Genomic DNA, 56,354 nt, shown 5'->3' with positions numbered 1-56,354 from the left:
GCGGGTGGGCTGAATAGCCGATGCTCGACGAGCACCCCGCCGGCGGAGCATCCCGATGCGGCGGGCTGCCCGGGTAGCTGCGCATGTCCATCCCAAGTCGTTGCAACGGGCGAGGCCGCGCTACGAATTCCATGCCCGCACGGCCACCGCCTGGCATGCAGACACAGCTGAGCCGCTGCCCTTCAGGCGCGTCGCCGCCGGATAAGCCAGAGCACCAGCACACCGAGCGTCAGCAGCAAGGGCACCAGGGCGATATTGATGAACTTCAGGCTGCGGCCCAGGGCTTCGATATCGGCATTGAGCTGGTAATTCACCTCGCGCAGCTCCTTACGGATTTTCAGCTTTTCCTCAAGGAACTGCTGCAGGGTGGCCTGCTGCTCAGGCGTCAGCTCCAGCGCCTGCTCAGGGTCATTGGGCTGCAACTCGGCCAGCTTCTGCTCGGCCACCGCCAGGCGCTGCTGCAACTGCTGCTCCTTGATACGGAAGCGATTTTCGGCCTCGCGCTGCAAGCGATCCACCACGGTGAAGGGTCGGTCGAAACGACTGCGGGAACGCACGCTGATCAGGGCCTCGGAGCCGGCCAGGTTGTCCAGCGCATTGATGGCAAAGCCCGCGTTGTCGGCAAACGGCTGCGGGATGCGCTGCCCGAAGAAATCCTGTACCTGCACCCACATGCGGTCGCTGAGCACGTCGGTATCGGCGACTACCAGCAGGTTGATGTTGGCCGCCTGCTTCAGGCCATCTTTCTGCCCTTCGATGCCATTGGGAAACGCGCTCTGCGCCGGGCCACTGATCCGTGCGGCCAGGGCATAGCGCTCGCCGGTGGGCTGCAGCTCGCGAATCAGCGACTCGGGGTTGTCGAGCATGGCCAGGCGCTGCACATCCACCGGCTGGGACTGATTGGAGCTGCGGATGATCGGCAAGAACGTGGTCTTGGCATCCTCCAGCGGTTCCAGTACGCCGGCGCTGGCCATGATCAGCGTTTCCAGATTGGCGGTGCTGACATCCTCCTGATCCAACGCCTCAGCCGGCAGGCTCAGCCAGGCCGCGTGGCGCACCGGACGCTGCCCCGCCCCCAGGCTTACCGGCAAGGCATAGGCGCCATCCAGCAGCACCTGGTCCGACAGCATGCGCAGGCCCCAGGCCTGAAACAAGGTGTCGAGGTTGGACGACTTGTCCATCTCGCCGGGCAGACCCGTGCCGGTGTTGGCTTCGCTAAAGGGGTCGACAAAGGCCAGCAGCTTGCCGCCGCGCAGCACGAACTGGTCGATGGCGTAGAGCGTCTGTTCCGGTAGCTGTTTCGGATGGACCAGCAGCAGCACCGACACCTCTTCAGGAATCTGATCGACATCCGTCTGCAGGCTTTCGATACGGAACAGCTGGCGGATCTCGTCGATGATCATCCACGGCGGGCTGGGCTGGCGGGCCAGCATGTCGAAGCCGCCGCTGAGCGGCAGCCCGGACAACACCCCAACCACCGGCAACTGCGGATTGGCCAGGCTGTTGACCAGGCGGCTGATTTCGTACTCGAGGAACTCTTCCTGATCCAGCGGGAAGAACGGAATCACCTGCCGGTCGCCCTGGGCATTACTGCCGGCCAGGCCAAAGTAGATGCGCTCGCCGCCGGCGCGCAGCGGCACTGCCTGCAAGCCGTACTCGGCGGCCTGGTCTTCACGCTCCGAGAACGGCTCGGGATCGATCACCTGCAGCGTGAGCTTGCCATCGGCGGCGCGCACATAGGTCTTGAGCAATTCCTCAACCCGGCGCGCGTAGTTGCGCAGCGCCACCAGATCCTGGGTGGCCGCGTCCGAGTAAAACAACTGCAAGGTCAACGGCTCGTCCAGCCCAGCCAGAATCCGCTCGGTGCCTTCGGACAGGGTGTAGAGCTTCTGCTCGGTGAGATCCAGCCGCGCATTGCTCAGGGTCAGCCCGGAAATCAGGTTGAAGGTCAGGAATGCCACGGCGATAAGCAGCAGTCCGGCACCGGAATACAGCAGTCTTTTCATGGGTTCAGTCCGCCTTCTTCAGATCAACCACCACGGCGGTGGCGGCCATCCAGGCCACAATAAAGCTGAGGAAATACAGCAGGTCGCGCAGGTCGATGACGCCCTTGCTGATCGCCTCGAAGCGAATCAGGAAACTCAGCGAGGCCACCGCATCGATCATGCCCTGCGGAGCCCAGGCGCTGAAGGCGTCGATCACCATGGGAAAGCCGCTGACGATGAACAAGAAGCACAGGCTGACGGTGAGCATGAAGGCAATCACCTGATTGCGCGCCAGCGCCGACATGCACGAGCCGACCGCCAGATAGGCGCCGGCCAGCAGCCAGCTGCCCAGGTACCCGGTAAGGATCGCGCCGTTGTCCGGCTCGCCCAGGTAGTTGACGGTGAGCACCATCGGGAAGGTCAATAGCAGTGCCAGACCGGCAAACACCCAGGCGGCGAGAAACTTGCCGGCCACTGCTTCGGCGCGGGTGATCGGCAATGTCATCAGCAGTTCCAGGGTGCCGGACTTGCGCTCCTCGGCCCACAAACGCATGGCGATGGCGGGCACCAGGAACAGGTACAACCAGGGGTGGAAGGCGAAGAAACTCCCCAGATCGGCCTGGCCGCGCTCAAAAAAACCACCCAGATAGAAGGTGAACACCCCGGTCAGCACCAGGAAAATCATCAGGAAAATGTAAGCCAGCGGCGTGGCGAAGTAGCTCGCCAGCTCGCGCTTGAAGATCACCGGCAACTGCTTCATGCCGCCTCCCCTCGGGTCAGATTGCGAAACACTTCATCGAGGCGACCGCGCTCCACATCCAGCTCGCGAATGGCCCAGCCGCGTGCGCGAATCAGCTCGTTGACGTGAGGGAAAATTACCGCGCCCGGCTCAGCCAGCACGGTCAGGCTCTGTTCGCGCCGGTTGTGTTCAAGGCCGGCAACTCCCGGCAAGGCCCGTAGCGCGGCTTCGTCCAGTGGCTCTTTGCTTACCAGGGTCACGGCCTGGTGATAGCGCGAACGTCGTTCCAGCTCGAGGGGCGTGGCATCGACCACCAGCTTGCCGTGGGCAATCACCACGGTGCGGCTGCACAACGCGCCGACTTCTTCGAGGATATGCGTGGAGATGATGACGATCTTGTCCTCGGCCAGGCCCTGGATCAGCTGGCGCACCTGATGCTTCTGGTTGGGGTCCAGGCCGTCGGTGGGCTCATCGAGAATCAGCACCCGGGGGTCATGGAGAATCGCCTGGGCCAGGCCGACACGGCGCTTGAATCCCTTGGACAGGGTGTCGATGTTCTGGCCCAGCACCGTGGCCAGTTCCAGCTGTTCCACCGCACGGGCCACGCGCCGTTCTTTTTCCGCGCCGCGAAAGCCGCGGATTTCTGCCATGAAGTTGAGAAACCCGCGCACGCGCATGTCGCCGTAGCAGGGCGCGCCTTCTGGCAAATAGCCAATCAGGCGTTGCGCCTTGAGGGTCTGGGTCTGGATATCGAAGCCATGAATGCTGGCCGTGCCCGACGTCGGGGCGAGGAAGCCGGTGAGCATCTTCATGGTCGTCGACTTGCCGGCGCCGTTTGGGCCGAGAAAGCCCAGCACTTCACCCGGGCGAACATCAAATGACAAATCATCTACCGCCGTGTGCCGGCTGAAGCGTTTGGTCAGGTTTCTTATTTCAATCATGGGAGTCCCATCCTCCGATCACTGCCCAGCCCCGTAACCAGGCCGGGAATTCAACGCCGCGGGACTATAAAAGCTCGCTTCAAACCATTGCAAGGCACGTCAAGGCGTCAATTCTTTCCGCGTTTTGCCGCTTTTCCCTCCCCCAGCGATGCGGCACACTAGCGCTCCCGAGCAATTGCTCGTTTTATTCGACCTGACGTATGACCCGCACACCCCTTCACCGTCTTGTTTTCGGTAGCCTGCGGCGCCTGCTGTATCTGTGGGTTCGTTCGGAAACCATCAGCCAGTCCGCCGCCACTCTTGACCTTGATCGCAGCAAGCCCGTGTTTTACGTGCTGCAGAAGCCGTCGCTCAGCGACCTGGCGGTAGTCGACCATGAATGCGCCAAGGCCGGTCTGCCGCGTCCGGTGGTCCAGGTGTCGATGGAAAGCCACCAAGAACCGTCAGCCTTCTTCTTCCTCGATGCGCCGACAGGATGGTTGGGGCGCCGCGACAAGCGCATCATTTCCCCGACGCTGGCGCGTCTGGTCACCGCCGTTAACCAAAATGCCCTGGCGGAAGCGCAGATCGTGCCGGTTAGTGTGTACTGGGGACAGTCGCCAGCCCGCGAGACCAGCCCCTGGAAACTGCTGTTCGCCGACAGCTGGGCGGTCACCGGGCGGCTGCGCAAGCTGCTGGCAATCCTGTTTCTGGGCCGCAAGACCCGCGTGCAGTTCGCCGCGCCGATTCAGCTACGTGAGCTGGTCAATCAAGGCAAGGGACCGGAACGCACCCAGCGCATGGCCCACCGCATTCTGCGTGTGCACTTCCGCAACCAGAAGGCCGCCGTCATCGGCCCGGACGTGTCGCACCGGCGCAACCTGGTCAAGGGCCTGGTGCATGCGCCCGCCGTGCGCCAGGCAATTCTCGACGAAGCCGAACGGGAAAAATTCTCCGTCGACAAGGCCGAAGCCCGCGCCCTGCGCTACGGCAACGAGATCGCCTCGGACTATACCTACACGGCGATCCGCTTCCTCGAACTGGTTCTGTCCTGGTTCTGGAACAAGATCTACGACGGTGTAAAGGTCAACCACATCGAGCAGGTGCAGGAGATCGCCCGCGGTCACGAAGTCATCTACGTGCCCTGCCACCGCAGCCACATCGACTACCTGCTGCTCTCCTACCTGCTGTTCACCCACGGGCTGACACCGCCGCACATCGCAGCCGGCATCAACCTGAACATGCCGGTGATCGGCGGCCTGCTGCGCCGTGGCGGCGCCTTCTTCATGCGCCGCACATTCAAGGGCAATCCGCTGTACACCGCGGTGTTCAACGAATACCTGCATACCCTGTTCAGCCGCGGCTTCCCGGTCGAGTATTTCGTCGAAGGCGGCCGCTCGCGCACCGGGCGCACTCTGCAGCCGAAGACCGGCATGCTGGCCATCACCCTGCGCAGCTACCTGCGCTCGCACCGCCTGCCTGTCGTCTTCGTGCCGGTGTACATCGGCTACGAGCGCGTACTGGAAGGCCGCACCTACTTGGGCGAACTGCGTGGCGCGAGCAAAAAGAAGGAATCCATTGGCGACCTGTTCAAAGTGATTGGCGCATTGCGCCAGCGCTTCGGCCAGGTCGCGGTGAACTTCGGCGAACCCATCAGGCTGGCCGATTTCCTCGAACAGCAGCAGCCCGGTTGGCGCCAGCAGGATCTGGGCCCGGACTTCCGTCCCGAGTGGCTGACCGCCGCCACCAACCAGCTTGGCACCACGGTCGCCCGCCACCTCAACGAAGCGGCGGCGATCAACCCGGTCAACCTGGTGGCCATGGTCATGCTCTCCACCAGCAAGCTGGCCATTGATGACCGCGGCCTGGCCAGCGTCCTCGACCGCTACCTGGCGCTGCTGCGCCGGGTGCCCTACTCGCCGCACACCACCCTGCCGGAGGGCGATGGCCAACAGCTGACCGCCCATGTGCTGGACATGAAGTTCATCGCCAGCCAGCAGGACGCGCTGGGCAAGATTCTGTATCTGGATGAGCAGAACGCGGTTCTGATGACCTACTACCGCAACAACGTGCTGCACGTGTTCGCGCTGCCATCGCTGTTGGCGAGTTTCTTCCAGAACAGTGGGCGCATCAGTCGCGAACAGATCCTGCGCTACGTGACCGCGCTGTACCCTTACCTGCAGGCCGAACTGTTCATTCGTTATGAACTGAATGAGCTGGAGGCGGTGGTCGACGAGTGGATGAACGCCTTCGTGGAACAGGGCCTGCTGCGCCGTGAGGACGATGTCTTCATTCGCCCGGCGCCCAGCTCAGGCGAGTTCGTGCTACTCACCCTGTTGTCGCGCGCCATCGTGCAGACCTTGCAGCGCTTCTACATGACCGTGGCGCTGATCCTCGATCATCCGCAGTACGGTTTGGACGCTGAAGAACTGGAAAGCCTGTGCACGGTCATGGCCCAGCGCCTATCTATCCTGCACGGCCTGAACGCCCCGGAATTCTTCGACAAGAGCCTGTTCCGCAACTTCATCAGCGCCCTGCTGAGCCAGGGTGTGCTGCGCCGCAACGAGCATGGCCAGCTCAGCCACTCCCCCAAGCTGGCCGAACTGGTGGAAGGCGCTGCCAAGCGCGTGCTGCCCACCGAAGTGCGCCTGTCGATCCGTCAGGTCACGTTGAAACGGCAACCCAGCCCTCAACCCGACTCGGAAAACGCCATCCAGGCGTAGGTCTCACCAAGGAGCTGGCAACCTAACAGGCTGCCAGCGCTCAGGCTTCACAATTCCAGGCTGATCTGACTCCCGCTGCCGGGCGGCTTTTCGCCCAGCGGCTCGCCCTGTCCCTCGGCATAACTCAGCCGACCTCCCACCAGCCGCGCCGGTGAGGTGTAAGGGTGAACAAGCACATGGGATTCGTCCTGAATATGCAGCACCTCGATGCCGCGCAGCTTGAGCACGTCGGCAATCAGGGAACGGTGGCAGCGCCACCAGAGCAGCTCGGCACACATCAGCGTGGTGCGCTTGTGGCTAGCCAGCCCGAGCATCCGCACCAGCCCCGCGGCGAATTCATCGCTGTGCAGATGATCGGCATAACCACGAAACGAGCTGTTGCGCCACGCAGTATTGACCGTATCCGGCAACGGGCGGCGACGCCCGCCCAGCTCCGGTATCCAGTGGTAATCGATGCCCTGTTCGGCAAGGCCAGCGCGCAGGGCCGCTTCGCCGAACTGCGGCAAACGCCGCGAACCGGGAAAACGCCGCACATCGGCGACGGCCTCGATCCGGTTATGCCTGAGCAACGCAACCAATTCCTGCAGTGATCGCGTCGAGTGGCCGATGGTCCAGACAGTATGCGGATCAGCTATGTCAGTCGATCTTCTTCAGCGCGCTTCCCTTGTGCATGGCGACATGGTCAGTCTTGTCGCTCTTGATTTCGTACTGCGGCTCCTCCTCGCTGGCGTGGCGCGGATGGCCCTTGTACTCGGTGTCGCGGGTATGCACCTTGGTGATCTTGCCGCTGACCCGCCCAGCCTCGGAGTTCCAGCTGACGTGATCGCCGACGTTGAACTTCTGAGTCATGACCATCCTCCATCGTGAATGACGACGTTCGTCATGCTGTGACAGGCATACGGTCAGCAAGTTGAGCTGTGTGCTGCGTTCAGGCCTCGCTCGGAGCATGAGCGCGATCCCTCCAAGCACGGCCAATGCCGTCAGCGCCAGGCGCAAGGACAGCGCTTCATCCAGCAGAAGACTGCCGCCAAGAGCCGCCAGGATCGGTACGCTGAGCTGCACGGTCCCGGCCTGCACCGCCGTCAGTCCGCGCAATGCGCTGTACCAGATGGCATAGCAGACACCCGAGGTCAGGGCGCCCGATACGACGGCATAGAACACGCCCATACCGCTCCAGCGCACTTCGGCAACCTGCAGCAGGCTGAGCCCCAGGGCCAATGGCGCGGCGAGCAGGAAATTACCCGCGGTGACCGCCAATGGGTCGGCGGTGTTCCTTGCGCGCAACGAATATAGCGCCCAGGCCAGCCCGGATATCGCCATCAGCAGGGCACCGAGCAGATCGGGCGCACTGGCGCCCGGCAACAACAGCGCCAGCAGACCGCAGACCGCCAGCAAGAATCCCACTCCCTGCCAGCGGTTTAAACGCTCACCCCGCCGCCAGCCCGCCACAACCATGCCGACCTGGACCGCACCGAACAGCAACAACGCGCCGGTTCCCGTATCCAGGCGCAAGTAGGCGAAGGAGAATGCCGCGGCATACAGGAACAAGGCCAATGCCGAAAGCCAGTTGCCGGCCAAACGGCGCTGCCCCAGGCGCACCAGCACCCAGAGCGTCAGCGCGCCGAATAGCAGCCGCAGACTGGTGAAGGTGGCCGCATCCAGCGCACCCTCCTTGAGCGCCAGGCGGCACAACAGCGAATTGCCGGCGAACCCCAGCATGGCCAACAGGGTGAGCAGTAGAATACGGGGCGCCGGCATGAGGTTTTATTCCATGTGAGGTGGCGGCCACATATACACCCGATCGGCAGCCCATGGTTAGAGGTCCAGCACGGTGCGGCGCTTTCGGCCCATCGGCCTAGGCGCTGGCGGCGCAGCATGTCCGGGCCAAAGATGCCTATTTGACGTTGATCCTGGTCGAATCGTGGCCCCTCTCACTTATGGAAGCATGGCTGCGCAATACCGGCGAACGCGCGCCAGGCGTCGCCTCAACGCGGCTCGCATAGGATTGCACCCAGCCGGGATAAAACCCCGAGGCCGCAAGCTCTTGCCAACCCTGCGTGTGGATGCCGTCCGGTTGGGCGCTCGGCTTTTCGGGCTGGCCGAGCGTATCTCCTCTGAAAAAGTAGCGGGTACCGTCGGAAAGCGTCAGGAACAGGCCGAGCGCACCATGCTGGGTCAATGGCACCACGATCAGGCTGCCATCTCCGAATAGATCGAGGCTGTGCGCGAATCCACCGATGGGATTCGCCTCGAAGCGCAGCGGCTGCCAGCGTACCGAATGAGCAAACTGACTGGGCAGGACGGCCGGTGGTGTGGCGATCTGGCTGTAGCGAATCCCTTCAGCGCTGGCCAGCACCGGCACATCGGGAAAGTCCGCCAGGCCCGACGCGTGCTCCCAGCAGGCGCAACCCAGCAGGATGCGATCGATTTCCAAACCGTCACGCTCCAACTAATCCCGCACCGCCACGACCCGGCTATAACGCTTGATTCGCCAAGGCACCTCAGCATCGACCTGAGCGTCAATATGCCGACCCAGACCGGTGCCGAACAGCAGTCGAGAACCTTGATGTTCAATCAGGAGCGCCACGTGGAGCATGGGTTCGGGGCGCTCCCAGGCACCGTTACGCCAGGAATATTCGCCCCGGTCTTGGGATTGCGCCGTCTTGATCAGACTGAAGCGCAGCTCATCGGCCGCCTCCACGCGTGCAGCCAGACTAAGCAGTACCAGAGTAACGATCTTCGCCACGTTCATGTCATGACTCCTCTCAGGACGATCGGCCACTTTCTGGTTGCATGACGCCTCAAGCAGTGCCGCCAGGGTGCGTGGTCTGTTTGCACGACTGGATAATAGACAGACCTGTCTGTACACCTCAAGCGCAATATGGGCCACAGAGACGATTGGTTGGAGCAGTCCTCTCACTTCCGCATAATGGCCGATCCGAGGAGGTAGTTATGGCAACGAACAAACGCGACCAGCTGATCGAAACGGCAGAACGGCTTTTCTATCGCGAGGGCTATCACGCCACGGGAATCGACCGGATCCTGGCGGAATCCGGCGTGGCCAAGATGACGTTGTACAAGCATTTCAAATCCAAGGAAGAACTGATCCTTGCAGTGCTGGAAGGACGTCACCAGCTCATGTTCGAGCGGCTGCGCGAACGCGCGAACAAGCTGCCCCCGCGCGAGGCACTCTTGGCTGTGTTCGATGGTTTGCACACCATGATTCATGGAAGCGAGCAGTACTGCGGCTGCCTGTTCGTCAATGCCGCGGCGGAATACCACGACAACGAACATTCCATTCACCGGCGCTCGTCAGCCAACAAGGCGGAGCTGCAGGCCTATCTGCGCGAGCTGCTGGAACGACTTGCCGCCCCACAGCCGCAGCAACTTGCGCGCCAGCTGCAATATCTGCTCGAAGGCGCGCTCAGCATGGCCCACCTCGAAGGTCCTGGCGAACAGGCGCGAGACGCCAAGGATGCCGCGCAGGTGCTACTCAAGGGAGCCGGTATCTGAGTTGACAGGTATCGTCCCCGGGCCAGGCGCTCAATTCCTCACAGTTTCGTCCTCACGAACGCGAAACCAGGCCGCATACAGCGCCGGCAGGAACAGCAGCGTCAGTGCCGTGGCGACGATCAGCCCGCCCATGATGGCCACCGCCATAGGCCCGAAGAACACGCTGCGCGACAAGGGGATCATGGCCAGCACCGCCGCCATGGCGGTGAGCACGATGGGGCGGAAACGCCGTACCGTGGCGTCGATGATCGCGGTCCAGCGCTCGTGGCCGGCAGTGATGTCCTGCTCGATCTGATCCACCAGAATCACCGAGTTGCGCATGATCATCCCCGACAGTGCAATGGTGCCCAGCATGGCGACGAAACCGAACGGCTGCTGGAAGATCAGCAGGAACAGCGTCACACCGATCAGCCCCAGTGGTGCGGTGAGAAATACCATGATCGAGCGCGAGAAGCTGCGCAGTTGCAACATCAGCAGGCTCATCACCACCACCACGAACAGCGGCATGCCGGCCATCACCGATCGCTGACCACGCGCGGAGTCCTCCACGGTGCCGCCCACCTCGAAGAGGTAGCCATCCGGCAGGTTGGCGCGCAGTTCGGCCAGGTGGGGTAGGATCTCCTGCACCAGCGTGGCCGGCTGTTCGGCACCGTAGATGTCGGCGCGCACGGTCACGGTCGGCAGGCGGTCGCGGTGCCAGATGATGCCTTCCTCGAAACCGTACTCCAGAGTCGCCACCTGCGACAGCGGCACACTCCTGCCGCTGTCGGTAGGCACCGCCAGGCTTGGCAGCAACGTCAGGCTCTGGCGATCCTCCAGGGTGCCGCGCAGCAGGATTTCGATCAGCTCGTTGTCCTCGCGGAACTGGCTGACCCGCGAGCCGCTCAGTGCGCTTTGTAAAAAGCGCGACAGCGACGCGGTATTCACCCCCAGGGCGCGGGCGCGCTCCTGGTCCAGCTCCAGGCGGATCACCTTGCTGGGTTCTTCCCAGTCCAGGTGCACATTGGTCACATGGGCGTTCTGGCGTACCACCCCGGCCACTTCGCGGGCCAGGTCGCGCACCTCATCGATATGCTCGCCACTGACCCGAAACTGCAGCGGATAGCCCACGGGCGGACCGTTTTCCAGTCGGGACACTCGCGTGCGCAAGGTCGGAAACTCTTCGTTGACGGTATCGATCAGCCAGCTACGCAGCGCTTCGCGATCCTCGATGGAGCTGGCCAGCACGACAAACTGGGCGAAGCTGGTGGCCGGCAGTTGCTGATCCAGCGGCAGGTAGAAGCGCGGCGAGCCGCTGCCGATATACGCGGTGTAATTCTCCAGGCCGGGTTGCCTGGCGAGTAAGGCTTCCAGGCGGCGCACTTCATGCTCGGTAGCCCGCAGCGAAGCGCCCTCGGCGAGCTTGATATCCACCATCAGTTCCTGGCGCGCCGAAGGCGGGAAGAACTGCTGGGGCACCAGGCGGAACAGCAGCACCGAGCCGAAAAACGCTGCGAGGGTCAGGACAAGCACGGTCTTGCGGCGCCGTACGCACCAGGTGATCAGCCGGCGCACGCGCTTGTAGAATGCCGTGGCATAGGGGTCATGGGCAGCGGCGCCGCCATGCTTGGCCGCGTGCTGCTTGGCCAGGTCCGGCAGCAGGCGGTTGCCCAGGTAGGGCACGAACACCACTGCGGCGATCCACGACACCAGCAGGGCAATGGTCACCACCTCGAAGATCGAGCGGGTGTACTCGCCGGTGCTGGACTGCGCGGTGGCAATCGGCAGGAAGCCTGCCGCGGTGATCAGCGTGCCGGTGAGCATCGGAAAGGCCGTGCTGGTCCACGCGAAACTGGCCGCCTTGAGGCGGTCGTAACCCTGTTCCATCTTGATGGCCATCATCTCCACCGCGATGATCGCGTCGTCCACCATCAGGCCCAGCGCCAGCACCAGCGCGCCGAGGGAGATCTTGTGCAGGCCGATGCCCAGGTAGTACATGGCCGCAAAAGTCATCGCCAGTACCAGCGGAATGGACAGCGCCACCACCATGCCCGTGCGCAGGCCCAGGGAGAAAAAGCTCACCAGCAGGACGATGATCACCGCCTCGGTCAGCACCTGAATGAATTCGCCCACGCCGGTTTTCACCGCCGCCGGCTGATCCGACACCTTGCTCAGCTGCATCCCGGCGGGCAGGCTTTGCTGCAGGCGGCTGAACTCGGTTTCCAGCGCTTCGCCGAGCACGAGGATATTGCCGCCCTCACGCATCGACACTGCCAGGCCAATGGCGTCCTCACCCATGAAACGCATGCGCGGCGCCGGCGGATCGCTGAAACCACGGCGTACTTCGGCCACGTCACCCAGGTTGAAGGTGCGATCCCCCACGCGAATGGGAAAGGCGCGGATCTGCTCGACGGTTTCAAAGCGCCCGCTGACGCGCAGCTGGATACGGTCGGTCTGGGTTTCGAAGTAGCCGGCGGCCGCCACGGCGTTCTGCGCCTCCAGCGCCTGCTGCACGGCAGCCAGTGGCAGGCCAAGAGTGGCCAGTTTGGTATTGGACAGCTCGATCCAGATCTTCTCGTCCTGCAAGCCGAGTAGTTCGACCTTGCCGACATCCTTGACACGCTGCAGCTGCAACTGGATGCGGTCGGCGTAATCCTTGAGCACCGCGTAATCGAAACCATCGCCGGTCAGTGCATAGATATTGCCGAAGGTGGTGCCGAATTCGTCATTGAAAAAGGGACCGATCGCCCCCGGTGGCAGGGTGTGGCGAATGTCGCCAATCTTCTTGCGCACCTGATAGAACAGCTCGGGAATCTCATCCGAATGCATGGAGTCGCGGGCCAGGAAGGTCACCTGGGATTCGCCCGGCCGCGAGAAGGACACGATGCGCTCGTAGGCGCCGGTTTCCATCAGCTTCTTCTCGATGCGCTCGGTGACCTGGCGCGAGACTTCTTCGGCACTGGCGCCCGGCCACTGGGTCTGGATGACCATGGCCTTGAAGGTGAACGGCGGGTCTTCGCTCTGGCCCAGCTGGGTGTAGGACAGCGCGCCGACCACCCCGAGCAAGAGCATGAGATAGAGCACGATGGAGCGATTCTGCAACGCCCAGGCAGACAAGTTGAATTTCATCCGGACCTACTCCCCAGCCGCCAGCTCGACAAGCCGGTTGTCGCGGTCCACCGGGCGCACCTTCTGTCCTTCGCGCAGCACATGCACGCCGGCAGCCACCACCCACTCATGTTCCCGCAGGCCTTCGAGAACCGGCACCTGACGTTCGCCGTAGGCACCCAGGCGCACCGGACGACGCTCCAGGGTGGCCGTCTTCGGAGCTACCACCCAGACAAAAGGCTGTCCGCCTTCGGCCGAGACCGCCGACAGCGGCACCGCCAGCGGCACGTCTTCAGCATTGCGAATGAACACCCGGGCGCTCTGGCCCAGATCGGCCGGTACGTCGGCATCCTGAAAGGCGACCCGTGCAGCAAAGGTGCGCGACTGCGGATCGGCGGCCGGTGACAGTTCGCGAATGCGTCCCGGATAACGCTGCTGCAGATGCGACCAGAGCTGTACGGTGACGTCCTGGCCGATGCGGTAGCGGTCCAGCGCCTGTTCCGGCAGGCTGATCACCACTTCCCGCTCGCCATCGGCAGCCAGGGTAAACACCGTCTGCCCGGCTGCGACGACCTGACCGACCTCGATGCGCCGTGTGGCGATCACGCCATCTTCCGACGCGCGCAACACCGCATAGGTTGCCTGGTTGCGTGCCACGTCGTACTGGGCCTGAATCTGCTTGAGTTGCGCCGCGGCGGAGCGGTAGCTGTTTTCGGCATTGTCGAAATGCGAGCGACTGACCAGTTGCCGCTCCAGCAGCGTGCGATACCGGTCACGCTCGGCGCTGGCCAGCTGCAGATTGGCCTCGGCGGCGGCCACCTGGGCGCGTACCGCTTCAAGCTGCAAGCGCACGTCCTGCGGGTCCAGCTCAGCCAGCGGCTGGTCCTTCTTCACCCGCTCGCCGACATCCACCAGGCGCTTGGCCACTTTGCCACCGATTCGAAAGGCCAGCTCCGGCTCCAGCCGTGCACGAACCTCGCCGGCAAAGGTGTCCAGCGACGCGCCGGCCGGCTGCGGCTGCACCACCATTGCCGGACGCGGTGGCGCCTCCACCTCTTGACCATTGCCGCATGCGCCTAGCAGAGCGATTAAAGAGACAGGCAGAGCGAGAGACAGAACATGACGAAACATGAGGGTGACCTTTCGCGCAGAGGCGTATTGGAATAATTGTACTGACGGGTATAGTAAAAACAGTCACCCCAACCGTCCAGTACGAGAACACATGTCTGAGCACGCTTTACCCAATCAGGGCCCGGGTCGTCCTAAAGACCCGGCAAAACGCCAGGCCATCCTCGAAGCGGCCAAGTCGTTATTCCTGCGCCACGGCTATGAGGGCAGCAGCATGGACGCCATCGCCCGTGAGGCCGGCGTCTCCAAACTCACCGTTTACAGCCACTTCACCGACAAGGACACACTGTTTTGCGCGGCGGTGGAAGCCAAGTGCGAGGAGCAGCTACCGCAGCTGTTCACCGAACCGAGCGCTGCCGAACCCATCGACGCCCACCTTGTGGCCATTGGTCGCGCCTTTCACGCGCTGATCAGCAGCGAAGAATCCCTGGCCATGCATCGCTTGATGTTCACCCTAGCCAAGCCCAACCCTCAGCTCGTCCAGCTTTTTTACGCCGCCGGGCCGCAGCGCATCCTCGACAAGATGGAGCGCGTGATGCATCAGGCCGACCAGGCCGGCACACTGCGCATCACCAACCCACAGGCTGCCGCCGAACATTTTTGCTCGCTGCTCAAAGGCGGCCACAATTTTCGCCAGCTGATCGGCTGCGCCACTTGCCAGGGCAACGAGGAAGCCGAGCGGCATGTGCGCGAGGTGGTGGGGTTATTTATCAGGGCCTACAGCGTCTGAGCTGCAAGCAAAACAGCGTAGTAGCGGCTCCAGACCGGCTGACATTGCGTCACGGCTCGTCATCGGGGGTGCTGCGCAACCGGAAGCGGCAGACCTGCCCGCCGCGCAGCATGCACTCCAGATGCTCCACCTCTGCCTGGCCCAAGGTGCCAATCAATGCCAGATCAAGCTCGCAGACTTCCGGATGGGCATTGGCCAATTGGTGGAACACGCAGTTGTGCGCGACGATTTCCGGCTCTCCCGCACTGCGAAAGAACACCTCAGCCTCGTAACCGGCCTGGTTCATATGGCCGACGATTCGCTCCTCGCTGACCGCCTGCTGCTCCAGATTGCTGGCGAGCCGTTTACCCAGGCTGCGCAATACGGCAATCAGCCCCTCTCGCCCCAGAACTTGGGCAACCTCGCCTATCAGCAGGCTGGCCAATAGCCGATATTGCCGCGGAAACAGCTCCTGGCCAGCCGTGCTGAGCACATACAACTGCTCGGGCCGTCGTCCGGTCGGCCGGGTGCCGCCACGGTGAATCAGTCCGTCGCGCTCCAGCGCAGCCAGATGCTGGCGCACTGCGGTCCGCGTCACCGCCAATTGCTGGGCTAACGCCTCAATGCTCATGCCTGACGGCTGATACAGTAGAGCGCTCAGCAGATCCTGCTGCGTACGCCCCAACCCCTGGAACATGTATCACCCCGCGGAGTGGAGGGAAGGCGCCGCAACGCCCTCCCCGACCGGTTAGAACTTATCCGGGAACTGCTTGACCAATGCCGCAGTCAAGGTGTCGCCCAGCACCAACATATGTTCACGCATGGCTTGCCAGGTTCTGGCTTCGCCGGCGTAGTCCTTTTTCGCCAATTGGTCGATCTGCGCGATATGGTGCCCGCCATGGGCATTGAGCATGGCTACCAGGGTGTTTTCTGGCAAATTCGGATTGGCCGAAGCCAGGAATACCGCGATGGCCTTGGCGTTACTGGTCAGCTCAGCGACTGCGGCATCCTTCCCAGCTTCATTCTTCGCAACCACGGCATCGCTGTACTGCTTTACCGCCCCCCAGTGCCCGGCCAACAGGTCGAGCAGCTGGTCGGCGGCCGGCTGGCCGTACAGCGGCGCGATGCTGTTGGCGATAGCCGTGGCATTGGCCACGACTTCAGTGGTTGCGACCTTGGCTGCTGCCGCCTCGCCGACCTGGTTGGCAATCACATAACTGCGCACCCAGAACACATGCTCGACCCACAGATCTCGCAACGCCAGTCGTGTAGAAAGAGCTTTGGAATCGGCTACTGCGGGTGCGGTATAAGCCTGCCCTGCGTCCGCATAACTCCAAGCCGGTTGAAGCAACAATCCGCACAGCAGCAAAAGCAGAGTCTTGGTATTCATGACGGTATCCTCGTATGGATGGCCCCCCATGAAACCAATTTAAGCATAAAAAAATGCCGTTATTGGAATGCAGCCATTTGCGCGACCAGCGCCTCACTCGCTGCGCTGAGGCTGCAGCGTTTTCAGCGGGTAGATGTCATAGCGGCTGGACTTGCCCTCCAGGCTGTAGCCGGGCTTGGGGCCGTCGATAATCGGTGCCTTGCGTGGGCGTTTGACCACCACGCGGTGGGAGGCCAGCGCCAGCGCGGCGGTCAGCAGCGCCGGCGCGTCCAGGTCGTCGCCGACAAAGGGGCGGAACAGGCGCATTTCCTTTTTCACCAGCGCGCTCTTGTCGCGGTGCGGAAACATCGGGTCGAGGTAAATCACCTGCGGGGGTTCACCCTGCCAATTCTGCATCCGCTCAATGGCGTTGCCTTGGTGCAGTTGCATGCGCGCCGCAATCGAGGCCACGTCCGGATCACCCAACGCCCGTTGCAGGCCGTCTTCAAGCAGCGCAGCGATCAGCGGCTGGCGCTCGATCAATTGCAACTCACAGCCCAGCGAGGCCAGCACGAAGGCGTCACGCCCCAGCCCGGCGGTGGCATCGAGTACCCGTGGACGCACGCCGCTCTGCACGCCGACCGCCTTGGCAATCATCTGCCCGCTGCCGCCACCAAACAATCGCCGGTGGGCCACTGCGCCCTCGACAAAGTCCACCCGCACCGGCCCCGGTGCCTTGGGCCCCAGCTCTGCCAGTTGCAAACCTTGCTCACCCTGTTGCAGGGCATATTCTGCCTCGCCGCCCAATGTCAGACCCAGCCGTTCGGCCCAGCGCTGGGCCGCCTCGGCAAAGCGGGGCTCAAGGGGTTCGACGCGAATGGTGGGTAGAGACACGGACATTGAAGGGACTCACAACGGATGACCGGAAAACGGCGCGCATTGTGCCAGAGGCGCAGCCACTGCGCTGCCTGAAGCACGGCGGGGGTAATCGCTTCCCTCAGCGGCACATGCGAAAACCGCCCATATCCACATGAAAGTGATCGCGATGGGCGACGTTGTACTCCGGGCCGAGGGTGATCTTGAAATGCTCACACGCCGCCTGATGCACCCGGCGCAAAAACAGCGCTTCCTTCGTCGCACCCTGCCAGTCGTTGAGCACGCTGATGCGTCGGCCATCCCGCAGGCGAAAGGCGGCCATATCCAGAGCATTGGCCAACGCATGCTGACTACGCCGCTGGCTGCCGCCGATGTTCCGGCAGGCGAAACTGCCGTAGTGTTCGAGACGAACCACGGGCTGACCAAACACGGCTTGAGCGGCTGGCTGCAGGCCATGCCGCTCGAACAGCGCAAACGCCACTGCCAGCCTGCAGGTGGCCAGAAAGCTCTGGTTGAAACCCAGCTCGGAACCCGTAATGCGCAGCACATTCTCCAGAGGGCATTGCGCAGCAGGTGAGCTGTCGGGCTGATGCGTATAACGCAGCGAGCTGGATTGCAGAGCTGCCTCGCACAGCTGGGGCTCATTCTGCAGGCGCCACAGCTTGAAGCCGGTCAATAGATTGCGCGGAGCGTGCACATCCAGCGGCGCCCACGGGTCCCAGCGCGGTGGCACGTCAAGCCAGCCGCGGTTGATAGCCCACGGCACGCCAACCAGCACCAGCACGATCAGCAGCAGGCCGATGCGCATGCCCTAATAACGCAACAGATCATTCAGGCGTTCAAGCGAGATGGCTTGCCGGGTTATGTGCAAGCTACCGCGTCGGGCCAGCTCGCCGGCCGCCTGATAAAACGAGCCGTAGGCAACCCGCGCCAGACTGGACCCCAGACATACTCGTCGCACGCCCACTTCCGCCAGGCCGACCAACGACAGCTGCAAGCCCGCGATTCCCACCATAACGGTCACCGGTTTGGGCGCCACTGCCTGGACCACCGCGATGATTTGCTGTCGATGCGTCAACCCCGGGGCATACAGCACATCGGCACCGGCTGCGGCGAAGGCCTGTAAGCGGCGCACGGTATCGTCGAGGTCGGGACGACCATGCAAGTAGTTTTCTGCCCGCGCGCACAGGCTGAACGGGAAATCCAGGCTGCGCGCCGCCTGTGCCGCCGCCTGAATGCGCTCCACCGCCAGTTCCAGGGGATAGATCGGCGCCAGGGGATTACCGCTGGCGTCCTCGATCGAAGCCCCAATCAAGCCGACCTCGGCGGCCTGCTGAATAGTCAGTGCACAATCATCCGGCGTATCGCCATAACCGTTTTCAAGATCGGCGGCGACCGGCAGATCGGTTGCTTCGACAATGGCGCGCGCATTGGCGAGCGCCTCTTGGCGGCTGATGCGACCTTCACCGTCGCAACGCCCCAGGGAAAAGGCCAAACCGGCATTGCTGGACGCCAGCGCCTCGAAACCCAATGAAGCAAGAATTTTTGCCGACCCGGCATCCCACGGATTGGGCAGAACCAGCAACTGATTGCGCTGTTCCAGGGCTCGAAAGGTTTCAGCACGTTGTGCTTGGGTGGCCATCGTTCGCTCCTTCCACAGTCCACGTTGCACCTTAGCAGCCCTGCTTGAAGCGCGATTGCCACTCGCCGTTAAAACAAGCCGAGCTGCTCTTCGGCGGCTTCCTGTGGGCTTTGCGCCAGCGCGGGAAGGCCTGGCAGGCGAACGCTCAAGGCGGCGTGAAACTGTCGGGCCAGGGTCGGCGCCAGCAGGTTATCCGGCGTATGCAGGAAAACATGCGGTGCCAGTCCCTCCTCGATCCAGCCAGCCACCTTGTCCACCCAAGGCGCCAGGAAGCGCTGGTTGGCAGCCAAATCCGGACCGCCGATAAATCGCACCTGGGGCTGGTTACCAAAGGCCGCCGGGCGCACCGGCACGCGTGGTTTCTTGGCTTGAGCATGCAAGACCGCCGGATCCTCGGAGCAGTGACTGAACAGGGCGCGGGCGTCGAGACAGATACGTTCCACCCCACGCTCGTGCAACAGGCGATTCAGCGCGCGCTCCTCTTCGCCCTTGGCAAAAAACGCCGGGTTGCGAACTTCGACGGCAATTCGGCGCTGCTGGAATTCATCCAGCCAGGCAGCCAGTTCGCCCAGGCGCGCCGGGCCAAATGCGGCCGGTAACTGCAACCACAACGGTGAGACTCGCTCACCCAGGGGAGCCAGCAAACTCAGGAAGCTGTCCGTGGCGCTGAACTGACTGCGCAAATCGCCCTCGTGACTGATGTCGCGGGGCAGCTTGGCGCAAAAGTGAAACCCCGTGGGCATGCGCTCAACCCAACGTTGCACGGTTGCCGGGGCGGGACGGGCGTAGAAGGTGGTATTGCCTTCAACGGCATTGAAGACCTGGCAGTAGTGGCCAAGAAAATCAGCGGCGCGGGCGTTCTCGGGGTAAAGCTGACCCCGCCAGCCTGCTTCGCTCCAGGATGGACAGCCGATAAAGTAGGGCAACACGTGGAAATAAAGCCTGACTCAACTTGAGATGACGCGGATTGTAGCCCGTGGGGCAACCACAGTGGCGTTGCGCCGCCCCGCAAACGTGCAGGCGTCAGGCGTCAGGCGTACGTATCGAGGTAATCCCCAGGCTCGGCCACCATGGCCGCAATACACGCATAGCTTTCCAAGGCTCGCAGCACGCGGGTACTGGGAGTCTGCAAGGCGGCGGCCGGGCGAATCGAGCGCGCACTGGACGCCGCCTGGTAATCGCCCTCAATGACGGGTTGTCGGGTTTCGACCACCCCCTCGTCCACTGCGTCGGCTGCGTTGGAGGCACGCCACCCCCGTCCAGATCGACCGGGGCGCTTAGGGAGCGCCGAGCTCCGAATTGCATCGATACGCATATGTTGAACCTCGCAAGGGCCGCCACTCTAAATGCTCGAGCAATGCATCAGCCGTGATCGACCGCGCATTGCCGGATCATCCGACCGGCTTGGCTATTACGAGTTCAGGAAATGTGCGAGACCAGAGCGCAACCAGGCCAACCCCATCACACTTTGGGCGTGGCTACCTTGTCGCGCAGATACACCGGCTGGGCGTGCTCAGCCTCTACGGCTTCGCCGCGCTGCCAGGCATATTCAGCCAGGCGCAGCAGATCTTCGGCGTGCGGCAACATACCGGCATACTGCACAACCGGTGCCACCGACAAGCGTTCGGCGTAACCCCAGCCAGTGCCGGCGCCGAACCAATCACCCTGAGCATCGCGTGGCAAGCAGACGGTTTCAGGCGGCAAGACCGCCTCGCTGCCGACCAAGCGCATCTCGCCCTGCTCCAGGCGATAGCAGCCCCAGTACACCTCATCCATGCGGGCATCGATGGCGGCAGCAACCTGCACGGCGCCATGCTCGCGGTGGGCGCGCTGGGCCAGCACCGCCAGATTGGAAATCGGCAACACGGGACGCTGCAAGGCGAAGGCCAGCCCTTGCACCACGCCCACCGCAATGCGCACGCCGGTAAAGGCCCCGGGCCCCCGGCCGAACGCAATGGCCTCGACCGCCGACAGCGCCACACCGGCCTCGGCCAACAGGTCCTGAATCATGGGCAGCAGCCGCTGAGCATGCAGGCGCGGAATCACCTCGTAATGGCTGTACACCCGGCCCTCATGCAGCAAGGCTACGGAGCAGGCTTCAGTGGCGGTATCCAGGGCCAGCAAGGTGGTCATGTGCAGGTTTCCGGGCAGATCAGAAGGGCGGGCATTATAAGCCCGTCGTAGGAGGCTGTGGGTCAGAGAGCGGTAACGGGTTTCGCCAAGAAACGCCAACGGCCCGCAAGCGGGCCGTTGTGTGCAGTAACGCCGATCAGCTTAGCGCTGCGAACACCTTGGCAGTGATCTCTTCCACGGAGCCAACACCGGGAACGGCACTGTACTTCGGCGTGCCTTCAGCAGCCGACAGCTTCTGGTAGAAGTCCACCAGCGGCTTGGTCTGCGAGTGATAGATGGACAGGCGATGACGCACGGTTTCTTCCTTGTCGTCGTCACGCTGGATCAGCTCTTCGCCCGTTTCGTCGTCCTTGCCGGCGACTTTCGGCGGATTGTACTGAATGTGGTAGGTACGACCGGATGCCGGGTGCATGCGGCGGCCCGCGACACGGGACACGATCTCTTCGTCATCAACGGCGATTTCGACCACGTTATCAATGGTCACGCCGGCGTCCTTGAGGGCTTCGGCCTGAGGAATAGTGCGCGGGAAACCGTCAAACAGGAAACCGTTGGCGCAATCGGGCTGGGTAATGCGTTCCTTGATCAGGTCGATGATGATGTCATCGGACACCAGACCACCGCTTTCCATCACGCCCTTCACCTTCAGGCCCAGCGGACTCCCAGCCTTGACGGCTGCGCGCAGCATGTCGCCGGTGGAAATTTGCGGGATACCGAATTTTTCGGTGATAAAACGGGCCTGGGTACCTTTGCCGGCACCGGGCGCTCCCAGCAGAATCACGCGCATCGTTGTGCTCCTCAAGATGAAGTAAACAAGAAAAAAGTCGTATGGTCTTTAGCGGGCCAGTTTCGTACAACAACCGGTTCGCCCACCCAACAGCGAAAGGCTGACCAAGATACACAGCGCTTTCGAGGCGCACAAGCCACAGCAAAATGACAAAAAAAGCCGCTCAACCGGTATTTCGCAACCCGGCGGCGATCCCCGCGACACTCACCAGCAATGCCTGCTCGACCTGCTGACTGCCACCCTCCGGCGACGCTCGTGAACGTGCCAAAAGCTCTACTTGCAGGAGGTGCAACGGGTCCAGATAGGTGTTGCGCACATTGATCGCCGCCAAGGTCTGCGGGTTGTGACTGAAGAGTACCGATTGCCCGGTCACCTGGAGCACGCAATCACACGCCTGCGACAATAGGCCGCATAATTTATCGCCCAGTTTGCGCAGTGGCGCCTGCACCAGACGCTCATCGTACAGGCGGGCAATCTCCACATCCGCCTTGGCCAGCACCATTTCCAGCATGTCGATGCGCGTTCCGAAGAACGGCCAGTGTTCACGCATGGCCTTCAGCCGCTCACCATCGCCGCGTTGCAGGGCCTCGGCGAGCGCGGCTTCCCAGCCCAGCCAAGCCGGCAGCATCAGCCGCGTCTGTGTCCAGGCGAAGATCCACGGAATCGCCCGCAGGCTCTCCACGCCTCCCGCCTGACGCCGTGCCGGGCGACTGCCCAGCGGCAGACGCGCCAGTTCTTGCTCCGGGGTGGCCTGGCGAAAGTACTCGACGAACTGCGCATGCTCACGCACCACCCCTCGATAGGCCGCCAGCCCTGCAGCGGCCATCTCGTCCATCAGCGCGCGCCAAGCCTCTTCAGGTTCGCGAGGCGGCTCTACCGTGGCTTCGAGCACGGCCGCCAGATAGAGATTGAGGTTCTGCACGGCGATGGCGGGCAAGCCGAATTTGAAGCGGATCATTTCGCCTTGCTCGGTCGTACGCAAACGGCCGGACACCGACCCCGGCGGCTGCGACAGAATCGCCGCATGGGCCGGCCCTCCGCCGCGCCCGACGGTGCCGCCGCGGCCGTGAAACAGCAGCAGCTCCACAGCATGTCGTCGACACACGGCCACCAGGTTTTCCTGCGCCTGGTACTGCGCCCAGGCGGCGGCCGTGGTACCAGCGTCCTTGGCCGAATCGGAATACCCAATCATGACTTCCTGCACCCCGGCCAGGCTCGCGCGATAGAGCGGCAATGCCAGCAGTCGGTCGATGACCTGCCCTGCGCGCTGCAGGTCAGCCAAGGTTTCGAACAGCGGCACCACGCGTATAGCGCGCCTCACGCCCGCCTCCTTGAGCAGCAATTGCACCGCCAGCACATCCGAGGGTGCACCGGCCATGGAAATTACATAGGAGCCCACCGCCGCAGCCGGGGCCTCGGCAATCAGCGCACAGGTGGCGAGAACTTCGGCGTTCTCGGCACTTAGCACATGGCCGCGCGGCAACAACGGACGCGGGTTGACCAACTCGTCCTGCAGAAAGGCCAGACGGCGCTCTTCGCCCCAGTCCCGATAATGACCCAGGCCGAGAAATTCAGTGATCTCATCCAGCGCCGCCGCATGCCGGCCGGCTTCTTGACGGATATCCAGGCGGGTGAGGAACAAGCCGAACACCGCCACGCGGCGCAGGCAATCCAGTAACGGGCCATCGGCGATCACGCCCATGCCACAGTCCTGCAGGGAGCGATAACACAGCTCCAGCGGCTCGCGCAGTTCGGCGGTGTTGGTCAGGGTGCCGGCGCTCGCTGCCAACGGCGCTTCCAACGCCGCCTCGGCCCAGGCGCGGGTCGTGCGCAAGCGCTCACGCAGCGGCTTGAGTACGGCTCGATAAGGCTCGGCGCAATCCCCCACCCGCTCGCGCAACGCGCTATTGGCACGCTGCATGGACAGGTCATCGATCAGTTGATCGATATCCCGCAAAAATAGATCGGCGGCCATCCAACGCGCCAGTAGCAACACTTCGCGGCTCACCGCAGCGGTGACGTTGGGGTTGCCGTCCCGGTCACCGCCCATCCAGGACGCAAAGCGGACCGGCGCAACGCTCAAGGCCAAGCGCTGACCGCAGCACTCCAGCAGAGCCTGATCGAGTCCACGCATGAAGGTCGGCATTGCCTGCCACAGCGAATGCTCGATGACAGCGAAACCGGACTTGGCCTCGTCCAGCGGGCTGGGTCGCTGGCGGCGAATTTCCTCGGTGTGCCAGGCCTCGGCAACCAGACGACGCAAGCGCACCCGGCTGGCCGTGCGCTCGGCCGGGCTCAGGTCGTGATCGGCAACGGCCAGCTCGATGGCAATGGCGTCGTATTTCTGGATCAGGGTGCGGCGGGTCACTTCCGTGGGATGGGCGGTGAGCACCAGCTCGATCTCCAGGCCCGCTACGTGAGTGGCCAGGTCTTCGGCGCGCATGCCCGCTGCCTTCAGACGCCGGAACAGATCGCCCAGCACGCGATCTTCAAAGGGCACCGCCTCGTGTGGCGAACGTCGACGAACCTGATGGTATTGTTCGGCGATATTGGCCAAGTTGAGAAACTGATTGAAAGCCCGGGTCATCGGCAACAGCTCGCCTTCGGCCAGCGCATCGAGGTTCTGCGTCAATTGCCGGGCGCCCGCCTCGGAGCCTTTGCGCGCGCTTTTGGCACCCTTGCGGATACGCTCAATCTTGTTCAGAAAGCCCGGACCATACTGTTCGCGAATGGTCTCGCCGAGCAATTCGCCGAGCAGGTGTACGTCCTCGCGCAGCCGTACATCGATCGTCGCCATCTGTTGGCTCCTTCTTCTACCCGTTACAGCGTGGCAGCGCACCTGCGGTTTAGCCAACACGCCCGTATGGGCTAGCTTTAAAGAACACGTCGATCCGAGGTCTGCATGAAAATCCGCGAGCTTGTTCAGCACTGGGAACAAAATGCCAAGGGGCGGATGACCGCCCAGAGCTATCAGCTACATCTCGATCTGGAGTCGGCGGCGCGACTCACTGCGCTCTCCGAGATGTACCCCAAGCGCAGCGTTGAGGAGTTGCTTGGCGAGCTGATTGCCGCCGCGCTGGAAGAACTTGAAGCCAGCCTGCCCTATGTCAAGGGCAGCCAGGTGGTGGCCACCGATGAACAGGGCGATCCGCTGTATGAAGATATTGGCCCGACGCCGCGTTTTCTGGCCCTGTCGCGCCAGTACCTGCGACGTCTGAGCAGCGAGCAGAAAAGCCATTGAAGTGCCTGGCCAGCAGGCCCTCAATGGCTCACTTGCAATGGCTCACTTGATCAGTTGCGGGGTTTCCTCCCCCATGCAGCGCACCGCCTGTTTGCGGTTGTCGACCAGCACGCCGGTCAGGCCTTTTTGCTGGGTGTCGAACAGCACCAGCACGCCGTCGATGCATTGGGCCACCTGCTGCGCCGGCTTGAGCGACAGTTTGTAGTCCTCACCCGGCACTGTCTTGAGCATGGTGAAGTCAGCCAGCAGCAGCGCATCCTCGGGTTTGGCGACATGCACATAGCCGTAGTAGGTCAGTACCGCCACAGTGGCGACGACGGTGCCGATGGAGGTGAGGATATAGGGAATGAGATTGCGTTCGGTCATGCGAAAGTCCACTACAGAAGGATTCTGCCGGTCATTGTCGGCCAGCAAGCAAAAAAACGCAGCCTGATCAGCGTGCTGCCCGTTCCCGTTAAAGAATATTCGCGTAATCAGCCTCGATGCGATCCAGGCTCAGGTGATTGAGGAAGTTGGAGAAGCACATCCACGCCGACAATGCATTGAGGTCGCGGAACTGCTCGGGCAAATAGCGCGGCGGCGCCACCAGGCCTTCATCCACCAGCTGACGCAGTGTGCGCATATCTTCCAAGGTGGTCTTACCGCAGAACAACAGCGGAATCTGCTCCAGCTTGCCCTTGCGCACGGCGAGCTGGATGTAGTTGTAGATGAGGATGAAACCCTTCAGGTACGACAGGTCCTTGGTGAAGGGCAGACCACTGGGCGTTGAGCCACGAAACACCCGGCTGGCGTTGCTGTAGCTCTCTTCCTGACTGTAATCCTGATCGTGGAAGAACTGGAATATGTCGAGGAAATCGGCGCCCTCCTCGGCCAGGTGAATGGCGCGGGTGCGGTTGGTCAGCTTGCGCAGGCGGGTCGGGTAGGACGCGAAGGCAATCACCTCCATAAGGATCGCCAGCCCTTCCTGCGTCACCGTGGAAGAAGGCGGCCCCTTGGCCAGGAACGTACAGATCGGCTGGCTCAACCCATTGAGCGTGGTGCCCACATGCACCAGTCCCTCATGGACCTCCAGGGCCTTGATGTCGCGAACGTTGAACATCGCATCGCTGCGGATCTTGATGTAATCGGCGCCGGCCGCCGCGTCGGCCAAGATGCCATCGGACTCGAATACCCTGACCACTCCCTCCCCCTCGCCAAACACGCCATCCAGGCGGCTTTGCAACAACTCTACCGCCTGGTTGGCGGTCAGCGTCCGGGGCTCGTCCTGCAGGTCGCTACGGTCGGCGATGTTGTTCAGGTAATCGGAAAGCATCAGGCCCAGGTCGGCCAGAGTCGGATCACCAGCGTGGAAGGCATCCGTGGCCGCACCGTAGAGTTCCTGAGAGATCAGCCCGAAATCTGCAGTGCCACGCGCTTCGAGCATGCGAATGACCATGCGGTATTCGCGACACATGCGCCGCATGATCTGTCCGACCGGATTGAACTGGCCGAGTTGGCGGGTAATGTCCCGTTCGATATCCTGGAACTCGCGCTTCTTGGCCTCGGCATCGAAGGCCAGCGGACGGCTCTGGTAATAGGCCTGGTCGACTTGCGGCAGGCGCTTGCAATGGGCGTCGAAGAATCCCTGTCGAATACTGTCATCCCACTTCACCGCATCGAGGACGCGGATCGGCGTCTGTGCTTCTACTAGCCGGTCGGACAGCGCCCGGACCGTCAGTTGATAGTCGTCCAGTTCTTCTCGTAAATTCATCGGCCCCTCACTGGCCGACGCGCTGAAAGCGCGCCACTTCGATAAAGGTATCGGTATTGGCCTGATCATCGAGATAGGCGAACACTTGCTGCAAGTCACTGCTGATTAGCGCACCATCGCCTTCGGGAGTGTCCACCCGCTTGCCGGTCAGCGTGCCGTCATCTATCGCCTGTAGGATACGCTGAACATCGAGGGTGTAGATCACCAATTCGTTATCGGTGGTGAGCTCGAACCCCGCAATCGCGAAATTGTTGCCCAGCCGTTTTGGCAAGCCGGCGGAAAAATACCAGCGCCGGCCATGCTGGGCCACGGTAAAGCCATATTCCTGCGCATCCTCGGGATCATCCGGATCGGCCTGGTAGACAAGTGCCTTGTACAGGTTGCTGCCGGCACGACTGACCCGCATATAAATCCGTTCGCCCCATTCGTTCTTGTGCGTCCATTCGCCCAGCAATGGGATGGGCGCCGGCTCGTTGGCCGGCAGCGGCTCACGAAAGGACACCAGACATCCACCGAGCAAGAAAAAGGGCACCAACAGCAGAATTCGCCAGGCTTGCATTTCATGCTCCTTGTTGACGGTCGGCTCGGCTGGATCAACGACTTGATGTGCAGAAAGCTTAGCAAGTGGGAGCAACCCTACGCAGCCGAGCGGGCGATCGCGATGTAGCCCGGCCCGATCTAACTCGTGGCACAAAAAAACCGCCCAAGGGCGGTTTTTTATTCAACGAACGATCACTGCTCCGGGCGCATGTGCGGGAACAGGATGACGTCGCGGATCGACGGCGAGTTGGTCAGCAGCATCACCAGGCGGTCAATGCCGATACCTTCGCCCGCGGTCGGCGGCATGCCATATTCCAGGGCGCGCACGAAGTCGGCATCGAAGTGCATGGCTTCGTCGTCGCCGGCATCCTTGTCAGCCACCTGGGCCAGGAAACGTTCGGCCTGGTCTTCCGCGTCGTTAAGCTCAGAGTAGGCGTTGGCGATTTCGCGGCCGCCAATGAACAACTCGAAACGATCGGTGACGTTCGGGTTCTCATCGTTGCGGCGCGCCAGCGGCGAGACTTCGAACGGGTACTGGGTGATGAAGGTCGGCTGTTCCAACTGATGCTCGACCAGCTCTTCGAAGATCATCACCTGCAGCTTGCCCAGACCTTCGAAGCCCAGCACCTTGGCGCCGGCTTTCTTGGCGATGGCACGGGCGGTGTCGAGGTCCTGCAGGTCGGCCGCGGTGATGTCCGGGTTGTACTTGAGAATCGAGTCGAACACCGAGAGGCGCGCAAAGGGCTCGCCAAAGTGGAACACCTTGTCGCCATAGGGCACATCGGTAGAGCCCAGCACCGCCAGGGCCAATTCGCGGAACAGCTCTTCGGTGAGGTCCATGTTGTCTTCGTAGTCGGCGTAGGCCTGGTAGAACTCGAGCATGGTGAACTCGGGGTTGTGCCGGGTCGAAACACCTTCGTTACGGAAGTTGCGGTTGATTTCGAAGACGCGCTCGAAGCCGCCAACCACCAGGCGCTTGAGGTACAGCTCCGGCGCGATGCGCAGGAACATCGGCAGGTCCAGGGCGTTGTGGTGGGTCTCGAACGGCTTGGCCGCCGCACCGCCCGGGATGACCTGCAGCATCGGGGTTTCCACTTCGAGGAAATCACGCTCGGCGAGGAACTTGCGGATGTGGGCAATCACCTGGGAACGCACGCGGAAGGTGTGGCGGGTTTCCTCGTTGACCATCAGGTCGACGTAGCGTTGACGGTAACGCTGCTCGGTGTCGGTCAGGCCATGGTGCTTGTCCGGCAGCGGGCGCAGCGACTTGGTCAGCAGACGGACGCTGCTCATGTGTACAAACAGGTCGCCCTTGTTGGAGCGCTGCAGGGTGCCTTCGGTGGCAATGATGTCACCCATGTCCCAGGTCTTGATCTCGGCCAGGGTCTCGGCCGGCAGGGTCTTGCGATCGACATACACCTGGATGCGGCCGCTCATGTCCTGAATCACCATGAAAGCGCCACGGTTGAGCATGATGCGCCCGGCCACCTTGACCGGAATCGCCGCTGCCTCCAGGTCTTCCTTGCTTTTGTCCGCGTACTGTTTCAGCAGGTCGGCTGCGTAGCTGTCGCGGCGAAAGTCGTTGGGGAAGGCATTGCCCTTGGCACGCTCAGCGGCAAGTTTTTCCTTGCGCAGGGCGATCAGGCTGTTCTCTTCCTCTTGGATGGCGTGCTGGTTCAGCGGTTGTTCGCTCATGGTCGTCGTGTTTTCCCGATGGGGCACGGTAGGTTCCGTGCCCATGTACAGGTGCGTCTGGCGCACCAGGTTTGCGATTCGAAGTTGCCGGCGGGACAGGGCCGCGCCGGCGGGATGTTACTACCCTGTTACAGGCCCTGTTTCAGGCTGGCTTCGAGGAATTGGTCCAGATCGCCGTCGAGCACCGCATCGCAGTTGCTCTCTTCGACGCCGGTACGCAGGTCCTTGATGCGCGACTGGTCGAGCACGTAGGAACGGATCTGGTGACCCCAGCCGATATCCGACTTATTGTCTTCCAGCGCCTGGGACGCCTCGCGGCGCTTCTGCATTTCCAGTTCGTACAATTTGGCGCGCAGCATCTTCATTGCGGTGTCGCGGTTGGCGTGCTGGGAGCGCTCGTTCTGGCAGCTGACTACGGTGTTGGTCGGCACGTGAGTGATACGGACTGCCGAGTCGGTGGTGTTCACGTGCTGGCCACCCGCGCCCGAGGAACGGTAGGTGTCGGTGCGCAGGTCGGCCGGGTTGATGTCGATTTCAATGTTGTCATCGATTTCCGGCGACACGAACACGGCGGTGAACGAGGTATGACGGCGGTTGCCGGAATCGTACGGGCTTTTGCGCACCAGGCGGTGCACGCCAATCTCGGTGCGCAGCCAGCCGTAGGCGTACTCGCCCTTGATGTGCACGGTGGCGCCCTTGATACCCGCCACTTCGCCTTCCGACAGCTCCATGATGGTGGCGTCGAAACCGCGATGGTCGGCCCAGCGCAGGTACATGCGCAGCAGGATATTCGCCCAGTCCTGGGCCTCGGTGCCGCCGGAGCCGGCCTGGATGTCCAGGTAGCAGTTGTTGGCGTCCATCTCGCCGCTGAACATGCGGCGAAATTCCAGTTTTTCGAGGATTTCGCGCAGGCGCTCGATTTCGGCGGCGACGTCATCCACCGCGCCCTGATCGTTTTCTTCGACGGCCATGTCCAGCAGGTCGCGGGAATCGGCCAGGCCGCTGCTCATCTCGTCGAGAGTTTCGACGATCTGTGCCAGCTGGGCACGTTCGCGGCCCAGGTTCTGGGCGTATTCAGGGTTGTTCCAGACGTTCGGGTCTTCGAGTTCGCGGTTTACTTCGACCAGGCGATCAGCTTTCTGATCGTAGTCAAAGATACCCCCGAATAGTGGTTGAACGTTCGGACAGGTCCTTGATGCTGTTGAGGATCGGATTGATTTCCATGGCGGGCGGCACTCGCAGTCGGACGGTTCGAAAAGCCGGCGATTATAACGCAGCCGACCGACGCTGACAGCACGCAACCCGTCAGTGCGCGGCAATCCCAACTTTTCATGGATACCCGGAAAGTATGACGGACTGCCATGATGCCCCTGCAAACGGGCCTACACGGTCAAACCGCCCGCACCTGCGCCTCCAATTGCTCGCGCAACTCGGCATCGAGGCGCAGATGCTGCGCCAGCGCATCGAGATAAGGGCGCTCACCGGACTGCTCGCTGCCCACCAGCAGTACACTGGCGAGGTACATTTCCGCGGCCGTTCCGGGCTGCTGGCCGATTCGGCGACGCGCGCAGGATCGAGCGGGCTGCGCACTTCCTGGTCCAGCCAGGCTTGCAGCTCAGAGTCGTCGGTCAGCTTAGCGAGTTCCGCCTGGACCAGTTGCTGCTCGGCGGCATCCATGCGCCCATCAGCCTTGGCCGCAGCAATCATCGCCCGCAGGATCGCCGTGCTGTGCGCCTCGGCCGGCGCGCCCATCAGGCGGTTGACCGTCTGCGGCTCATGTTGCGGAGCCTGGCCTTGCTGCCGTTGCCAGGCGCTGTAGGCCTGGTAGGCGAGCATACCCAGCGTGGCCAGGCTGCCGAGGTTCAAGCCACCCGAGCCGTCCCGCCCTGCTTGCCCGGTCTGTGGCGCCCCGCCACCGAGCAGGCCGCCGAGCACATCACCCAGACCACCTGGGCCTCCTTGCCGTTCTTGTGTCGGGTCGGCAGCGGAACCGCCGCCCAGCAGGCCGCCCAACAGGTCACCGAGCCCACCCGAAGGTGATGAACCCTGTGGAGCGCCGGTCGCAGAACCCAGCCGTGAGCGCAGCAGTTGCTCCAGTAAAGCCCCGGTATTCATGGTTTCTCTCCCATTGCGATGCAGTGCTGACTGAAACCATAGCGCTGACAAAAACCCATCGCTTGGGGCCGCTGCCAGGCGGTAGCGCCCCAGGCCGCACTGGACCGACTCATGGGCGCTGCATACTCGCCATGACGCCGCCAAGACACCAACTAGACTGATCACATCTCCTCGGCAACGGATGTGCCGAGCGGCATTTCACTGCCCCGCAAATCGCGCACAACAAGAGGGAATTCAGATGTCCGCACCGCACACTGCACTCCTCGGCACGCTGGCAACCGCTCTGCTGGCCGCCAGCACCCTGTACGCCGCAGAACCGCTCAAAACGCTGGGTCAGCCCGAAGGCCAGCTCGACATCATTGCCTGGCCCGGCTACGTCGAGCGCGGCGACACCGATGCGAATTATGACTGGGTAACCCAGTTCGAGAAGGACAGCGGCTGCAAGGTCAACGTCAAGACCGCAGGCACTTCGGATGAGATGGTCAGCCTGATGACCAAGGGCGGCTACGATCTGGTCACCGCCTCCGGTGACGCTTCGTTGCGACTGGTCGCAGGCAAGCGTGTGCAACCCATCAACATCGCGCTGATCCCGAGCTGGAGCACCGTCGATGACCGCCTCAAGGAAGCGCCCTGGCACACGGTGGATGGCCAGCACTACGGCACGCCTTACCAGTGGGGGCCGAACGTGCTGATGTACAACACCAACGTGTTTAAACAGGCGCCGACCAGCTGGGCGACCGTGTTCGAGCCGCAGAACCTGCCGGATGGCAAACCCAACAAGGGCCGCGTGCAAGCCTATGACGGGCCGATCTATATCGCGGATGCGGCGCTGTACCTGAAGAGCACCCAACCGGAACTGGGCATCCAGGACCCCTACCTGCTCAACGAAACCCAATACGCCGCCGTGCTCACGCTGCTGCGCCAGCAGCATGCGCTGATCCACCGCTACTGGCACGACGTCACCGTGCAGATGAACGACTTCAAGAACGAGGGCGTCGCTGCTTCCAGTGCCTGGCCGTACCAGGTGAACGCGCTGCAGGCTGAAAAGCAGCCAATTGCCTCGGTGGTTCCGGTAGAAGGCGCCACCGGCTGGGCCGACACCACCATGCTGCACGCCGAAGCCAAACACCCGGTGTGCGCCTACAAGTGGATGGACTGGTCGCTGCAACCCAAGGTGCAAGGTGATCTGGCCGCCTGGTTCGGCTCGGTGCCGGCCGTGCCGGCGGCGTGCGAGGGCAACGCCCTGCTCGGCGCCGAGGGCTGCAAAACCAACGGTTTCGACAACTTCGAGAAAATCGCCTTCTGGAAAACCCCGCAAGCTGAAGGCGGCAAGTACGTGCCCTACAGCCGCTGGACCCAGGACTACATTGCGATCATGGGGGGTCGGTAACCGAGGCTGTTCGCGTGGTGGACGTCGCTTCGTCCGCCCCGAATTTCGTAGTGGTCGCTGGGCAAGACGTCATGCATGCATCTGCCGACGCTAACCAGAACAACAACCAGAACGACGTGCAGCCTGCCGCAGGCAGCTGCTTTGGGGCAGGAACATGACCTTTGCCGTGGAACTTACCGATGTCTCGCGTCTGTACGGCGAGGTCAAGGCCGTGGATCAGGTGTCGGTAGCCATTGAGGATGGTGAATTCTTCACCCTGCTGGGTCCCTCCGGTTCCGGCAAGACCACCTGCCTGCGCCTGATCGCCGGTTTCGAACAGCCCAGCTCCGGCTCCATTCGCATCCAAGGGCAGGAAGCCACCGGCCTGGCGCCCTATCAGCGCGACGTCAACACGGTGTTCCAGGACTACGCGCTGTTTCCGCACATGAGCGTGCTGGACAATGTCGCCTACGGCCTCAAGGTCAAGGGCGTCGCGCGCTCCGAGCGACACCAGCGCGCTGAACAGGCGCTGGATCAGGTCGCCCTCGGCGGCTACGGCGCGCGCAAGCCGGTGCAATTGTCCGGCGGGCAGCGGCAGCGCGTGGCGCTGGCCCGCGCCTTGATCAATCGCCCGCGGGTATTGTTGCTCGACGAGCCGCTCGGCGCGCTGGATCTCAAGCTGCGCGAGCAGATGCAGGGCGAGTTGAAGAAACTGCAACGTCAGTTGGGCATTACCTTCGTGTTCGTCACCCATGACCAGGGCGAGGCGCTGTCAATGTCGGACCGGGTGGCGGTGTTCCGGCAAGGGCGCATCGAGCAGCTGGATAGTCCGCGCAATCTGTACTTGCGCCCGGCGACGCCGTTCGTGGCCGAGTTCGTCGGCACCTCAAATGTGCTGCGTGGCAAGCTGGCCGAGCAGTTGGCCGGCTCGCCACGCCCCTTCTCGATCCGCCCGGAGCATACCCGCCTGGCCGGCAGCGAACCCTTGGCACCTGGCGAGACGGAAATCGCCGGGCAGCTCCACGATATCCAGTACCTGGGCGCTGCCACTCGCTACGAGCTGCGTCTGGACAACGGCCAAAGCTTCGCCGTCAGCCAGGCCAACAGCCAGTGGGATCGAGGCGACATTGCCTGCCAGCCGGGGCAGCGCGTTACCGCCCGCTGGGCCCGCGCCGCCATGGTGCCGCTGCGCGAGGTGCCGTCATGACAACCAGCCCGGCCACCGTGGCACCGGCCAGCCGCCCAGGCCTGCTGCGCCATCTGTCCGACCTGCTGTACCGCAAACCGATGCTGTACCTGTCGCTGCTGCTGATCCCCCCGCTGCTATGGTTCGGCATCGTCTATCTGGGCTCGCTGCTGGCTCTGCTCTGGCAGGGCTTTTACACCTTCGACGACTTCACCATGTCGGTGACGCCCGCGCTGACACTGGCCAATTTTCGGGCGCTGTTCCAGCCGGCCAACTTCGACATCATCCAGCGCACCCTGGCCATGGCCGTGACGGTGTCCCTGGCCAGCGCCCTGCTGGCCTTTCCTATCGCCTATTACATGGCGCGCTACACCACGGGGCGCATCAAGGCGTTCTTCTATATCGCGGTGATGCTGCCGATGTGGGCCAGCTATATTGTCAAGGCCTATGCCTGGACGCTGTTACTCGCCCAAGGCGGCGTGGCCCACTGGTTCGTCGAGCGCCTCGGCCTGGCGCCGGCCCTGCAGGTGATCCTCGGCATTCCGGGCATTGGCGGCAGCACCCTGTCCACCTCACACCTGGGGCGCTTTCTGGTGTTCGTCTATATCTGGCTGCCGTTCATGATCCTCCCCATCCAGGCCGCCCTCGAGCGCCTGCCGCCGTCCCTGCTGCAGGCCTCTGCCGACCTGGGCGCCCGGCCGCTGCAGACCTTCCGCCTGGTGATCCTGCCGTTGGCACTGCCGGGCATCGCTGCGGGCTCGATCTTTACCTTCTGCCTGACCCTGGGCGACTTCATCGTGCCGCTGCTGGTCGGCCCGCCGGGGTTTTTCATCGGCAACATGGTGTATGCCCAACAGGGCTCGATCGGCAACATGCCGATGGCGGCGGCCTTCACGCTAGTGCCCATCGTGCTGATTGCCCTCTACCTGTCCATCGTCAAGCGCTTGGGGGCCTTCGATGCACTCTGATAAAGCGTCCATGGGCTTGAAGCTCGCGGCCTGGGGCGGGCTGCTGTTCCTGCACTTCCCGATCCTGATCATCTTCATCTATGCCTTCAACACCGAAAGCGCCGGCTTCAGCTTTCCGCCCCAGGGCTTCACCCTGAAATGGTTCAGCCTGACCTTCGCGCGCCCCGACGTGCTGGAGGCCATCACCCTGTCGCTGCAAGTGGCTGCGATTGCCACCCTCGTCGCCCTGCTGCTCGGCACCCTGGCGGCGGCCGCCTTGTGGCGGCGCGACTTCTTCGGCAAGGAAAGCGTGTCGTTGCTGCTGGTGCTGCCTATCGCCCTGCCCGGCATCGTCACCGGCCTGGCCCTGCTCTCGGCGTTCAAATCCCTGGGCATCGAGCCCAGCATCCTGACTATCGTCATTGGCCACGCCACCTTCTGCGTGGTGATCGTTTACAACAATGTCATCGCGCGCCTGCGCCGCACCTCCTGGAACCTGATCGAAGCGAGCATGGACCTGGGCGCCGATGGCTGGCAGACCTTCCGCTACATCGTGCTGCCCAACCTCGGCTCGGCGCTGTTGGCCGGCGGCATGCTGGCCTTCGCGCTGTCTTTCGACGAGATCATCGTCACCACCTTCACCGCCGGCCATGAACGCACTTTGCCCCTGTGGCTGCTCAACCAGCTGTCGCGCCCCCGCGATGTGCCCATCACCAACGTGGTGGCGATGCTGGTGATGGTGGCGACCATGCTGCCGATCCTCGCCGCGTATTACCTGACCCGCGGCGGCGAAGGCGTGGCGGGAAGCGGCAAATGAGCGTGATTTCATCACCTAGTAGCGTCCAGCTTTCGCTGTCCCTGACACCCACAACAACTCGAGGAGTCCGACATGCAAACCCATCTGTTGATCAACGGTGAACGGGTCGCCGGCCAGGGTGAGGCCCAGGCGGTACTCGACCCAGCCCGCAATACCGAGCTGGTGCGGATTGCCGAAGCCAGTGCCGAACAGATCGATGCAGCCGTGCACGCCGCCGAAGCCGCGTTTGTCGGCTGGTCGCAAACCGTACCCCAGGAACGCGCCGCCCGCCTGCTGGCCCTGGCCGATGCCATCGACACCCATGCCGACGAACTGGCCCGCCTGGAGTCGCAAAACTGCGGCAAGCCCTACGCCGCCGCGCGCAACGACGAATTGCCGGCCATCGCCGATGTGTTCCGTTTTTTTGCCGGCGCCAGTCGCTGCCTGCACGGCTCGGCGGCCGGCGAGTACCTGCCCGGCCACACATCGATGATCCGCCGCGACCCGATTGGCGTGGTCGCCTCCATCGCGCCGTGGAATTACCCGCTGATGATGGCCGCCTGGAAACTCGCCCCCGCCTTGGCCGCCGGCAACTGCGTGGTACTCAAGCCTTCCGAGCAGACGCCGCTGACCGCGCTGCGCCTGGGCGAGCTGATGGCTGGGATTTTCCCGCCCGGGGTGGTGAACATCGTCTTCGGGCGTGGTAGCAGCGTCGGCGAGACCCTGGTCAATCATGACAAGGTGCGCATGCTGTCGCTGACCGGCTCGATCCCTACCGGTTCGCACCTCATCGCCGCCAGCGCCCCGCGCATCAAACGCCTGCACATGGAGCTGGGCGGCAAGGCGCCGGTGATCATTTTCGATGACGCCGACCTCGACGCCGCCGTGGAAGGCATTCGCACCTTCGGCTTCTACAATGCTGGCCAGGATTGCACCGCGGCCTGCCGCATCTATGCCCAGAAAGGCATCTACGAGAAATTCGTCGCGGCGCTCGGCGCAGCGGTGAGCACACTCAAACATGGACTGCAGGACGATTCCGCCACCGAACTCGGCCCGTTGATCAGCGACAGCCAGCGCCAGCGCGTCACCGGGTTTGTCGAGCGCGCCAGCGCCTTGTCGCATATCGAAGTGGTCACTGGCGGCAAGGCGCCGGGCGATGCCGGCTTTTTCTTCCTGCCTACGGTGCTGGCCGGCGCCCGCCAAAACGATGAAATCGTCAGCCGCGAAGTGTTCGGCCCGGTGGTCTCGGTCACCCCGTTCGACGACGAAGCCCAGGCCTTGGCCTTCGCCAACAACTCCGACTACGGCCTGGCCTCCTCGGTGTGGACCCGCGACGTCGGTCGCGCCCATCGCCTGGCCGCCCGCCTGCAGTACGGCTGCACCTGGATCAACACGCACTTCACCCTGGTCAGCGAAATGCCCCACGGCGGCATGAAGCTGTCCGGCTACGGCAAGGACCTGTCGATGTACGGGCTGGAGGATTACACCGCGGTGCGGCACATCATGATCAAGCATTGATACGGGGCCGATACTGCCGGCCCCGCGCCGCATTAACAGCCCTTTTAGCGAATCGGCGTATCCCGGCTCGCCGCCCGCACGTACTGTCCCGGCCAGGGCACCGCCTTGTCGCGCAGGTAATCGGCGGCATGCAACGGCCAGTAGGGGTCGCGCAGCAGTTCGCGGGCCAGCAGAATCAGGTCGGCCTGGCCGGTGCGCAGCACATGCTCGGCCTGGGCCGCCTCGGTGATCATGCCCACCGCGCCCGTGGCGATCCCGGCTTCGCGGCGTACACGTTCGGCGAACTGGGTCTGATAGCCGGGCCCGATGGGAATTTCCGCATTCGCCGAGGTGCCGCCCGAGGACACGTCGATCAGATCGACGCCCAAGGCTTTCAGCCGACAGGCCAGCTCCACCGTCTCGTCCGGGTTCCAGCCATCTTCCACCCAGTCGGTGGCCGACAGGCGCACGAACACCGGCAACTCTTCGGGCCATACCTGACGCACCGCCTGGGTCACTTCAAGCAACAGGCGGATGCGATTCTCGAACGAACCGCCGTACTGGTCCTGCCGGCGGTTGGAAAGTGGCGACAGGAATTGGTGCAACAGATAGCCGTGGGCGGCATGCAGCTCGACGACCTTGAATCCAGCGGCCAGCGCCCGTTCGGCGCCCTGCACGAAGGCCTGGATGATCTCGGCCACGCCTGCTTCATCCAGCGCCGTGGGCGCCACATACTGGGGATCGAAGGCGATCGCCGACGGCCCGACTGGTGTCCAGCCGCCTTCGGCCACCGGCACGCTGCCATGCTTGCCGCTCCAGGGCCACCAGGTGCCGGCCTTGCGCCCGGCATGGGCCAGCTGAATGCCGGCCACTGAACCCTGGGACTCGATAAACGCGGTGATGCGGCGCAGCGGTTCGATCTGCTCATCGTTCCACAGGCCCAGATCACGGGCGGAAATGCGCCCTTCCGGGCGTACCGCTGTCGCTTCAAAAATCACCAGCCCGGCACCGCCCACCGCGCGGCTGCCCAGATGTACCAAGTGCCAATCGGTGGCCAGGCCGTCTACCTCGGCGGAGTACTGGCACATGGGCGACACGACGATACGATTGGGCAGGGTCAACTGGCGCAAGGTGAGGGGCTGAAAAAGTAGTGACATGGCGGGCCTCGTCGGCTGGCGGAAGATGACAGACATCCTCCAATTAAAGACCGCTTCGGGTCAGTGGCCGAACTGCCGGTGCATACCTGAGCAGTTCATGCGTGGGGCAATTTCGCCATGCTGCGGGTGCGAGCATGGGCGAAGCAATGCCGGGGATAGTCCCCTCTGCGGCAAGATTGAGCAACCCACAGCGTCGCCGCGACACCGCTGGTCAGCCCCACCGGCGGGGTGATTTCGGCCGGTCAACACTCTACGCATGCCGGCCTGCAGCCAACTGCGAGACACGGCATCCGCCACCGTGCCTGGAGCCCGCCCATGAACATCTGTCTCAGCCGCATCACTTTCCTCACCCTGCTTCTGCTTAGCGGCCTGGCGCAGGCCGCCGACGACGTGCGCGCCGTGATTGACGGTTACATGACCGCCTGGAACGCCCATGACGCACAGAAAGCCGCCGCCTACCTAGCCGAGGATGCGGTGTATTTCGACGCCACGGTCGGCACGCCGCAGAATGGCCGAGCCGCCGCTCGCGACAACGTGATTGCGGTGTTCATCACGGCTGTGCCCGATCTGAAATGGGAGATGACCAGCGCGCCCCTCGTGGCTCCCGATGGCATCGCCTTCCAGTGGCGGTTCAGCGGCACCAACAGCGGCCCCTGGAGCGCGGAAACGCCTGCCACCGGCAAGCCCCTTTCCTTCGAGGGCGTCAGCTTCATCCGCATCGAGAACGGTCAGATCACCTACCAGGGCGACTATTACGATGCGCTGGGCTTCAACAAACAGCTGGGCTGGTAGAGACCTGGCGGGCTAAACCTGCGCGAATCAGCGCGGCGCGATATGTGATACCAGCAATTGCACGCTTTCCCGCCCACGGAACTCGTTGACGTCCAGTTTGTAGGCCAGCTCGACCCAGCGCACGGTGGGGTTGGGCCATTGCTCGCGGTCGATGTTGAAGGCGATGCCGTCCAGGCTCAGCGAGCCGCACTCGGTGCGCACCACCATCTTCAGGTGTTTTTCACCCACCAGCCGCTGCTGCTCCAGCTGGAATACGCCATGGAACAACGGCTCGGGAAAGTGCTGCCCCCAAGGGCCGGCATGGCGCAGCGCGCGGGCCAGCTCCAAGTGGAACTCCGTGGCGGAGAGCTGGCCGTCGGACAATAGTCGGCCGGTCAGATCGACCTCATGCAACTGGCGCCGAACTTCGGCATCGAACGCGGCGGCGAACGCGGCAAAATTTTCTTCCGGCAAGGAGAGCCCGGCCGCCATGGCATGGCCGCCGAACTTGCTGATCAAGCCCGGATGCCGAGCAGCCACAGCGTCCAGCGCATCGCGAATATGAAAGCCCGGCACCGAGCGGGCCGAGCCCTTGAGCATGCCTTCCCCGGCATCGGCGAAAGCAATCGTCGGCCGGTGATAGCGCTCCTTCATCCGCGAGGCGAGGATGCCGATGACCCCCTGGTGCCATTCCGCCTCGAACAGGCACAGGCCGAACGGCATCTCGTCCAGTGGCAGGTCCTTCAATTGCGCCAGGGCTTCGCGCTGCATGCCCTGCTCGATGGCCTTGCGGTCCTGGTTGAGCTGATCGAGCTGCACGGCCATGTCGCGGGCCAGGGTCTCGTCCTCGCAGAGCAGGCATTCGATACCCAGGCTCATGTCATCCAGCCGGCCGGCCGCATTTAGGCGTGGGCCAATGATAAAACCCAGATCCGTCGAGGTAATGCGTTCCGCCTGCTTGCCGGCCACCTCAAGGATCGCCTTGAGGCCCGGTCGCGCACGACCGGCCCGGATACGCGCCAGTCCCTGGTGAACCAAGATGCGATTGTTGGCATCCAGCGGCACCACGTCGGCGACACTTCCCAGCGCCACCAGATCAAGCAGCTCGGCCAGGTTCGGCTCGGCCAGACGTGGCTCGGAGCGCCCGGTGCGGGCGAACCAGCCCAGCTCGCGCAAGCGCGCCCGCAAGGCGAGCAAGACATAGAAGATCACCCCGACCCCGGCCATCGCCTTGCTCGGGAAGCCGCAGCCCGGCTGGTTGGGGTTGACGATGGCGTCCGCCGCCGGCAACTCCGCGCCAGGCAGGTGGTGGTCGGTGATCAGCACCTTGAGGCCGGCCGCCTTGGCCGCCGCCACGCCATCCACGCTGGAAATGCCGTTGTCCACGGTGATCAGCAGATCGGGCTGGCGTTGCAGGGCCACCGCGACGATTTCCGGCGTCAGGCCATAGCCGTAGTCGAAACGATTAGGCACCAGGTAATCGACATGGGCGACCCCGAGCAGGCGCAAGCCGAGCACACCGACGCAGCTGGCGGTGGCGCCATCGGCGTCGAAGTCGCCCACGATGAGGATGCGCTGGCGCTGCTCCAATGCCTCCACCAGCAAGGCGACAGCCACGTCGATGCCAGCCAGTTGTTGATACGGAATCAACCGCGCCAGTGCCTTGTCCAGCTCGGCGGCCGATTGCACGCCACGGGCGGCATACAGGCGGGTCAGCAAAGGAGGCAGCTCGCCCAGATCGGGCAGGATGTCGGGCAACGGACGGGGATCGATACGCATGGGTAACTCAGGGATTCGTCAGGTATGGAGTGGAGTGCTCAGGCATCCAGCGGATGGAAATCAGCGTTCGCCGACCAGCCACTCAAGGGGAATTTCATGCTGGCCGCGCTCGTCGGTGATGAACAGTTCACCGTCGCTGATCATCACGCTCCAATTCAGCGAACGTGGCAGGTCGCGAGCCAGGTTTTCCAAGGACTCCGGCTGCACCGCTACCACGCTGAGGTTCTTCAGGTTGCTGACCGCATCCAACTCCTTGCCCTGCCAGACACGCAGATTGCCATAGGCGACCAGGCTGACGCGCTCGGTGCGTCGCGAACACCAGGTCATACGCTCCGCATCCGGCTGGCCGACTTCGATCCAGTGCAGCACGCGATCATCCAGGCTCTTTTCCCAAAGGGCCGGCTCGTCGACATCCGACAGGCCGCGACCGAAGGCCAGCTGTTCGCTGTACCACAAGGCATAGGCAATCAGCCGCGCGCTCATGCGCACCTCGGTCTCCGAGGGGTGGCGGGCGACGGTGAAACGCAGGTTTTCGTAGACGTTCCTGTCCATGTCGGTCAGGTTCATTTCGATCTTGTACGGAGTGGCTTGCAGGGCCATGGGCGGGCTCTTGGCTATCAGAAAGCCGGCAAGTCTACTCCGAAAGCGCACCAGGCAGGACGCCAAGCGATGACACGGTCAATTGCCGTGCGCACCCGCCGTGGCCGGAATCGTTACGTAGGCGGATTCCGGCCCAGGGGCATATGACGCAGACTCACGCCGCGTAAGGCTTGACCCGGTCGCTGTGACGCAGGGAGGCGAGCACTTCCGGCGCCGTGCAACCACCTGCGACCAGCAAGTCGCGACGCACGCCATCGAGCACATCAGCCAGTAATTCCGGTTGGGTGAGCTGCTGGGTATTCAGGACCCGCTGGATCAACAGCTCGCCCGCATCGTCCATCAACATCAGCACGCGCCCGCCATCGGGACGCTGTGGTCCCAGGGAAACATTGTAGGGAGCCAATCCGGCGATTAACGCCTGTCCTGTGCTGTCCATTTGTTACTCCTCATAACTCATTGAAAAACTGCGATTTTTTGACCCTGGAGAGGTTGTTAAGTTCTCCATCCAGAGAACGCGCCATCAATGCAGCCCTTCCACTCTGGAGCCCAACAGCGCATCAGGTCACACTCACACCTCTTTCAACGCTAAGCGTAGCCTCATGCTGTTGTCCCATCCTACCCAGGCGCCCGACGCCACCCTCGTCACTGATATTCGGGATTACCCTGAATGGCATCAGGGCCGCCTGCGCTATGCCGTCTGGATAGTGCCAATCAACTGTCCGGCCCTACTCTCGCACATCCACACCCTGCAAACGCAGTTGAGCGATCTGCTGCATGCCACCCGTCGCCAGGCGCACCTGACCCTGTTTGTATGCGGCTTCGAGCAGACTCAGGCCGTGGCTGACGACGACTTCACGCCCGAGCAGCTGCGACAGCAAATGGAAGGCCTCGGCCAGGTGCAAAGTCCGCCCTGCACCTTGGAGATCGGCCCACCGGACAGCTTCGCCAGCGCCGCGTTTCTGCCGGTTTTCGATGACCGGGGGCATCTACAGCGCTGGCGGACAGCCCTGGGGCAGAGCTGCCGAGAAGTGCGGCAGTCCGCCTATGTGCCGCATATCACGTTGGGTTTGTACAAGCGGCGGATCGGTGCCGATGAGCTGCGTCAGCGCCTGGCACAGTTGCCAGTACCGGCTAATTCACAGCTCAACATTGAGGAGCTTCACTACGCCACCTATGAGAGCCGCGACTTATTTGGCCCCCTAGACACTCAGCGACGCATTCCGCTGGGCTAAAGCAGTGTCAAACCGCGCAGAGCCTTTCCGCTGCTTGGCGCAAGGTTTCCTCGCGCTTGGCGAAGCAAAAACGCACCAGGCGCAAGTCTGCTGGCGGACTCTGATAGAACACCGACACCGGGATGCTCGCCACGCCATGCTCACGCGTCAGCCATTGAGCCATCTCAATGTCGTTGAGATCCGGGCGGATCTTCGAATAATCGGCAATCTGGAAATACGTGCCCGGCGTCGGCGTAAAACCAAAGCGTGAGCCGGCCAGTAGCTCGCAGAACAGATCGCGTTTGGCCTGATAGAACGCCGGCAGCTCGGTGACATGCTCGGGGTGTTCGGTCATGAATTCGGCCAGCGCCCACTGCAGGGGCGTGACGCCCGTGAAGCTGACGTATTGATGAACCTTGCGCAGCTCGGCGGTGAGTGCCGGCGGTGCCACCACGTAGCCGGTCTTCCAGCCAGTGACGTGGTAGGTCTTGCCGAACGAGCTCACCACCAGTGCGCGCGCATACAGCTCTTCATGGCGCAGCACGCTGGCATGCTCGCGGCCGTCATAGACCAGATGCTCATAGACCTCGTCACTGAGCAGGTAAATGTCCTCGCGTCCGCGCAGCAACGCGGCGAGCCGATCCAGATCGGCATGCTCGAGCAAAGCACCGCTGGGGTTGTGCGGCGTGTTAAGCACGATCATCCGCGTGCGCGGGGTGATGGCATCGGCCAGGCGCTGCCAGTCGATGCTGAAAGTCGGCGGGCTCAGGTGCAGGTGGACGCAGCGGCCGCCGGCCAACTCCACCGCCGGCTCATAACTGTCATAGCAGGGGTCGAAGACGATGACTTCATCGCCTGCACGCACCAGCGCCTGGATGGCGCAGAACAGACCTTGGGTGGCACCGGGGGTAATGGTGATGTCCGTATCGGCACTCACCTGCCGGCCATACAGACGGCTGATCTTGGCGGCCACCTGCTCACGCAAGGCAGGCAACCCGGTCATAGGAGCGTACTGGTTGTGTCCGGCCATGACATGTCGACCCACCGCTTCGCGCAGCGCTTGCGGGCCATCAAAGTCGGGGAAACCCTGGGACAGGTTGAGCGCGCCGGTCTGCGCCGCGAGCTGGGACATGGTGGTGAAGATGGTGGTGCCAACGTGGGGCAGTTTGCTCTGGATCATGGCCTTGGACTTCAATAACCGAAGACGGTAAAGAGTGTCGAGGATAGCCGATCCGCCCTCCCCGGCGCAGCGCTGCCAGCTATGAAATATCGACCGAAGCTTAGAACGTAAAAGGGGTGAAGCCCATCGCAGGACTTCACCCCTCTCTGTACATCACTCGCAATGGTTACTTCTTGTCGCGACGCTTTTTCTCGGCTTTCTTGTGGTGGCTCATCAGCCGGCGTTTCTTGTTCACCTGGCGGTCGGTGAGGGTGTTCTTGTTTTTCTCGTAGGGGTTTTCACCGCCCTTGTACTCGATGCGAATCGGCGTGCCGACCAATTTGAGTACCCGCCGGAATGTGTTTTCTAGGTAACGGGAGTAGGACTTGGGCACCGCGTCGACCTGGTTGCCATGGATCACGATCAGCGGCGGGTTGGCGCCACCCAGGTGGGCGTAGCGCAGCTTGATGCGCCGGCCGTTGACCATCGGCGGTTGGTGCTCTTGCACGGCGTCTTCGAGGATCTGCGTCAGGCGATTGGTCGGCCAGCGGGTCACCGCCGAGGTGAACGAGGCCTGCACCGACTTGTACAGATTGCCCACCCCCGTGCCGTGCAATGCCGAGATGAAGTGGATATCGGCGAAGTCGACGAAGAACAACCGGCGCTCCAGCTCGGTCTTCACATAATCGCGTTCCTTGGGGTCCATGCCATCCCACTTGTTCAGCGCGATGACCAGCGCACGGCCGGTTTCCAGCACGAAGCCAAGCAGATTAAGGTCGTGTTCGACCACCCCTTCACGCGCGTCCATGACGAAGATCACCACGTTGGCGTCCTGGATCGCCTGCAGGGTCTTGACCACGGAGAACTTTTCCACCGCTTCGAAGATCTTGCCGCGCCGGCGCACACCGGCGGTGTCGATCAGCGTGTATTTCTCGTCGCCACGCTCAAAGGGAATGTAGATGCTGTCGCGGGTGGTGCCGGCCTGGTCATAGACGATGACCCGCTCCTCGCCCAGCATGCGGTTGACCAGCGTCGACTTGCCCACGTTGGGTCGGCCGATGATGGCGATCTTGATGCCGTCTTTCTCGCTGGGTCCCGGAATGCGCTTGGCTTCCTGGCCCGGGGCGACGATTTCAGCCTCTTCGTCTTCAGCCTCCGCTTCATCGCTGGCAAAGATCCCCAGCGCGGCATCCAGCATGTGACTGATCCCGCGCCCGTGAGCGGCGGCGATTGGTAGCGCATCGCCCAGGCCCAACGGGCTGAACTCGGCGCGAGCCAGGTCCGGATCGACAGTGTCGACCTTATTGGCAACCAGAAAGCAGCGCTTGTTTCGCTTGCGCAAATGCTCGGCGATCATCTGATCCGCAGCGGTCAGGCCGGCGCGCGAGTCGACCATGAACAGCACGGCATCGGCTTCTTCGATGGCCTGCAGCGATTGCTCGGCCATCTTGGCATCAATGCCTTCCTCGTCGCCGGAGATACCCCCGGTATCGATGACGAGGTAGGTTTTACCCTGCCATTTGGCCTCGCCATATTGGCGGTCGCGGGTCAGCCCGGCGAATTCAGCCACGATGGCGTTACGGGTTTTGGTCAGGCGGTTGAACAGGGTCGATTTGCCCACATTGGGACGGCCAACCAAGGCGATTACGGGAACCATACGGCTCTCCACTGCGATAATTCAGAAAACACAAAGGCCGCTGCAAGGGCAGCGGCCAGCAATTTTAAAAGCCTGCCGAAGCAGACGGCCGTTCCGCACAGCCCGGATGAATCCAGGCCGGCGCTCGGCTTACTTGATGGTCAAGCCCACCAGTTTTCCACTGTTGCCATAGGCATACAGCCAGCCGCCCACGACCAGCGGCCGGGCGCGCAGGCCGTCGCTGTCGATACGAGTGCGGGCCACGAAGCGACCATCCACCTGGCTGATCAGGTGCAGATAGCCTTCCAGATCGCCCACCGCAACGTAACTGGAAAATACTTCCGGCGCCGACAGCTGACGACGCGCCAAGCCATCATTGCTCCACAATGCCGACGTCGAACGCTCGTCGATACCTTCCACGGTGCCATCGGCCTGGCTCACATAAACGCTGCCGAAGCCCTGGGCGACACCGACGTAACTGGACGCCTCGCGCTGCCAGAGGATACGACCACTGTTCTGCTCCAGAGCGGCGACACGGCCTTGATAGGTCACCACGTACAGATTACCGCCCGACAGCAGCAAGCCGCCGTCGATATCCACTACCCGCTCCAGCTCGGAACGGCCCTGCGGCACCGCGATGCGCTGCTCCCAGACCGGCATGCCTCGACGGGTATCCACGGCAATTACCTTGCCAGTGGACAGGCCGGCAAAGGCCAACTGGTTGGTGACCAGCGGGGCACCGGTACCGCGCAACGTCAGCACCGCCGGGGTGTTGTCGTAAATCCAGCGCTGTGTGCCGTCGCTTGCCTCCAGGGCGATCAGCCGATCGTCCTGAGTTTGTACGACGACTACATCGCCATTGGTGGCCGGTGCGGAAAGCACCTCACTGGTCACCTGCGCACGCCATCTGCGCTCGCCACTGCCGCTGTCCAGGGCAATCACCTCACCCTTGAGCGTACCGACCAGCACCAGGCCATTGCCGGCACCGACGCCACCGGACACCGGCACGTTGAGGTCCTTCTTCCACTGCACCTTGCCGGTGGTGCGATCCATGGCCACCACACGACCTTTGACATCGGCAGCGAAAATCAGCTCACCGTCCACTGCTGGCGTCAGCATGCTGTAGTTGTCGCCCTGACCACTGCCGATGGAACGGCTCCATACCTTGCGCAGCTGAATCTCCGCTTCGAACTTCGGCAACTCGGCCGGCGGTAATTCCTTCTTGCTCGAGCTACCACAGCCGGCGACCAGAACGGTCACGGACAGCAGCACAGCGTAGGTCAAGGCTTTCACAGTCAGACGCCTCCGTCAGCGAGATCGTCCAGCTTGAGTTGCAGCTCGCCGGCCGCTGCATTGTCACGCAGCGCCGCCTTGGCCTTGTTATAGGCGGTACGGGCATCCTCCGCACGGCCCAGCTGGACCAGCAGATCGCCTTTGACTTCCTCACGGCCTGCCTGGAACGCTGCACTGACATTGCCATCCAGCAAGGCCAAGCCTTCCTCTGCCTTGCCTTGGGCCGCCAGGATGCGAGCCAGGCGCTGGCGTGCCAGCTCGCCCACTTCCGCATCGGCCGGATCATCCAGCACAGGGCGCAACTCATTCACCGCATCGTCCAGCTTGCCGGCTTCGACGGCCACCTTGGCCACGAACAGGCTGCCGTACTGGGCGTAGTGAGTGCTGCCGAAATCATTTTTCAACTGGGCCGCCAACTCAGCGACACGTGCGGTGTCCACCGGTGCGTTCGGATTCAGCACGGTATCCAGCAGTTGCTGATAGAGCATGGATGCTCCATTGGCCTGATTGACCTGATGCTTCTGCCACGCCTGCCAGCCAAACACCAGGGCCAGAGCCAGAATGCCGCCGGTCAACAAGGGTTTGCCGTTGCGCTGCCACCAGTCCTTCAACTGCGCAATCTGCTCGTCTTCGGTCATGCTCACCCAACTTCTCCTTTTTCGTTATCGGCCGCGGTCTTGCACCAGACCCGCCAGATGGCCGGCCAGCGCATCCCAGGCAATGCTTTGTTGTTCGCTGTCATCACGCAGCGGCTTGCAGCCCACCACGCGCTTGGCCAGCTCATCCTCACCAAGGATAAGGGCAAATTGCGCGCCACTCTTGTCAGCTTTCTTGAATTGACTCTTGAAGCTGCCGGCACCGGCGTTGACCAGCACGCGCAAGCCCGGAAGCGTATCACGCAGCTGCTCGGACAACGCCAGGGCGGCCAGCTCGGCCGGCTCGCCGAAGGCGCAGATATAGGCATGTGCCGGACGCGACAGTTCCGCAGGAACCTGCTGCAGCGTTTCCACCAGCAGTACCAGGCGCTCCACACCCATGGCAAAACCCACGCCCGGGGTCGGCTTGCCACCGAACTGGCTGATCAGCCCGTCGTAGCGACCACCGGCACACACGGTGCCCTGGGAACCCAGCTTGTCAGTGATCCACTCGAACACGGTGCGGCCGTAATAATCCAGGCCACGCACCAGTTTCGGGTTGATTTCGTAAGCTATGCCCAGCACATCCAGGCGCGACTTGAGGCCCTCGAAGTGGCTGCGCGAATCTTCATCGAGATACTCGAGCAAGGTCGGCGCATCGGCCAGCAGGGCCTGGGTCTGGGCATTCTTGCTGTCCAGAATGCGCAGCGGATTGGTGGTCAGGCGGCGCTGGCTGTCTTCGTCGAGCTGATCGAAGCGCTGTTGCAGGTAAACCACCAACGCATCGCGGTAGGCCGCACGGGCCTCGCTGGAGCCCAGGCTGTTGAGTTGCAGGGTCACCGCGTCGGCGATGCCGAGTTTCTTCCACAGCCGCGCCGTGAGCACGATCAGCTCGGCGTCGATGTCCGGACCCGGCTGATTGAACACTTCCACGCCGATCTGGTGAAACTGCCGATAACGGCCTTTCTGCGGCTTTTCATAGCGGAACATCGGGCCGAGATACCAGAGTTTCTGCACCTGGCCGCCACCCGAAAGACCATGCTCCAGCACGGCACGCACGCAACCGGCGGTGCCTTCGGGACGCAGGGTCAGGGACTCTTCGTTGCGGTCCAGGAAGGTGTACATTTCCTTGTCGACCACATCAGTCCCTTCGCCAATGCCGCGGGCGAACAGTTCGGTGTATTCAACGATCGGCAAGCGGATCTCGCTGTAGCCGTAGCTGTCCAGCAGCTCGGAAAAGGTACTCTCCAGATAGCGCCATACCGGTGTTTGTGCCGGCAGGATGTCATTCATGCCACGAATGGCTTGCAGGGTCTTGCTCAAGTTCGTTCCTTAAATCAGCTGCGGACGATCAGCGAAGCATCGGCTTCCAGCTTTTCGGCGGCTTTGCGGCGGATCAAGCGCTCAAGCTCATCCACCAGATTGTCATTAACCATCTTGTGTGCGGGTTTACCGTCGATATAGACGAGGTTGGGCGAGCCGCCGGTCAGGCCGATATGCGCCTCCTTGGCTTCGCCGGGGCCATTGACCACACAGCCGATCACCGCCACATCCATCGGCACCAGCAGGTCTTCGACCCGCTGCTCCAGCTCGTTCATGGTCTTGACCACGTCGAAGTTCTGCCGTGAGCAACTGGGACAGGCAATGAAATTGATGCCCCGCGAGCGTAGGCGTAGCGACTTGAGAATATCGAAACCGACCTTGATCTCTTCCACCGGATCGGCTGCCAGCGAGATCCGGATGGTGTCGCCAATGCCCTCGGCGAGCAGCATGCCCAGGCCGACGGCGGACTTCACCGTACCCGAGCGCAAGCCGCCGGCTTCGGTGATGCCCAGGTGCAGCGGCTGCTCGATCTGGCGGGCCAGCAGTCGGTAGGCTTCAACGGCCATGAACACATCGGACGCCTTCACACTGACCTTGAAGTCGGGGAAATTCAGCCGATCCAGGTGCTCGACATGACGCAGCGCGGATTCAACCAACGCTTCGGGCGTCGGCTCGCCGTATTTCTTCTGTAAATCCTTTTCCAGAGAGCCCGCATTGACGCCAATGCGGATCGGAATGCCTCGATCACGGGCGGCTTCGACCACGGCGCGCACCCGGTCTTCGCGACCGATGTTGCCCGGGTTGATACGCAGGCAATCGACACCCAGTTCGGCCACACGCAGGGCAATCTGGTAGTCGAAATGAATATCGGCCACCAGCGGCACCTTGACCTGCTGCTTGATGCGACCAAACGCCTCGGCGGCGTCCATGTCCGGTACCGAGACGCGCACGATGTCGGCACCCGCGGCTTCCAGGCGCTGGATCTGCGCCACCGTAGCAGGCACATCATGGGTGTCGCTATTGGTCATGCTCTGCACCGCAATCGGCGCATCGCCGCCAACCGGCACCGCGCCCACCCAGATTTTGCGGGACAGGCGACGTTTGATGGGGGATTTGCTATGCATGATTGTCCAGCTCTATTGGCCCAGCTTCAATGTCGCGGTTTGGCCACGCATGAAGGGGACCACATTGACGTTCTCACCGTTGTAACTGACTTGCACGCCGCGCGCGTAGCCCAGGCGAACTTCCAGCGGCGCCTTGCCGCGGACCTCCAGCGTTTCGCCGGGACGCTTGAGTGCGCTCGCAAGCACCTTGCCATCTGCATCGGCAACGCGAGTCCAGCATTCTTCGGTAAATTGCAGCACCAGCGTGCCCTGATCATCGGCAACGGCCACGGGCGTTTCTTCTACCGGCGCTTCCTCGATCGGCTCAGCCTCAACCGAGGCCAAGGGAGCCGGCTCACCCGCTAACAGGTCGATAGGCACCTGGGCCGCTTCCACGGCCTGATCTTCCAATTCATCCAGCGGATGAATCTGCGTGCTGCCATCTGCGCTTTCCACTTCCACATGCTCAATCGGCCTGGCGGCTTGTTCCTGCGGGGTCGCGGCATAACGCTCTTGCCACCACAGCGCACCAGCACCAATCATGATCAACAGCAACACCACCACTCCGGCACGCAGCATGGTTCGCGACAGGCGCGAGGGCTCTTCGATACGGCCCAAGCTGTGCAAATTGCTGGCCACGGGAGTGGAGCCCGTTATCACGTCGAAATCATGCACCAACTGATTCTGGTCCAAGCCCAGCAGCTTGGCATAGGCGCGGACATATCCACGCGCAAAGGTCAGGCCAGGCAGCTTGTCGAATTGACCAGTCTCCAGATAGGTCAGGGCATCCGTGCTCAGGTGAAGCTGCATGGCCACATCCGACTTCAGCCAGTTACGGCCTTCACGGGCTGCACGCAAAGCCTCGCCAGGATGTCCCGGGGAAGTCGCTTCGGATTCAGGATACGACGTGTTCATCATTGCTCCGTCAGAAATAGCCGATATTCCTGCGAGGCAGGATACAAGCGCTTGAGCTGAAGACCATAGCTGGCCGCCTTGTCTGGGTCAGCGAAGACTTTGGCCAGGCGGATGCCCAACAACAGGCTACGGGCATTTTGCTCCGACAAGGTAGTGAAACGCTCGTAATAATTGCGGGCTGGTATGTATTCGCGTTTTTCGTACGAAATGACGGCCATTTCGAGCAAGGCGCGCGGCTGCCTCGCATTCAGGCGCAAAGCACGCTGAAAATGCTCTTCGGCCTGAGCCGGCTTGCCCATGGCACGGGCCGTCATGCCAAGGTTTTCGAACACCCGCGACCGCTCGCCATACAGCGTGTCCTGGCTGGCCTGACGAAAGCGTTCATAGGCCTGTGCATAGTGGCCACGCTCGAACAGGAAGGTCCCGTAATTGTTGAGGATCCGCGCATCGCCGGACCGACCGGTCAGCGCCTTGCGGTAATGTTGGTCGGCCAGCTGCGGTTCCATCTGAGTTTGAAACAGCAGGGCCAGTGCGGCATGGGCATCGGCACTGTTGGGGTCCAGCTCCAACGCCTTGCTCAACGGCGCCTTGGCGCGCTCGCTGGCGCCTTGCTGCAGGTAGCCGATGCCCAACTGGATATAGGCATCGCGGGCTTCATCGCGCCCCTGGCTGGTGCTCATCGGATTGTGACTGCCACCGGTCATGCATCCGGCCAACAGCCCGGCAAACAAAACAAGCAGCGCAATGCGCGGGAACATGCACTCACTCCCTCAGGGACGACTGGTGGTGCCGCGCTGCTCGCTGGCGTCAACGCTCAGTTCGCGCACGGCGATATATCGCTCGCTGCGCCGGGTGCGATCCTGCACTTTGCCGACCAATTGACCGCACGCCGCATCAATGTCGTCTCCGCGCGTGGTGCGCACCGTGACATTGTGTCCAGCCTGCTGCAGTTGGTCCTGGAAGCGGCGGATGGCATTGTTGCTCGGCCGCTCATACCCGGAATACGGGAAGGGATTAAACGGGATCAGGTTGATTTTGCAAGGAATATCCTTGAGCAATGCGATCATCTGCGCAGCATGCTCAGGCTGATCGTTCACATCCTTGAGCAGGGTGTACTCGATCGTCAGGTAACGCTTGTCACCCAGACGGGCAATGTAGTTCTGGCAAGCCTTGAGTACGACTGCCAGTGGATACTTCTTGTTGATCGGCACCAACTGGTTGCGCAACTCATCGTTGGGTGCATGCAGCGACAGGGCCAGCGCTACGTCAGTCACTTCGCCGAGCTTGTCGATCATCGGCGCCACGCCAGAGGTAGACAGCGTCACCTTGCGTTTGGAAATGCCGTAACCGAGGTCGTCCATCATGATGTTCATGGAGGCGACCACGTTGTCGAAGTTGAGGAGCGGCTCGCCCATGCCCATCATCACCACGTTGGTGATGGCACGGTCGATCTTCGCCGGCACGGTGCCGAACGACTTGTTGGCGACCCAGACTTGGCCGATGATTTCGGCAGCGGTCAGGTCGCTGTTGAATCCTTGCTTACCGGTGGAGCAGAAACTGCAATCCAGCGCGCAGCCAGCCTGGGAAGAGACACACAGGGTGCCGCGCCCATTGGCGGGGATATAGACAGTCTCGACACAGCTGCCGGACGCCACGCGCACCACCCATTTGCGAGTGCCGTCGCTGGAAATGTCCTGGCTGACTACTTCGGGACCGCGAATCTCGGCGCGGGCCTTGAGCGTTTCGCGCAAGGCCTTGCCGAGATTGCTCATGGCATCGAAATCATCAACGCCAAAGTGGTGAATCCATTTCATCACCTGACCGGCACGGAAGCGCTTCTCGCCAATCGACTCGAAGAACTGTTCCAGTTGCGGCTGGGTCAGACCCAGCAGGTTGACTTTGCCGGCAGTGGTAATGGTCATGGCTTCACCCTCTCGCTATCGTGATCAGCGAATGCGGTTGCACAGCTCGGTAGCGGCGAAGAAGTAGGAGATTTCACGCGCTGCGGACTCTTCGGAGTCGGAACCGTGAACGGCGTTTTCGTCGATGGAGACAGCGAAATCAGCGCGAATGGTACCGGCAGCCGCTTCCTTCGGGTTAGTGGCGCCCATCAGTTCGCGGTTTTTCAGGACGGCGTTTTCGCCTTCCAGAACCTGAACGATAACCGGGCCGGAGGTCATGAAAGCAACCAGATCCTTGAAGAAGCCGCGCTCGCTGTGCTCGGCGTAGAAACCGGCAGCTTCGCGCTCGGACAGCTGAACCATCTTGGAAGCGACAACGCGCAGACCGGCCTTTTCAAAACGAGTAGTGATTTCACCGATGACGTTTTTGGCGACGGCGTCGGGCTTGATGATGGAGAAAGTGCGTTGAACAGCCATGGGAAACTCCAAGAGGCGGGATGGGTTGATGCGGAAAATTGAACCGGCGGATTATACGCACAACCGCAGGCTCTAGCCATAAGCGGCACATGATCGACGACGGCCTGAAAACACAATGTCGGGTTGGCGAACCAAACCCGACATCGAGATGCGCAGCGTTATACCTGCGACTGCTATTCCAGCTCTTCGATCCAGGCGGCCTGGATCGCTTCCAGCACTTTTTCGCCGCCGCGCTGAGGGTCGTCGCTGAACTCGGGCAGCTCGGTTACCCAACGATGCAGGTTGACGAAGTTGACCTGACGCGGATCGATTTCAGGTTTGCTCTCAGCCAACTGAATGGCAATTTCCAATACATCTACCCACTTCAGACTCATAATCGCCTCAATGCCCTTCAGATACCTGGTTAATGGTGTACTTGGGAATTTCCACGACCAGATCCCTATCAGCCACAACAGCCTGGCAGGACAGGCGCGACTGAGGCTCAAGCCCCCACGCCTTGTCCAGCATGTCGTCTTCCAGCTCATCGGACTCTTCCAGCGAGTCGAATCCTTCACGAATCACGACGTGACAGGTGGTGCAGGCGCAGGACTTTTCGCAAGCATGTTCGATTTCGATGCCGTGACGCAGAGCGGCATCCAGCACGGTCTCACCTACTTGCGCCTCGATAACGGCGCCTTCCGGGCATTGTTCAGCATGGGGCAGAATAATGATCTGCGGCATAGTGCTTATTCCTCGATATCGTTGAGCTGCCGTCCGGCCAGTGCGGCCTTGACGGTGGCATCCAGCCGGCGAGCGGCAAAGGCGTCGGTAATCTGGGTCAGGCGCTGGGTCTGCTGCTCGATGGCCACGCCATCATCGCTGTCTTGCAGCGCACGTAGCGCATCCATCTCGGCATCAATGGCCTGACGCTCCTCGGGGTCCAGCAGACGCTCGCCATCGGCCTGCAGAGCCGCCTCCACAGCCTCGAGCAGGCGCTGCGCATCAACCTGATGCTCGGCCAAGGCGCGGGCAACCTTGTCGTCACCCGCATGTTGAAAGGAGTCCTGCAGCATGCGCGCAATTTCTCCATCGGTCAGCCCGTAGGACGGCTTGACCTGGATACTCGCCTCAACACCGGAACTCAGCTCCCGCGCCGCAACACTGAGCAGACCGTCGGCATCCACCTGGAAGGTCACGCGGATCTTTGCCGCACCGGCCACCATCGGCGGGATGCCGCGCAGCTCGAAGCGCGCCAGTGAGCGACAATCCTTGACCAGCTCACGCTCGCCCTGCAGCACCTGAATCACCATGGCCGTCTGGCCATCTTTATAGGTGGTGAAGTCCTGAGCGCGGGCTGCCGGAATGGTGGTATTGCGCGGAATGACCTTCTCCATCAGCCCGCCCATGGTTTCCAGGCCGAGGGACAAGGGGATCACATCCAACAGCAGCAGCTCGTCGCCACTACGATTGCCGGCCAGGGTATCGGCCTGAATCGCCGCGCCAATGGCCACGACTTGATCCGGATCGATGTCCGCCAACGGGGTGTGGCCGAACAGCTCGCCCACCACTTCGCGCACACGCGGCACACGGGTCGAACCACCAACCATGACCACTGCGGTCACGTCTTCGATCCCCAACTCAGCATCACGCACAGCGCGCCGGCAGGCTTTCAGGCTGCGAGCGATCAGCGGATCGATCAGCGCATGAAACTGGCTATGACTCAGCTCGCCTGACCAATCGGCGTACTCGACAGTGACACTGTCACGCTCGGTCAAGGCCTCTTTGGCCGCACAGGCGATCTGCAGCAAGCGCCGCTGGGTGCCGGGATCGAGGTTAGTCGACAGATCCGCCTGCTCGATGATCCAGCCGGCAATCGCATGGTCGAAGTCGTCACCACCCAGCGCACTATCACCACCGGTAGCCAGCACTTCGAAGACGCCCTTGGAAAGCCGCAGGATGGAAATATCGAACGTACCACCGCCCAGGTCGTAGATCGCGATCAGCCCTTCGGCCTGCTTGTCCAGACCATAAGCCACGGCGGCGGCAGTCGGCTCGTTGAGCAAGCGCAGCACATTGAGCCCGGCCAGACGCGCGGCATCCTTGGTGGCCTGACGCTGGGCATCATCGAAGTAAGCCGGCACCGTGATCACGGCGCCAACCAAGTCGCCACCGAGGGTTTGTTCGGCACGCTGGCGCAAGGTGCGCAAAATCTCAGCGGAAACTTCAACCGGGCTTTTCGGCCCCTGCACCGTATCGATGAAGGGCATGTGCGACTCGCCCTCACTGAAACGGTAGGGCAACTGCTCACCCAATTGCTTGATGTCGGCCAGCCCGCGCCCCATGAAGCGCTTGACCGAAACCACGGTATTCAATGGATCGCTGGCAGCCGCCGCCTTGGCACCATGACCGACCTCAACGCGATCGGCGTGGTAGCGCACGGCCGACGGCAACAGGAATTTCCCATCAGCGTCGGGCAGCGGCGCGGCACTGCCGCTGCGCAATGCAGCGACCAGCGAGTTGGTGGTACCCAGGTCGATACCCACGGCCAGTCGGCGCTGGTGGGGTTGGGGAGCCTGTCCGGGTTCGGCGATCTGCAGTAAAACCATGCTTGCCTGCGTGTCGGATGCCGCGCCACAGCGCGGGAATTAATCGTCGAGGCGCTCTTCGAGCTGACGCACCTCATGGGTGAGCTTGTCGAGAAACTGCATGCGGCGCACCAGTCGCTCAGCCTGCTCGCGCTGGGCGGACTCGCGCCAGCAGCTGGCAAAGCTGTCTTCGAGCTGTTCCTGGGCTGCTTTCAAGCGTTTCTTGAAGGCCGCCACACCGCCCAGATCGGCGCTGTCTTGCAAGTCCTCCAACTCCTCACGCAACTGAATCTGCTGCATGAGGAACTCCGGGTCTTGCACCGTCACTTCCAGCGCAAGCTCATGACCTCCGATACCCAGGAGATAACGCGCCCGTTGCGGCGCGCTCCTGAGTACCTGATAGGCTTCATTGAGGCTTGCCGAGCGCTCCAGCGCCTGGCGCTGCTCCGCGGCAGTCGCATTGGCGAAGCGATCGGGGTGCATGCTTCGGGCCAGCTCGCGATAACGCACAGCCAGCGCCGAAAGATCAATGCGAAAGTCCGGCTGCAGATCGAACAGGGCGAAGTGACAAGGCTTGACCACGAACAACCTCAGATATTGAAGCTCTCGCCGCAGCCACACTCGCCACGCACGTTGGGGTTGTTGAACTTGAAGCCCTCGTTGAGCCCTTCGCGGGTGAAATCCAGCTCGGTGCCATCGAGGTAAACCAGGCTCTTCGGGTCAATGATGACGCGGACGCCATGGCTCTCGAACACTTGATCCTCAGGCTTCAGCTCGTCGACAAACTCCAGCACATAGGCCAGACCGGAACAGCCAGTGGTACGCACGCCCAGACGAACACCTTCGCCCTTGCCGCGACCTTCCAGGGAGCGGCGCACGTGTTGTGCAGCCGCTTCAGTCATGCTGATTGCCATGACGCCCTCCTCAGAGCAGACCCTTCTTGTGCTTGTAGTCGCGCACGGCCGCCTTGATGGCGTCCTCGGCGAGTACCGAGCAGTGAATTTTCACCGGCGGCAGGGCAAGCTCTTCAGCGATCATGGTGTTTTTCAGCGCAGCAGCTTCATCCAGGGTTTTGCCCTTCATCCA

General features: G+C 62.5%; 53 protein-coding genes and 3 pseudogenes (1 of these 56 running past the window's edge). 11 read left to right on the top strand and 45 right to left on the bottom strand.

Features of this window, described 5'->3' with window-relative positions; translation table 11 throughout:
• Nucleotides 1-182 precede the first annotated feature (182 nt).
• From H9642_RS04845 to H9642_RS04835, 3 genes are read right to left on the bottom strand one after another with little or no spacing between them, the layout of a single operon-like run.
• A complete protein-coding gene (locus tag H9642_RS04845; RefSeq protein ID WP_251835254.1) occupies nt 183-2,006 on the bottom strand; it encodes a GldG family protein in 1,824 nt (607 codons plus the stop codon).
• Between the two features lie 4 nt (nt 2,007-2,010).
• Nucleotides 2,011-2,745, bottom strand: a complete 735-nt coding sequence (locus H9642_RS04840; protein WP_251835253.1) for an ABC transporter permease subunit — start codon at nt 2,743-2,745, stop codon at nt 2,011-2,013.
• Nucleotides 2,742-3,665: an ABC transporter ATP-binding protein gene (locus tag H9642_RS04835; RefSeq protein WP_251835252.1), complete on the bottom strand. Its 924-nt coding sequence runs from the start codon at nt 3,663-3,665 to the stop codon at nt 2,742-2,744. Before H9642_RS04835 ends, H9642_RS04840 begins: the two co-directional genes overlap by 4 nt.
• 200 nt (nt 3,666-3,865) lie before the next feature.
• On the opposite strand from H9642_RS04835, the gene plsB reads away from it, so the two are divergent.
• Nucleotides 3,866-6,367: a glycerol-3-phosphate 1-O-acyltransferase PlsB gene (gene plsB / locus H9642_RS04830; RefSeq protein ID WP_251835251.1), complete on the top strand. Its 2,502-nt coding sequence runs from the start codon at nt 3,866-3,868 to the stop codon at nt 6,365-6,367.
• A gap of 47 nt (nt 6,368-6,414) precedes the next feature.
• Here plsB and H9642_RS04825 read toward each other — a convergent pair whose 3' ends face one another.
• The 4 genes and pseudogenes from H9642_RS04825 to H9642_RS04810 form a co-directional block, all read right to left on the bottom strand.
• Nucleotides 6,415-7,002 (bottom strand): DUF488 domain-containing protein, encoded by a 588-nt coding sequence (locus H9642_RS04825; RefSeq protein ID WP_251835371.1) that lies wholly within the window; start codon nt 7,000-7,002, stop codon nt 6,415-6,417.
• 1 nt (nt 7,003) lies between these two features.
• Nucleotides 7,004-7,216 (bottom strand): hypervirulence associated TUDOR domain-containing protein, encoded by a 213-nt coding sequence (locus tag H9642_RS04820; RefSeq protein ID WP_251835370.1) that lies wholly within the window; start codon nt 7,214-7,216, stop codon nt 7,004-7,006.
• Nucleotides 7,217-7,300: 84 nt separating this feature from the next.
• Nucleotides 7,301-8,125, bottom strand: a pseudogene (locus H9642_RS04815) (DMT family transporter); the annotation flags it as partial.
• Between the two features lie 136 nt (nt 8,126-8,261).
• A pseudogene (locus H9642_RS04810) lies at nt 8,262-9,119 on the bottom strand (MBL fold metallo-hydrolase).
• A gap of 200 nt (nt 9,120-9,319) precedes the next feature.
• On the opposite strand from H9642_RS04810, the gene H9642_RS04805 reads away from it, so the two are divergent.
• Nucleotides 9,320-9,880: a TetR/AcrR family transcriptional regulator gene (locus tag H9642_RS04805; protein ID WP_251835250.1), complete on the top strand. Its 561-nt coding sequence runs from the start codon at nt 9,320-9,322 to the stop codon at nt 9,878-9,880.
• A gap of 30 nt (nt 9,881-9,910) precedes the next feature.
• Here H9642_RS04805 and H9642_RS04800 read toward each other — a convergent pair whose 3' ends face one another.
• Entirely contained in the window at nt 9,911-12,988 is a 3,078-nt protein-coding gene (locus tag H9642_RS04800; protein ID WP_251835249.1) for an efflux RND transporter permease subunit, read from the bottom strand.
• 6 nt (nt 12,989-12,994) lie between these two features.
• Complete coding sequence (locus H9642_RS04795) at nt 12,995-14,098, bottom strand: efflux RND transporter periplasmic adaptor subunit (RefSeq protein ID WP_251835248.1); 1,104 nt, start codon at nt 14,096-14,098, stop codon at nt 12,995-12,997.
• Nucleotides 14,099-14,189: 91 nt separating this feature from the next.
• On the opposite strand from H9642_RS04795, the gene H9642_RS04790 reads away from it, so the two are divergent.
• Nucleotides 14,190-14,825, top strand: coding sequence for a TetR/AcrR family transcriptional regulator (locus H9642_RS04790; RefSeq protein ID WP_251835247.1), 636 nt, complete (start codon nt 14,190-14,192; stop codon nt 14,823-14,825).
• A 49-nt stretch (nt 14,826-14,874) separates the two neighbouring features.
• Here H9642_RS04790 and H9642_RS04785 read toward each other — a convergent pair whose 3' ends face one another.
• The 10 genes from H9642_RS04785 to ppc form a co-directional block, all read right to left on the bottom strand.
• Nucleotides 14,875-15,501 (bottom strand): helix-turn-helix transcriptional regulator, encoded by a 627-nt coding sequence (locus H9642_RS04785; protein WP_251835246.1) that lies wholly within the window; start codon nt 15,499-15,501, stop codon nt 14,875-14,877.
• A gap of 51 nt (nt 15,502-15,552) precedes the next feature.
• Entirely contained in the window at nt 15,553-16,194 is a 642-nt protein-coding gene (locus H9642_RS04780) for a hypothetical protein (RefSeq protein ID WP_251835245.1), read from the bottom strand.
• A 93-nt stretch (nt 16,195-16,287) separates the two neighbouring features.
• Nucleotides 16,288-17,073: a class I SAM-dependent methyltransferase gene (locus H9642_RS04775; RefSeq protein ID WP_251835244.1), complete on the bottom strand. Its 786-nt coding sequence runs from the start codon at nt 17,071-17,073 to the stop codon at nt 16,288-16,290.
• 97 nt (nt 17,074-17,170) lie between these two features.
• Nucleotides 17,171-17,857 (bottom strand): extensin-like domain-containing protein, encoded by a 687-nt coding sequence (locus H9642_RS04770; protein WP_251835243.1) that lies wholly within the window; start codon nt 17,855-17,857, stop codon nt 17,171-17,173.
• 3 nt (nt 17,858-17,860) lie between these two features.
• Entirely contained in the window at nt 17,861-18,691 is an 831-nt protein-coding gene (locus tag H9642_RS04765) for an isocitrate lyase/PEP mutase family protein (RefSeq protein ID WP_251835242.1), read from the bottom strand.
• Between the two features lie 68 nt (nt 18,692-18,759).
• Complete coding sequence (locus H9642_RS04760) at nt 18,760-19,620, bottom strand: DUF72 domain-containing protein (RefSeq protein ID WP_251835241.1); 861 nt, start codon at nt 19,618-19,620, stop codon at nt 18,760-18,762.
• Nucleotides 19,621-19,721: 101 nt separating this feature from the next.
• Nucleotides 19,722-19,904, bottom strand: coding sequence for a hypothetical protein (locus tag H9642_RS04755; RefSeq protein ID WP_251835240.1), 183 nt, complete (start codon nt 19,902-19,904; stop codon nt 19,722-19,724).
• Nucleotides 19,905-20,152: 248 nt separating this feature from the next.
• Nucleotides 20,153-20,824: a tRNA (adenosine(37)-N6)-threonylcarbamoyltransferase complex dimerization subunit type 1 TsaB gene (gene tsaB, locus H9642_RS04750; protein ID WP_251835239.1), complete on the bottom strand. Its 672-nt coding sequence runs from the start codon at nt 20,822-20,824 to the stop codon at nt 20,153-20,155.
• Nucleotides 20,825-20,960: 136 nt separating this feature from the next.
• Entirely contained in the window at nt 20,961-21,608 is a 648-nt protein-coding gene (gene adk / locus H9642_RS04745; RefSeq protein WP_251835238.1) for an adenylate kinase, read from the bottom strand.
• Between the two features lie 163 nt (nt 21,609-21,771).
• Entirely contained in the window at nt 21,772-24,405 is a 2,634-nt protein-coding gene (gene ppc / locus H9642_RS04740) for a phosphoenolpyruvate carboxylase (protein WP_251835237.1), read from the bottom strand.
• A 105-nt stretch (nt 24,406-24,510) separates the two neighbouring features.
• Between ppc and H9642_RS04735 the strand changes: the two genes are divergently transcribed.
• Nucleotides 24,511-24,849, top strand: coding sequence for a pilin assembly protein (locus H9642_RS04735; protein WP_251835236.1), 339 nt, complete (start codon nt 24,511-24,513; stop codon nt 24,847-24,849).
• A gap of 42 nt (nt 24,850-24,891) precedes the next feature.
• Here the strand turns inward: H9642_RS04735 and H9642_RS04730 are convergent, their stop codons facing one another.
• The 6 genes and pseudogenes from H9642_RS04730 to H9642_RS04705 all read right to left on the bottom strand — a co-directional run bounded on the left by H9642_RS04730 (nt 24,892) and on the right by H9642_RS04705 (nt 30,949).
• Nucleotides 24,892-25,215, bottom strand: a complete 324-nt coding sequence (locus H9642_RS04730) for a PA3694 family proteiin (RefSeq protein WP_251835235.1) — start codon at nt 25,213-25,215, stop codon at nt 24,892-24,894.
• An 88-nt stretch (nt 25,216-25,303) separates the two neighbouring features.
• A complete protein-coding gene (locus tag H9642_RS04725; protein ID WP_251835234.1) occupies nt 25,304-26,599 on the bottom strand; it encodes a flavohemoglobin expression-modulating QEGLA motif protein in 1,296 nt (431 codons plus the stop codon).
• A 7-nt stretch (nt 26,600-26,606) separates the two neighbouring features.
• A complete protein-coding gene (locus tag H9642_RS04720; protein WP_251835233.1) occupies nt 26,607-27,158 on the bottom strand; it encodes an aldo-keto reductase family protein in 552 nt (183 codons plus the stop codon).
• A gap of 173 nt (nt 27,159-27,331) precedes the next feature.
• Nucleotides 27,332-28,834 (bottom strand): lysine--tRNA ligase, encoded by a 1,503-nt coding sequence (gene lysS, locus H9642_RS04715; protein WP_251835232.1) that lies wholly within the window; start codon nt 28,832-28,834, stop codon nt 27,332-27,334.
• A gap of 128 nt (nt 28,835-28,962) precedes the next feature.
• Nucleotides 28,963-30,058, bottom strand: a protein-coding gene (gene prfB / locus H9642_RS04710) for a peptide chain release factor 2 (RefSeq protein WP_251835231.1) whose coding sequence is annotated in 2 segments (ribosomal slippage) — nt 28,963-29,985 and nt 29,987-30,058 — 1,095 coding nt in all. Because the reading frame shifts where the segments join, the coding sequence is not laid out codon by codon here.
• A 166-nt stretch (nt 30,059-30,224) separates the two neighbouring features.
• Nucleotides 30,225-30,949 (bottom strand): annotated as a pseudogene (locus H9642_RS04705) (tellurite resistance TerB family protein).
• 238 nt (nt 30,950-31,187) lie between these two features.
• Between H9642_RS04705 and ydcS the strand changes: the two are divergent.
• The 5 genes from ydcS to H9642_RS04680 all read left to right on the top strand — a co-directional run bounded on the left by ydcS (nt 31,188) and on the right by H9642_RS04680 (nt 36,765).
• Entirely contained in the window at nt 31,188-32,339 is a 1,152-nt protein-coding gene (gene ydcS, locus H9642_RS04700) for a putative ABC transporter substrate-binding protein YdcS (protein ID WP_251835230.1), read from the top strand.
• 154 nt (nt 32,340-32,493) lie between these two features.
• Nucleotides 32,494-33,525 carry an ABC transporter ATP-binding protein gene (locus H9642_RS04695; RefSeq protein WP_251835229.1) on the top strand — a complete coding sequence of 344 codons (1,032 nt, stop codon included), beginning with the start codon at nt 32,494-32,496 and terminating at the stop codon, nt 33,523-33,525.
• Nucleotides 33,522-34,472 (top strand): ABC transporter permease, encoded by a 951-nt coding sequence (locus H9642_RS04690; RefSeq protein ID WP_251835228.1) that lies wholly within the window; start codon nt 33,522-33,524, stop codon nt 34,470-34,472. Before H9642_RS04695 ends, H9642_RS04690 begins: the two co-directional genes overlap by 4 nt.
• Complete coding sequence (locus H9642_RS04685; protein ID WP_251835227.1) at nt 34,462-35,268, top strand: ABC transporter permease; 807 nt, start codon at nt 34,462-34,464, stop codon at nt 35,266-35,268. The genes H9642_RS04690 and H9642_RS04685 overlap by 11 nt, the downstream gene beginning before the upstream one ends.
• 72 nt (nt 35,269-35,340) lie before the next feature.
• Complete coding sequence (locus H9642_RS04680; protein ID WP_251835226.1) at nt 35,341-36,765, top strand: gamma-aminobutyraldehyde dehydrogenase; 1,425 nt, start codon at nt 35,341-35,343, stop codon at nt 36,763-36,765.
• A gap of 44 nt (nt 36,766-36,809) precedes the next feature.
• Here H9642_RS04680 and H9642_RS04675 read toward each other — a convergent pair whose 3' ends face one another.
• Nucleotides 36,810-37,901, bottom strand: coding sequence for an NADH:flavin oxidoreductase/NADH oxidase (locus H9642_RS04675; RefSeq protein ID WP_251835225.1), 1,092 nt, complete (start codon nt 37,899-37,901; stop codon nt 36,810-36,812).
• Between the two features lie 315 nt (nt 37,902-38,216).
• On the opposite strand from H9642_RS04675, the gene H9642_RS04670 reads away from it, so the two are divergent.
• Nucleotides 38,217-38,693 (top strand): ester cyclase, encoded by a 477-nt coding sequence (locus tag H9642_RS04670; protein ID WP_251835224.1) that lies wholly within the window; start codon nt 38,217-38,219, stop codon nt 38,691-38,693.
• Nucleotides 38,694-38,720: 27 nt separating this feature from the next.
• Here the strand turns inward: H9642_RS04670 and recJ are convergent, their stop codons facing one another.
• The 3 genes from recJ to H9642_RS04655 all read right to left on the bottom strand — a co-directional run bounded on the left by recJ (nt 38,721) and on the right by H9642_RS04655 (nt 41,487).
• On the bottom strand, nt 38,721-40,451 hold the full coding sequence (gene recJ, locus H9642_RS04665; protein ID WP_251835223.1) for a single-stranded-DNA-specific exonuclease RecJ: 1,731 nt from the start codon (nt 40,449-40,451) through the stop codon (nt 38,721-38,723).
• Nucleotides 40,452-40,511: 60 nt separating this feature from the next.
• A complete protein-coding gene (locus tag H9642_RS04660; RefSeq protein ID WP_251835222.1) occupies nt 40,512-41,051 on the bottom strand; it encodes a YaeQ family protein in 540 nt (179 codons plus the stop codon).
• Nucleotides 41,052-41,205: 154 nt separating this feature from the next.
• A complete protein-coding gene (locus H9642_RS04655; protein WP_251835221.1) occupies nt 41,206-41,487 on the bottom strand; it encodes a DUF3509 domain-containing protein in 282 nt (93 codons plus the stop codon).
• 163 nt (nt 41,488-41,650) lie between these two features.
• Between H9642_RS04655 and H9642_RS04650 the strand changes: the two genes are divergently transcribed.
• A complete protein-coding gene (locus H9642_RS04650; protein ID WP_251835220.1) occupies nt 41,651-42,283 on the top strand; it encodes a 2'-5' RNA ligase family protein in 633 nt (210 codons plus the stop codon).
• 7 nt (nt 42,284-42,290) lie between these two features.
• Here H9642_RS04650 and H9642_RS04645 read toward each other — a convergent pair whose 3' ends face one another.
• From H9642_RS04645 to iscU, 16 genes are all read right to left on the bottom strand, one after another.
• Nucleotides 42,291-43,442 (bottom strand): pyridoxal phosphate-dependent aminotransferase, encoded by a 1,152-nt coding sequence (locus H9642_RS04645; protein WP_251835219.1) that lies wholly within the window; start codon nt 43,440-43,442, stop codon nt 42,291-42,293.
• 166 nt (nt 43,443-43,608) lie between these two features.
• Entirely contained in the window at nt 43,609-45,078 is a 1,470-nt protein-coding gene (gene der / locus H9642_RS04640) for a ribosome biogenesis GTPase Der (protein ID WP_251835218.1), read from the bottom strand.
• Nucleotides 45,079-45,207: 129 nt separating this feature from the next.
• Nucleotides 45,208-46,350 (bottom strand): outer membrane protein assembly factor BamB, encoded by a 1,143-nt coding sequence (bamB, locus tag H9642_RS04635; RefSeq protein WP_251835217.1) that lies wholly within the window; start codon nt 46,348-46,350, stop codon nt 45,208-45,210.
• Nucleotides 46,351-46,352: 2 nt separating this feature from the next.
• Nucleotides 46,353-46,988, bottom strand: coding sequence for a YfgM family protein (locus H9642_RS04630; protein ID WP_251835369.1), 636 nt, complete (start codon nt 46,986-46,988; stop codon nt 46,353-46,355).
• Between the two features lie 24 nt (nt 46,989-47,012).
• Nucleotides 47,013-48,308, bottom strand: a complete 1,296-nt coding sequence (gene hisS, locus H9642_RS04625) for a histidine--tRNA ligase (RefSeq protein ID WP_251835216.1) — start codon at nt 48,306-48,308, stop codon at nt 47,013-47,015.
• A gap of 14 nt (nt 48,309-48,322) precedes the next feature.
• Nucleotides 48,323-49,432 (bottom strand): flavodoxin-dependent (E)-4-hydroxy-3-methylbut-2-enyl-diphosphate synthase, encoded by a 1,110-nt coding sequence (ispG, locus tag H9642_RS04620; protein ID WP_251835215.1) that lies wholly within the window; start codon nt 49,430-49,432, stop codon nt 48,323-48,325.
• Nucleotides 49,433-49,444: 12 nt separating this feature from the next.
• Entirely contained in the window at nt 49,445-50,326 is an 882-nt protein-coding gene (locus H9642_RS04615; protein WP_251835214.1) for a RodZ domain-containing protein, read from the bottom strand.
• Nucleotides 50,326-51,084 (bottom strand): type IV pilus biogenesis/stability protein PilW, encoded by a 759-nt coding sequence (pilW, locus tag H9642_RS04610; RefSeq protein WP_251835213.1) that lies wholly within the window; start codon nt 51,082-51,084, stop codon nt 50,326-50,328. Before pilW ends, H9642_RS04615 begins: the two co-directional genes overlap by 1 nt.
• A gap of 12 nt (nt 51,085-51,096) precedes the next feature.
• The gene (rlmN, locus tag H9642_RS04605) at nt 51,097-52,248 is read right to left on the bottom strand and encodes a dual-specificity RNA methyltransferase RlmN (RefSeq protein WP_251835212.1); all 1,152 of its coding nucleotides are present in this window, start codon (nt 52,246-52,248) and stop codon (nt 51,097-51,099) included.
• 24 nt (nt 52,249-52,272) lie between these two features.
• Nucleotides 52,273-52,704, bottom strand: coding sequence for a nucleoside-diphosphate kinase (gene ndk / locus H9642_RS04600; protein WP_251835211.1), 432 nt, complete (start codon nt 52,702-52,704; stop codon nt 52,273-52,275).
• A 173-nt stretch (nt 52,705-52,877) separates the two neighbouring features.
• Nucleotides 52,878-53,078, bottom strand: a complete 201-nt coding sequence (iscX, locus tag H9642_RS04595) for a Fe-S cluster assembly protein IscX (protein ID WP_251835210.1) — start codon at nt 53,076-53,078, stop codon at nt 52,878-52,880.
• Between the two features lie 7 nt (nt 53,079-53,085).
• Complete coding sequence (fdx, locus tag H9642_RS04590) at nt 53,086-53,424, bottom strand: ISC system 2Fe-2S type ferredoxin (RefSeq protein WP_251835209.1); 339 nt, start codon at nt 53,422-53,424, stop codon at nt 53,086-53,088.
• Between the two features lie 5 nt (nt 53,425-53,429).
• The gene (gene hscA, locus H9642_RS04585; protein WP_251835208.1) at nt 53,430-55,289 is read right to left on the bottom strand and encodes a Fe-S protein assembly chaperone HscA; all 1,860 of its coding nucleotides are present in this window, start codon (nt 55,287-55,289) and stop codon (nt 53,430-53,432) included.
• 39 nt (nt 55,290-55,328) lie between these two features.
• Nucleotides 55,329-55,850: a co-chaperone HscB gene (gene hscB, locus H9642_RS04580; RefSeq protein ID WP_251835207.1), complete on the bottom strand. Its 522-nt coding sequence runs from the start codon at nt 55,848-55,850 to the stop codon at nt 55,329-55,331.
• A gap of 8 nt (nt 55,851-55,858) precedes the next feature.
• Nucleotides 55,859-56,182, bottom strand: a complete 324-nt coding sequence (gene iscA / locus H9642_RS04575; RefSeq protein ID WP_251835206.1) for an iron-sulfur cluster assembly protein IscA — start codon at nt 56,180-56,182, stop codon at nt 55,859-55,861.
• Nucleotides 56,183-56,192: 10 nt separating this feature from the next.
• Nucleotides 56,193-56,354 carry the 3' end of a Fe-S cluster assembly scaffold IscU gene (gene iscU, locus H9642_RS04570; protein WP_251835205.1) on the bottom strand. The gene runs 225 nt beyond the window's last position, so the window shows 162 of its 387 coding nt (coding positions 226-387); the start codon falls outside the window, past its right edge; the stop codon is at nt 56,193-56,195.

The sequence above is a fragment of the Serpens gallinarum genome, from assembly GCF_014836765.1.
Classification (GTDB): domain Bacteria; phylum Pseudomonadota; class Gammaproteobacteria; order Pseudomonadales; family Pseudomonadaceae; genus Serpens; species Serpens gallinarum.
This window is presented reverse-complemented; position numbering and strand designations above follow the sequence as displayed.

What these genes read in the sequence shown, in the direction of transcription:
- hscA (WP_251835208.1), bottom strand. Translation starts at nt 55,289, where the DNA reads ATGGTTTTACTGCAGATCGCCGAACCCGGACAGGCTCCCCAACCCCAC.
- H9642_RS04770 (WP_251835243.1), bottom strand. Translation starts at nt 17,857, where the DNA reads ATGCGCATCGGCCTGCTGCTGATCGTGCTGGTGCTGGTTGGCGTGCCG.
- rlmN (WP_251835212.1), bottom strand. Translation starts at nt 52,248, where the DNA reads ATGACCATTACCACTGCCGGCAAAGTCAACCTGCTGGGTCTGACCCAG.
- H9642_RS04690 (WP_251835228.1), top strand. Translation starts at nt 33,522, where the DNA reads ATGACAACCAGCCCGGCCACCGTGGCACCGGCCAGCCGCCCAGGCCTG.
- H9642_RS04730 (WP_251835235.1), bottom strand. Translation starts at nt 25,215, where the DNA reads ATGACCGAACGCAATCTCATTCCCTATATCCTCACCTCCATCGGCACC.
- tsaB (WP_251835239.1), bottom strand. Translation starts at nt 20,824, where the DNA reads ATGACCACCTTGCTGGCCCTGGATACCGCCACTGAAGCCTGCTCCGTA.
- H9642_RS04785 (WP_251835246.1), bottom strand. Translation starts at nt 15,501, where the DNA reads ATGTTCCAGGGGTTGGGGCGTACGCAGCAGGATCTGCTGAGCGCTCTA.
- ydcS (WP_251835230.1), top strand. Translation starts at nt 31,188, where the DNA reads ATGTCCGCACCGCACACTGCACTCCTCGGCACGCTGGCAACCGCTCTG.
- recJ (WP_251835223.1), bottom strand. Translation starts at nt 40,451, where the DNA reads ATGCGTATCGATCCCCGTCCGTTGCCCGACATCCTGCCCGATCTGGGC.
- H9642_RS04840 (WP_251835253.1), bottom strand. Translation starts at nt 2,745, where the DNA reads ATGAAGCAGTTGCCGGTGATCTTCAAGCGCGAGCTGGCGAGCTACTTC.
- H9642_RS04655 (WP_251835221.1), bottom strand. Translation starts at nt 41,487, where the DNA reads ATGGACAGCACAGGACAGGCGTTAATCGCCGGATTGGCTCCCTACAAT.
- H9642_RS04835 (WP_251835252.1), bottom strand. Translation starts at nt 3,665, where the DNA reads ATGATTGAAATAAGAAACCTGACCAAACGCTTCAGCCGGCACACGGCG.
- fdx (WP_251835209.1), bottom strand. Translation starts at nt 53,424, where the DNA reads ATGCCGCAGATCATTATTCTGCCCCATGCTGAACAATGCCCGGAAGGC.
- pilW (WP_251835213.1), bottom strand. Translation starts at nt 51,084, where the DNA reads ATGTTCCCGCGCATTGCGCTGCTTGTTTTGTTTGCCGGGCTGTTGGCC.
- H9642_RS04735 (WP_251835236.1), top strand. Translation starts at nt 24,511, where the DNA reads ATGAAAATCCGCGAGCTTGTTCAGCACTGGGAACAAAATGCCAAGGGG.
- H9642_RS04765 (WP_251835242.1), bottom strand. Translation starts at nt 18,691, where the DNA reads ATGGCCACCCAAGCACAACGTGCTGAAACCTTTCGAGCCCTGGAACAG.
- ndk (WP_251835211.1), bottom strand. Translation starts at nt 52,704, where the DNA reads ATGGCTGTTCAACGCACTTTCTCCATCATCAAGCCCGACGCCGTCGCC.
- H9642_RS04675 (WP_251835225.1), bottom strand. Translation starts at nt 37,901, where the DNA reads ATGTCACTACTTTTTCAGCCCCTCACCTTGCGCCAGTTGACCCTGCCC.
- H9642_RS04695 (WP_251835229.1), top strand. Translation starts at nt 32,494, where the DNA reads ATGACCTTTGCCGTGGAACTTACCGATGTCTCGCGTCTGTACGGCGAG.
- ppc (WP_251835237.1), bottom strand. Translation starts at nt 24,405, where the DNA reads ATGGCGACGATCGATGTACGGCTGCGCGAGGACGTACACCTGCTCGGC.
- iscX (WP_251835210.1), bottom strand. Translation starts at nt 53,078, where the DNA reads ATGAGTCTGAAGTGGGTAGATGTATTGGAAATTGCCATTCAGTTGGCT.
- H9642_RS04660 (WP_251835222.1), bottom strand. Translation starts at nt 41,051, where the DNA reads ATGGCCCTGCAAGCCACTCCGTACAAGATCGAAATGAACCTGACCGAC.
- H9642_RS04725 (WP_251835234.1), bottom strand. Translation starts at nt 26,599, where the DNA reads ATGAATTTACGAGAAGAACTGGACGACTATCAACTGACGGTCCGGGCG.
- H9642_RS04685 (WP_251835227.1), top strand. Translation starts at nt 34,462, where the DNA reads ATGCACTCTGATAAAGCGTCCATGGGCTTGAAGCTCGCGGCCTGGGGC.
- H9642_RS04800 (WP_251835249.1), bottom strand. Translation starts at nt 12,988, where the DNA reads ATGAAATTCAACTTGTCTGCCTGGGCGTTGCAGAATCGCTCCATCGTG.
- plsB (WP_251835251.1), top strand. Translation starts at nt 3,866, where the DNA reads ATGACCCGCACACCCCTTCACCGTCTTGTTTTCGGTAGCCTGCGGCGC.
- der (WP_251835218.1), bottom strand. Translation starts at nt 45,078, where the DNA reads ATGGTTCCCGTAATCGCCTTGGTTGGCCGTCCCAATGTGGGCAAATCG.
- lysS (WP_251835232.1), bottom strand. Translation starts at nt 28,834, where the DNA reads ATGAGCGAACAACCGCTGAACCAGCACGCCATCCAAGAGGAAGAGAAC.
- H9642_RS04645 (WP_251835219.1), bottom strand. Translation starts at nt 43,442, where the DNA reads ATGATCCAGAGCAAACTGCCCCACGTTGGCACCACCATCTTCACCACC.
- H9642_RS04780 (WP_251835245.1), bottom strand. Translation starts at nt 16,194, where the DNA reads ATGAATACCAAGACTCTGCTTTTGCTGCTGTGCGGATTGTTGCTTCAA.
- H9642_RS04775 (WP_251835244.1), bottom strand. Translation starts at nt 17,073, where the DNA reads ATGTCCGTGTCTCTACCCACCATTCGCGTCGAACCCCTTGAGCCCCGC.
- ispG (WP_251835215.1), bottom strand. Translation starts at nt 49,432, where the DNA reads ATGCATAGCAAATCCCCCATCAAACGTCGCCTGTCCCGCAAAATCTGG.
- H9642_RS04670 (WP_251835224.1), top strand. Translation starts at nt 38,217, where the DNA reads ATGAACATCTGTCTCAGCCGCATCACTTTCCTCACCCTGCTTCTGCTT.
- H9642_RS04630 (WP_251835369.1), bottom strand. Translation starts at nt 46,988, where the DNA reads ATGACCGAAGACGAGCAGATTGCGCAGTTGAAGGACTGGTGGCAGCGC.
- H9642_RS04845 (WP_251835254.1), bottom strand. Translation starts at nt 2,006, where the DNA reads ATGAAAAGACTGCTGTATTCCGGTGCCGGACTGCTGCTTATCGCCGTG.
- H9642_RS04615 (WP_251835214.1), bottom strand. Translation starts at nt 50,326, where the DNA reads ATGAACACGTCGTATCCTGAATCCGAAGCGACTTCCCCGGGACATCCT.
- iscA (WP_251835206.1), bottom strand. Translation starts at nt 56,182, where the DNA reads ATGGCAATCAGCATGACTGAAGCGGCTGCACAACACGTGCGCCGCTCC.
- H9642_RS04795 (WP_251835248.1), bottom strand. Translation starts at nt 14,098, where the DNA reads ATGTTTCGTCATGTTCTGTCTCTCGCTCTGCCTGTCTCTTTAATCGCT.
- H9642_RS04680 (WP_251835226.1), top strand. Translation starts at nt 35,341, where the DNA reads ATGCAAACCCATCTGTTGATCAACGGTGAACGGGTCGCCGGCCAGGGT.
- H9642_RS04805 (WP_251835250.1), top strand. Translation starts at nt 9,320, where the DNA reads ATGGCAACGAACAAACGCGACCAGCTGATCGAAACGGCAGAACGGCTT.
- H9642_RS04720 (WP_251835233.1), bottom strand. Translation starts at nt 27,158, where the DNA reads ATGCAAGCCTGGCGAATTCTGCTGTTGGTGCCCTTTTTCTTGCTCGGT.
- adk (WP_251835238.1), bottom strand. Translation starts at nt 21,608, where the DNA reads ATGCGCGTGATTCTGCTGGGAGCGCCCGGTGCCGGCAAAGGTACCCAG.
- H9642_RS04650 (WP_251835220.1), top strand. Translation starts at nt 41,651, where the DNA reads ATGCTGTTGTCCCATCCTACCCAGGCGCCCGACGCCACCCTCGTCACT.
- H9642_RS04820 (WP_251835370.1), bottom strand. Translation starts at nt 7,216, where the DNA reads ATGACTCAGAAGTTCAACGTCGGCGATCACGTCAGCTGGAACTCCGAG.
- H9642_RS04790 (WP_251835247.1), top strand. Translation starts at nt 14,190, where the DNA reads ATGTCTGAGCACGCTTTACCCAATCAGGGCCCGGGTCGTCCTAAAGAC.